The 57671-nt window shown below is 68.5% G+C and carries 45 protein-coding genes and 1 tRNA gene (1 of these 46 only partly in view); 24 read left to right on the plus strand and 22 right to left on the minus strand.

The features are described 5' to 3' along the window. Positions 1–218: 218 nt before the first annotated feature. The gene (locus tag ACJ8AN_RS05685) at positions 219–1079 is read right to left on the minus strand and encodes a class I SAM-dependent methyltransferase (protein ID WP_407754207.1); all 861 of its coding nucleotides are present in this window, start codon (positions 1077–1079) and stop codon (positions 219–221) included. Next, positions 1076–2998 (minus strand): AAA domain-containing protein, encoded by a 1923-nt coding sequence (locus ACJ8AN_RS05690; protein WP_407754208.1) that lies wholly within the window; start codon positions 2996–2998, stop codon positions 1076–1078. The genes ACJ8AN_RS05685 and ACJ8AN_RS05690 overlap by 4 nt, the downstream gene beginning before the upstream one ends. 289 nt (positions 2999–3287) lie before the next feature. Here ACJ8AN_RS05690 and ACJ8AN_RS05695 point away from each other — a divergent pair, with 289 nt between their 5' ends. Continuing rightward, positions 3288–5309 (plus strand): ATP-dependent nuclease, encoded by a 2022-nt coding sequence (locus tag ACJ8AN_RS05695; protein ID WP_407754209.1) that lies wholly within the window; start codon positions 3288–3290, stop codon positions 5307–5309. 19 nt (positions 5310–5328) lie between these two features. Here ACJ8AN_RS05695 and ACJ8AN_RS05700 read toward each other — a convergent pair whose 3' ends face one another. Beyond that, the gene (locus tag ACJ8AN_RS05700; protein ID WP_407754210.1) at positions 5329–5688 is read right to left on the minus strand and encodes a hypothetical protein; all 360 of its coding nucleotides are present in this window, start codon (positions 5686–5688) and stop codon (positions 5329–5331) included. A 243-nt stretch (positions 5689–5931) separates the two neighbouring features. On the opposite strand from ACJ8AN_RS05700, the gene ACJ8AN_RS05705 reads away from it, so the two are divergent. The 3 genes from ACJ8AN_RS05705 (at position 5932) to ACJ8AN_RS05715 (ending at position 8190) form a co-directional block, all read left to right on the plus strand. Continuing rightward, positions 5932–6300 carry a hypothetical protein gene (locus tag ACJ8AN_RS05705; RefSeq protein WP_407754211.1) on the plus strand — a complete coding sequence of 123 codons (369 nt, stop codon included), beginning with the start codon at positions 5932–5934 and terminating at the stop codon, positions 6298–6300. Positions 6301–6927: 627 nt separating this feature from the next. Then, positions 6928–7719, plus strand: a complete 792-nt coding sequence (locus tag ACJ8AN_RS05710) for a hypothetical protein (protein ID WP_407754212.1) — start codon at positions 6928–6930, stop codon at positions 7717–7719. Between the two features lie 60 nt (positions 7720–7779). Further along, entirely contained in the window at positions 7780–8190 is a 411-nt protein-coding gene (locus ACJ8AN_RS05715) for a hypothetical protein (protein WP_407754213.1), read from the plus strand. A 3-nt stretch (positions 8191–8193) separates the two neighbouring features. On the opposite strand, the gene ACJ8AN_RS05720 is transcribed toward ACJ8AN_RS05715, so the two are convergent. After that, positions 8194–9834, minus strand: a complete 1641-nt coding sequence (locus ACJ8AN_RS05720; RefSeq protein WP_407754214.1) for an FAD-binding protein — start codon at positions 9832–9834, stop codon at positions 8194–8196. A 262-nt stretch (positions 9835–10096) separates the two neighbouring features. On the opposite strand from ACJ8AN_RS05720, the gene ACJ8AN_RS05725 reads away from it, so the two are divergent. Further along, entirely contained in the window at positions 10097–10399 is a 303-nt protein-coding gene (locus ACJ8AN_RS05725) for a hypothetical protein (protein ID WP_407754215.1), read from the plus strand. 88 nt (positions 10400–10487) lie between these two features. Here the strand turns inward: ACJ8AN_RS05725 and ACJ8AN_RS05730 are convergent, their stop codons facing one another. The 4 genes from ACJ8AN_RS05730 to ACJ8AN_RS05745 form a co-directional block, all read right to left on the minus strand. Continuing rightward, a complete protein-coding gene (locus ACJ8AN_RS05730) occupies positions 10488–11429 on the minus strand; it encodes a hypothetical protein (protein ID WP_407754216.1) in 942 nt (313 codons plus the stop codon). A 210-nt stretch (positions 11430–11639) separates the two neighbouring features. Further along, complete coding sequence (locus ACJ8AN_RS05735) at positions 11640–11777, minus strand: hypothetical protein (RefSeq protein WP_407754217.1); 138 nt, start codon at positions 11775–11777, stop codon at positions 11640–11642. 152 nt (positions 11778–11929) lie between these two features. Further along, entirely contained in the window at positions 11930–12175 is a 246-nt protein-coding gene (locus tag ACJ8AN_RS05740) for a hypothetical protein (RefSeq protein ID WP_407754218.1), read from the minus strand. After that, the gene (locus ACJ8AN_RS05745; RefSeq protein WP_407754219.1) at positions 12172–13317 is read right to left on the minus strand and encodes a hypothetical protein; all 1146 of its coding nucleotides are present in this window, start codon (positions 13315–13317) and stop codon (positions 12172–12174) included. Before ACJ8AN_RS05745 ends, ACJ8AN_RS05740 begins: the two co-directional genes overlap by 4 nt. A 183-nt stretch (positions 13318–13500) precedes the next feature. Between ACJ8AN_RS05745 and ACJ8AN_RS05750 the strand changes: the two genes are divergently transcribed. Further along, complete coding sequence (locus ACJ8AN_RS05750) at positions 13501–14565, plus strand: SMP-30/gluconolactonase/LRE family protein (protein WP_407754220.1); 1065 nt, start codon at positions 13501–13503, stop codon at positions 14563–14565. Positions 14566–14749: 184 nt separating this feature from the next. Here ACJ8AN_RS05750 and ACJ8AN_RS05755 read toward each other — a convergent pair whose 3' ends face one another. Both ACJ8AN_RS05755 and fusA read right to left on the minus strand, forming a co-directional pair. Next, positions 14750–15760 (minus strand): 3-oxoacyl-ACP synthase III family protein, encoded by a 1011-nt coding sequence (locus tag ACJ8AN_RS05755; RefSeq protein WP_407754221.1) that lies wholly within the window; start codon positions 15758–15760, stop codon positions 14750–14752. A 156-nt stretch (positions 15761–15916) separates the two neighbouring features. After that, the gene (gene fusA / locus ACJ8AN_RS05760; RefSeq protein ID WP_407754222.1) at positions 15917–18025 is read right to left on the minus strand and encodes an elongation factor G; all 2109 of its coding nucleotides are present in this window, start codon (positions 18023–18025) and stop codon (positions 15917–15919) included. Between the two features lie 621 nt (positions 18026–18646). Between fusA and ACJ8AN_RS05765 the strand changes: the two genes are divergently transcribed. Both ACJ8AN_RS05765 and ACJ8AN_RS05770 read left to right on the plus strand, forming a co-directional pair. Further along, positions 18647–18720, plus strand: a tRNA-Pro gene (locus tag ACJ8AN_RS05765). A gap of 134 nt (positions 18721–18854) precedes the next feature. Continuing rightward, positions 18855–20930 carry an MASE1 domain-containing protein gene (locus ACJ8AN_RS05770; RefSeq protein WP_407754223.1) on the plus strand — a complete coding sequence of 692 codons (2076 nt, stop codon included), beginning with the start codon at positions 18855–18857 and terminating at the stop codon, positions 20928–20930. A gap of 57 nt (positions 20931–20987) precedes the next feature. On the opposite strand, the gene ACJ8AN_RS05775 is transcribed toward ACJ8AN_RS05770, so the two are convergent. The 5 genes from ACJ8AN_RS05775 to ACJ8AN_RS05795 all read right to left on the minus strand — a co-directional run bounded on the left by ACJ8AN_RS05775 (position 20988) and on the right by ACJ8AN_RS05795 (position 30068). Then, on the minus strand, positions 20988–24437 hold the full coding sequence (locus tag ACJ8AN_RS05775; RefSeq protein WP_407754224.1) for a LysM peptidoglycan-binding domain-containing protein: 3450 nt from the start codon (positions 24435–24437) through the stop codon (positions 20988–20990). A gap of 71 nt (positions 24438–24508) precedes the next feature. Beyond that, complete coding sequence (locus tag ACJ8AN_RS05780) at positions 24509–26968, minus strand: WD40 repeat domain-containing protein (RefSeq protein WP_407754225.1); 2460 nt, start codon at positions 26966–26968, stop codon at positions 24509–24511. Between the two features lie 69 nt (positions 26969–27037). Further along, a complete protein-coding gene (locus ACJ8AN_RS05785; RefSeq protein WP_407754226.1) occupies positions 27038–28231 on the minus strand; it encodes a hypothetical protein in 1194 nt (397 codons plus the stop codon). Between the two features lie 95 nt (positions 28232–28326). Next, a complete protein-coding gene (locus tag ACJ8AN_RS05790) occupies positions 28327–29718 on the minus strand; it encodes an FAD-binding oxidoreductase (protein WP_407754227.1) in 1392 nt (463 codons plus the stop codon). 116 nt (positions 29719–29834) lie between these two features. Continuing rightward, positions 29835–30068, minus strand: coding sequence for a hypothetical protein (locus tag ACJ8AN_RS05795; protein ID WP_407754228.1), 234 nt, complete (start codon positions 30066–30068; stop codon positions 29835–29837). A 390-nt stretch (positions 30069–30458) separates the two neighbouring features. Between ACJ8AN_RS05795 and ACJ8AN_RS05800 the strand changes: the two genes are divergently transcribed. From ACJ8AN_RS05800 to ACJ8AN_RS05830, 7 genes are all read left to right on the plus strand, one after another. Beyond that, positions 30459–33590, plus strand: a complete 3132-nt coding sequence (locus tag ACJ8AN_RS05800) for a carboxypeptidase regulatory-like domain-containing protein (protein WP_407754229.1) — start codon at positions 30459–30461, stop codon at positions 33588–33590. A 141-nt stretch (positions 33591–33731) separates the two neighbouring features. Further along, complete coding sequence (locus ACJ8AN_RS05805) at positions 33732–35027, plus strand: RluA family pseudouridine synthase (RefSeq protein ID WP_407754230.1); 1296 nt, start codon at positions 33732–33734, stop codon at positions 35025–35027. 151 nt (positions 35028–35178) lie between these two features. Continuing rightward, entirely contained in the window at positions 35179–35700 is a 522-nt protein-coding gene (locus ACJ8AN_RS05810; RefSeq protein WP_407754231.1) for a hypothetical protein, read from the plus strand. A gap of 218 nt (positions 35701–35918) precedes the next feature. Beyond that, positions 35919–36320 (plus strand): large conductance mechanosensitive channel protein MscL, encoded by a 402-nt coding sequence (mscL, locus tag ACJ8AN_RS05815; protein WP_407754232.1) that lies wholly within the window; start codon positions 35919–35921, stop codon positions 36318–36320. Positions 36321–36459: 139 nt separating this feature from the next. Continuing rightward, positions 36460–37233 (plus strand): polyphosphate kinase 2, encoded by a 774-nt coding sequence (gene ppk2, locus ACJ8AN_RS05820; protein ID WP_407754233.1) that lies wholly within the window; start codon positions 36460–36462, stop codon positions 37231–37233. A 260-nt stretch (positions 37234–37493) separates the two neighbouring features. Then, positions 37494–39347: a glycoside hydrolase family 15 protein gene (locus tag ACJ8AN_RS05825; protein WP_407754234.1), complete on the plus strand. Its 1854-nt coding sequence runs from the start codon at positions 37494–37496 to the stop codon at positions 39345–39347. Positions 39348–39702: 355 nt separating this feature from the next. Continuing rightward, a complete protein-coding gene (locus ACJ8AN_RS05830) occupies positions 39703–40902 on the plus strand; it encodes an ATP-binding protein (protein ID WP_407754235.1) in 1200 nt (399 codons plus the stop codon). 32 nt (positions 40903–40934) lie between these two features. Here the strand turns inward: ACJ8AN_RS05830 and ACJ8AN_RS05835 are convergent, their stop codons facing one another. Both ACJ8AN_RS05835 and ACJ8AN_RS05840 read right to left on the minus strand, forming a co-directional pair. After that, positions 40935–41249 carry a hypothetical protein gene (locus tag ACJ8AN_RS05835; protein WP_407754236.1) on the minus strand — a complete coding sequence of 105 codons (315 nt, stop codon included), beginning with the start codon at positions 41247–41249 and terminating at the stop codon, positions 40935–40937. A gap of 150 nt (positions 41250–41399) precedes the next feature. Further along, positions 41400–41630, minus strand: coding sequence for a hypothetical protein (locus tag ACJ8AN_RS05840; protein WP_407754237.1), 231 nt, complete (start codon positions 41628–41630; stop codon positions 41400–41402). A 472-nt stretch (positions 41631–42102) separates the two neighbouring features. Between ACJ8AN_RS05840 and ACJ8AN_RS05845 the strand changes: the two genes are divergently transcribed. Further along, positions 42103–42255 (plus strand): hypothetical protein, encoded by a 153-nt coding sequence (locus tag ACJ8AN_RS05845; RefSeq protein WP_407754238.1) that lies wholly within the window; start codon positions 42103–42105, stop codon positions 42253–42255. 1103 nt (positions 42256–43358) lie between these two features. Here the strand turns inward: ACJ8AN_RS05845 and ACJ8AN_RS05850 are convergent. Continuing rightward, positions 43359–44408 carry a hypothetical protein gene (locus tag ACJ8AN_RS05850; RefSeq protein ID WP_407754239.1) on the minus strand — a complete coding sequence of 350 codons (1050 nt, stop codon included), beginning with the start codon at positions 44406–44408 and terminating at the stop codon, positions 43359–43361. A gap of 340 nt (positions 44409–44748) precedes the next feature. Between ACJ8AN_RS05850 and ACJ8AN_RS05855 the strand changes: the two genes are divergently transcribed. Further along, on the plus strand, positions 44749–46248 hold the full coding sequence (locus tag ACJ8AN_RS05855) for an IS1182 family transposase (RefSeq protein WP_407754240.1): 1500 nt from the start codon (positions 44749–44751) through the stop codon (positions 46246–46248). An 84-nt stretch (positions 46249–46332) separates the two neighbouring features. Here the strand turns inward: ACJ8AN_RS05855 and ACJ8AN_RS05860 are convergent, their stop codons facing one another. Together ACJ8AN_RS05860 and ACJ8AN_RS05865 are read right to left on the minus strand one after the other, a co-directional pair. Beyond that, positions 46333–46593: a hypothetical protein gene (locus ACJ8AN_RS05860; protein WP_407754241.1), complete on the minus strand. Its 261-nt coding sequence runs from the start codon at positions 46591–46593 to the stop codon at positions 46333–46335. Positions 46594–46785: 192 nt separating this feature from the next. Continuing rightward, on the minus strand, positions 46786–47859 hold the full coding sequence (locus ACJ8AN_RS05865; protein ID WP_407754242.1) for an AAA family ATPase: 1074 nt from the start codon (positions 47857–47859) through the stop codon (positions 46786–46788). Between the two features lie 85 nt (positions 47860–47944). Here ACJ8AN_RS05865 and ACJ8AN_RS05870 point away from each other — a divergent pair, with 85 nt between their 5' ends. Then, on the plus strand, positions 47945–49159 hold the full coding sequence (locus ACJ8AN_RS05870; RefSeq protein ID WP_407754243.1) for a hypothetical protein: 1215 nt from the start codon (positions 47945–47947) through the stop codon (positions 49157–49159). A gap of 33 nt (positions 49160–49192) precedes the next feature. On the opposite strand, the gene ACJ8AN_RS05875 is transcribed toward ACJ8AN_RS05870, so the two are convergent. Then, on the minus strand, positions 49193–50020 hold the full coding sequence (locus tag ACJ8AN_RS05875; protein ID WP_407754244.1) for a polyphosphate kinase 2 family protein: 828 nt from the start codon (positions 50018–50020) through the stop codon (positions 49193–49195). 197 nt (positions 50021–50217) lie between these two features. Here ACJ8AN_RS05875 and ACJ8AN_RS05880 point away from each other — a divergent pair, with 197 nt between their 5' ends. From ACJ8AN_RS05880 to ACJ8AN_RS05905, 6 genes are all read left to right on the plus strand, one after another. Further along, on the plus strand, positions 50218–50550 hold the full coding sequence (locus ACJ8AN_RS05880; RefSeq protein ID WP_407754245.1) for a PadR family transcriptional regulator: 333 nt from the start codon (positions 50218–50220) through the stop codon (positions 50548–50550). Further along, positions 50547–53219 carry an ADOP family duplicated permease gene (locus ACJ8AN_RS05885; protein WP_407754246.1) on the plus strand — a complete coding sequence of 891 codons (2673 nt, stop codon included), beginning with the start codon at positions 50547–50549 and terminating at the stop codon, positions 53217–53219. The genes ACJ8AN_RS05880 and ACJ8AN_RS05885 overlap by 4 nt, the downstream gene beginning before the upstream one ends. A gap of 19 nt (positions 53220–53238) precedes the next feature. Next, positions 53239–53430 (plus strand): hypothetical protein, encoded by a 192-nt coding sequence (locus ACJ8AN_RS05890; protein WP_407754247.1) that lies wholly within the window; start codon positions 53239–53241, stop codon positions 53428–53430. Between the two features lie 82 nt (positions 53431–53512). Beyond that, positions 53513–55552, plus strand: a complete 2040-nt coding sequence (locus ACJ8AN_RS05895; protein WP_407754248.1) for a BTAD domain-containing putative transcriptional regulator — start codon at positions 53513–53515, stop codon at positions 55550–55552. Between the two features lie 69 nt (positions 55553–55621). Next, positions 55622–56083, plus strand: a complete 462-nt coding sequence (locus tag ACJ8AN_RS05900; protein WP_407754249.1) for an AAA family ATPase — start codon at positions 55622–55624, stop codon at positions 56081–56083. Then, on the plus strand, positions 56080–56844 hold the full coding sequence (locus ACJ8AN_RS05905; RefSeq protein WP_407754250.1) for a tRNA(His) guanylyltransferase Thg1 family protein: 765 nt from the start codon (positions 56080–56082) through the stop codon (positions 56842–56844). The genes ACJ8AN_RS05900 and ACJ8AN_RS05905 overlap by 4 nt, the downstream gene beginning before the upstream one ends. A gap of 3 nt (positions 56845–56847) precedes the next feature. Here ACJ8AN_RS05905 and ACJ8AN_RS05910 read toward each other — a convergent pair whose 3' ends face one another. Then, positions 56848–57671, minus strand: the 3' portion of a protein-coding gene (locus ACJ8AN_RS05910) for a transglutaminase domain-containing protein (protein WP_407754251.1). It continues 73 nt past the right edge of the window; only the last 824 of its 897 coding nucleotides appear in the window; its start codon lies beyond the right edge, outside the window; the stop codon is at positions 56848–56850.

Raw genomic sequence — 57671 nt, forward strand, 5'->3', positions numbered from 1 at the left:
ATCCGGGGATTTAGGGCCTACCCATCCCTCCGGGGGTGACAAATCTTGCGGGGTACGGTGACAAAACGTGCAGGTAGGCCCGCACCTTTTGCGGAGTGCGGCGAGGTGACCCTGGAGGTTCTCACTTTCTCGGTTCCTGGAGGGAGCTCGCGGGGTTGCCGCGGCCCGGCGCCGGGGGGCGGCCCTGCCCTCGTGGGTGGGCTGGCCGGGACGCCGCGCTAGGGCTTTTCCGCGACCATGTTCCGAGTGCGCAGGAGGGTCGGGACCGTCGGTTCCGGTGCGCCGTAGCGGGCCGCCCAGTCCCCGCCGCCGCTGTCGCGGAGCACCTTCAGCCCCGCGGTCTCCACTTCGCGCGTCATGGTGTCGCGGGAGCGGTCGCCAATCTGGGGTTCCTTCACGCGCCCGGTGAACCACCAGCGCATGGGGCGCTCCGCGGCGGTGACTTCACCCGGTTCGCGATAGTTCACGACGAGCCGGCTTCCGGGCGCGGAGAGCCCGCTCACGTCCGCGAGCGTGGCGGCGATGGCCGCGTCCGTCAGGTACATGGTGACGCCTTCCCAGATCCACACCGTGGGCGCGGACGGGTCGAAGCCCGCCTCCCGGAGGCGCTGGGCCAGCCGCTCGTGCTCGAAGTCCACGGGGACGTAGGTGAGCCGGTGGGCCACCAGGGGCAGGCCGCGGGCACGGACGCGCTTGTCCGCCTGGGTGGCGGGGTGATCCACCTCGAAGACGGTAACGCCCGCGAGCCCGGGCAGACGGTGGGCGCGCCCGTCGAGCCCCGCGCCCAGGATGACGAGCTGCCGGCAGCCCCGGGCCACCGCCTCGGCGAGCTCCTCGTCGATGTGGAGCGTGCGCAGCGGGAGGATGTCCACCAGGGGAGAGAAGCGGCGCCGCGCTTTCTCCGGCTCGAGGCGTCTGGTGGCTCTGCGGATGCCCGCGTGCAGCGTGGACCAGGGGAAGGGGAGGAGCTTTCGCGCGGTGGGGTCCGAGAACGAGGGCACGCCGGTCAAGCCGTCGTGGGCGAGCGCCCGGAGGAAGGCGACCATGACGGAGGTCTGACTGGGGCGGCGGGCATTCATGGGGCCTCGGAGGGGTCGGGCCACTCCCAGGCGGAGCGGTAGCCACCGCCCTCCTGGGTGGACTCGATGAAGCGGGAGTAGAAGGGGTGGCCGCTGAGGGTGGCCGAGTCGCCCACCACGAAGAGGTGCCTGCGGGCGCGGGTGAGGGCGACGTTCATGCGGCGCAGGTCGGAGAGGAAGCCAATCTGCTGCTCGGAGTTGGAGCGGGTGAGGGAGACGAGGATGGCATCCTTCTCGCGGCCCTGGAAGGCGTCGACGGTGTCCACCTCGACGTCGGGGGAGAGGGGCTCGACGCGCTCGCGCAGGGCGTGGGCCTGGGCGCGGTAGGGGGTGATGACGGCGAGCTCCCGGGGCGTAAGGCCCGCGGCGAGCAGCTCCTTCACCCGGGCGACGACGAGGTCCGCCTCGCCGGTGTTGAAGAGGCTGCCGGTGTCCTTCTCCAGCTCTTCGTCGAAGCCCTTGCCGGCGGTGTCGAGGAAGAGCACGGGCGGGGCGTCGGGGGTGGTGCCGGTGGGGAGCACGTCCGCGAGGGTGCGGTCGGCCACGCTGGGGTGGGCGCGCAGCTCGCCGGCGTACATCTCCCGCGAGGGGAAGGACATGATGGCGGTGTTCATCCGGTACTGCTCGCGGAGCATGCGCTTGACGCCCTCGCCGTGGTCGGAGAGCAGGCGCTCGAAGAGGCTGACGGAGAGGCCCTGTTTGGCGGCCTCGGGGGAGAGGACGGTGGGGGGGAGCTGCTGGGGGTCTCCAGCGAGGATGACTTTCGGGGCGCGCAGGAAGCCGAGCAGGGCGAGGGGCTCGGTGGCCTGGGTGGCCTCATCGAGCAGGGCGAGGTCGAACTCCTCGTGGGAGAGGATGCCGGACTCGAGGCTGGCGAGGGTGACGCAGACGACCTGGGCGCGCTCGAGGACGCTTCTCAGGGCCTTGCGCTCGAGGGCGCGGGCCTCGTCGAGGAGGCTCTTGGCCTCGGTGGTGGAGGCGCGGGCGTTGGAGAAGCGCTCGCGGCTGCGGCCCTGGGTGCGCTGGCGGCGGGCGTAGCCGAGCAGGGAGAAGGCCTCGTCGAAGAGCTCGCGGGAGAGGACGCGGTCGGGGTGCTCCTCGACGACGATGTCGAGGGTGTGCTCCTGGAGGCGAGGGGTGACGCGGGCGGGGTGGCCGACGCGGAGGGCGCGCAGGCCCTTGTCGAGGCAGAGGTCGGTGAGGTGGTCGACGGCGGCGTTGCTGGCGGCGGTGCACAGCAGGCGCTGGCCGCGCTCGACGGCCTGGGCGGCGACCTCGGCGAGCACGGTGCTCTTGCCGGTGCCGGGAGGGCCGTGGACGAGGAAGAAGTCCTCGGCGGCGAGGGCGCGGGCGACGGCGTCCAGCTGCTCGGGGTTGAGGGGGCGGGAGGGGGAGAAGTCACGGAGCGAGTCGAAGCGGGGGGGCTCGTTGCCCAGCAGTACCTCGCGCTTGCGGCGGGCGGCGCCCTTGTCGAGCGCCTTGACGCGGGCGAGGCCGGCGCGGACGCGCTCGAAGGTGACGTCGTTGGGGACGCGGTCGAGGCGGAGGAGGCCCTCGTGGACGAAGGGAGGGGGCTCGCGGTCGAAGGCGAGCTGGACGCGGGTGGCGGTGGCGCGGGAGACGAGGGCGCGGGCGGGCTCCTTGATTTCGGAGCGGCGGGGGAAGACGGCGACCTGGTCGCCGTTGTCGAGGCGTGCGGGGAAGCGGGCCCTGTCCTTGCGGGCGAGCGTAACGAGGACGCGGCCGCCGAGGCCGACCTCCTCCTCGATGCTCTCGAGGTCGAGGAAGGAGAGGCCCTGCTCGGCACGCTGCTGGAGGGACATGCCCTCGGCGAGGGCTTCCATGCGAGCGCGCTCGGCCTCGCGCTCGAGGGCGAGGAGGCGGCCAAGGGAGTCGAAGAAGGAGACGTCGCGAGGCATGGGGAGGTTTATGCCACGCGGCGAGCCCTCGCATGGCCGGCGAGTGCGGCCGGGCGCCCGCTGGCCAACGCTGGCGGGGAAAACGAGACACCTGGACACCCCATCCCAGAAAAGGATCCACGGAAGTGCGGCTGCGCGTCGGCGCGTGCGGGAGCGGACGCTTCTGCTGCTACTGGGCAGCGGCGAGCCTCTGCCTTTCTGCGCTGGTCCGCAGCTCACAAGGAGGCATCAATTCCGCCTATGCTCTGCTACGGTTCATGGGAATCCGCTGGCTCCTGGGAGGTCAGTTGTGCAGCTCGTAACCGCTGAAGTAGGCCCCTTCAAGTCCATCAACGAACCGCAGACGGTGCATGTCGATCCGTCCGTGACCGTGCTCGTCGGGATGAACGAGGCCGGAAAGACGGTGTGCCTACAGGCGCTTGAGAAGTCAGACGACACCGTTGAACTCGCTGCGTTCGACCCGGTTGAGGACTACCCGCGCAAGGACCTGTCCACCTACCTCAAGCAGCACAAGAGCAAGCCAGCCAGGGTGACGAAGTTCACGTACCGACTCTCCAAGGAAGAGCTGGATGAGTTGAACGGCGACCTGCGGACGAACCTGCGGACGGACTTCGAGTTTTCGATCCTTCGCTTCTACGACAACACACTCACCATAGAGATATCGGTTGACGAGACGCCGGTGCTGGCGAGCCTGCGGGATGAGCCGGGACTTAGCTCCGATGTGAAGGCGGCGTTGGCGTCCATCACCAGGATCCGCGATATCCCAGGAACCCTTACACAGATCGGGCTCACCGAGAAGGATAAGCCGTGGCTCGCTAAGATCCAGCAGCGGATCAACAAGACCAATTGGGACTCCATTGTCGAATGGGAAGTATGGGAGTGGCTCAAGCCTCGCGTGCCGAAGTTTGCCTTCTTCGGGGAATACGAGCTGCTCCCGAGCAAGATAAACCTCGCGGACCTCGCCAATCGGGTTCACCAAGTCCAGACTTGGAAGGCGCAAAACCCCAATCAGTCGGCGCGGCTTGCGCCGAAGGTTCTCGAGTCTCAACACCGTGGCGTGCTGGCCCTACTCCGGATGGCGGACATCTCCGTGGAGGATTTCACGAAGCCAAGTGGGTACGAGTCGCTCAAGGCCCGACTCGAAGCGGTGTCGATTCAGCTTACCGATCAAATCCTCGAGTTCTGGAAGCAGAACGAGGACCTTGAGGTCGAGGTAGACATCAAGGCGGACCCGAACGACGTGGCGCCCTTCAACAATGGGCCGAACTTGTACCTCCGGATCAAGAACCGACGCCACCGGGGAGTCAGTACGCCCTTCCGTCAGCGAAGCCGGGGCTTCACGTGGTTTTTCAGCTTTCTGGTATGGTTCGACAGCGTTCAGCATCAGCTTGAGGCGGACCGTGAGCTACGAGCGCGTGACCTGATCCTGCTGCTCGATGAGCCTGGTCTGAATCTCCACGCGCTCGCCCAGGCTGACTTCCTTCGGTACATCGACGACCTCGCGAATAAGCATCAGGTCCTCTACACTACGCACTCGCCCTTCATGATACACACTGACCGTCTTCATCAGGTTCGGGTGGTCGAGGATCGCGTGAAGGTCGGCACGGTCATCTCAGATACCGTGAGCAGCTCTGATCCTCGAACGATTTTCCCGCTTCAGGCCGCGCTCGGCTGGACCCTGGCGCAGAACTTGTTCATCTCGGAGCGGAACCTACTCGTTGAGGGGCCTTCTGACCTCCTGTATCTCAAGGCGCTGTCGTCGATCATAGAGGCCCAGGGCAGAGTTGGCCTTCGCGAGGAAATTACTATCGTTCCGGCGGGTGGACTCGACAAGGTGGTGACCTTTATCGCACTTCTCGGTGCCAGTGGGCTCAAGTTGGCGGTCCTTCATGATTACCAAGGACGGCCAGAGCAGAAGCTCGAAGACCTCGTGAGGCAGAAGCTGATCTCACCGAAGGCAGTCCTCGACGCATCGCAGTTCCGCGACCTCGCGAGCTTGGGTAAGAGCTGGCGGCCCTCGGATACCGAGGATCTGCTGTCGCCTAGCCTCTACCTGGACTACTTCAGCAGGACGTTCGAGAAGCAGCTCGGCGGTAAGAAGGTCACCGAGACGGACTTGCCGCCCGGAGACCGAATTCTCCATCGCATCGAGCGCTACCTCGCCGACGCCGGCACACTTCTTCGCCCCAGTGGGGGATTCAACCACTATGCCGTTGCCTCTAAGTTCGTGAGCGAGCCGCCAGCGAGCGTCGATCCTGACACGCTCGCCCGGTTCGAGGCGCTATTCCGCGCCGTCAACACCTTGCTCTGATGTGAAGTCTCGCGGCGCCTCAGACCGCCGAGGGGCTTGCGCCCGCTTCCAACCGGTCGCGGGAGAGGACGCGGTCGGGGTGCTCTTCCACCACCAGGTCCTTGATTTCGGAGCGGCGGGGGAAGACGGCGACCTGGTCGCCGTTGTCGAGGCGTGCGGGGAAGCGGGCCCTGTCCTTGCGGGCGAGCGTTACGAGGACGCGGCCGCCGAGGCCGACTTCCTCCTCGATGCTCTCGAGGTCGAGGAAGGAGAGGCCCTGCTCGGCGCGCTGCTGGAGGGACATGCCCTCGGCGAGGGCTTCCATGCGAGCGCGCTCGGCCTCGCGCTCGAGGGCGAGGAGGCGGCCAAGGGAGTCGAAGAAGGAGACGTCGCGAGGCATGGGGGTGGTTTATGCCACGCGGCGGGCCCTCGCAGCCGGGCGAGTGTGTCCGGGCGCTTGCTGGCCAACGCTGGCGGGGAGGAGACCAGACACCTGGTCACAGCGGGGAAGGAGGATGGCAGTGAGCCGAAACGAAGGCACATCAGGGTGGGGGCGCGTTTCGGACTGGCATCGACGCGACGCGCGAGGGGCCTCATGGAGTAGCGTGGTGCTACCGTCAACCACCATGAGAGCCATTCTCTAATGAAATTCTTCATCATCGCGGGTGACGGGCTGCCGTCCGCATCTGACTTCGCGGCCCACCTGAACGCTCGATGGCCCGGTGCCACGGTGAAGCAAATCTCCAATCCTGAGAGGAGCTACGTTTTGGAGTTCAGTGTTGCCATGGCTGATTCACGATTGGAGGGTTTGCTTCACAGGACGAAGGGTTCCATTACATTTGAAGGTGTCCCCCTTCGGGAAATGTCGGAATTCGTCCAATGGTGCCGCTCCCTCGTACCCGCTCACCTGCCTCTACTTTTCTGCGATGAGGGTATGAGTGGAGAAGTGAAGGTGACCCCGGCAATGACCGCAGCGGAAATCCTTGAGGCTTTCTATTCGAGTGGAGGGTGAGCCTCCTCGTAGAAGGAGAGTGGTGTATTTGATCTGTCTGGGAAGGTGTTCAGACAACGCGTACAGCATGGCTTCACGGCTACGGCGACGGGACCTGGGCGTTCTTCCAGTCCCACGGTGGAATCCACGCGCACTCGACCCATCCGTTCTTCAGGGCCTCCTCACGCCCAGGGTGACCAGAGGCAGGGCCCGGAGCCCGGGGAGCATCGAGGCGGCGGGCGAAGAAGTTTCGGCCCGCCCTTGACGGAGCGGTCTTGAACTTCAACAAGCGATGCTGGCCCCCAGCTTCTTTGAGATCGGCATTCAAGAAATGGCTATTCACGGGAGGCCCGTAGTCAATGCCGTGTTGCCGGCACCACTCCGTGATGTCCGTCGCGCTTACGAGTCCGCCGGGCTGGAGCTCCAGCGCCTGGACTGCCTTCACAAGTAGGTCAGCCGTCATGATCGTCATGGATTCCTCCTCCAAGGACCACATATCAGCGAACGGAGGTGTTTAAAGGAGGTCGAGAGTGCACCTGGGGGGTAGGAAACCCCCGAGGCACCGGGCAACTCCTGGATCGACGGCTCGGATCCATGCGAACAACGGCCCAGGCCACTGGCGGACCGGGAGGCCTGGGAGGAGCGCGCATGGACGACGAGAGGAAGTGGGAGGAGCGGACGCACCTGGGGCCCTACCAGCTCAAGGAGCAGCTGCCCCAGTCCCCTGACAGCCCGGGGGAACTCTACGTGGCCACGCATGAGAAGAGCGGGGCCACGGCCCTGGTGCTCAAGCCCGCCGCCGACGAGGACTCGGCACCCACGACGGACTTCCGGGTGCACGTCATCTCCTCGGAAGTGCCGAGCTACATCGCTCTGGAGGTAGAAGACTCGCGCAGGGCGAGGGCCCGCGGCAGGCACTCGGCGGAGTCGCTGATGAGCCTGCTCGAGGAGGTTCGCGAGGGCTTGCGGCGTATGGCCCGCGCCCTGGATGATCCCGAGGAGCCGCGCTTCCCATGGCGCCTGGGGCTGGCGTTGGCGGGCACTGCCGCGGTGTGTGCCCTCTTCTTTGCGCTGGGGCGTCTGTCCCCCGAGTCCCCTCCGCCGAGCGGCCCGGAACTCCTGGCGAACACCCCACTCGCGCCCACGAGCGACGAGGTGTCCATTGAGGAAGCGGTGCCAGACATGCCCACCCATGAGGGGCTCGCGGACACCGTGGACGCTGGGACGTCCGGGGTCACCCGTCCGTTGCCGAGCGGGCCCTTCAAGGGGCAGAAGCGCCCTCCGTGTAAACGCCCCAGCGAGGTTGAGCTCGTCGGCGGCTGCTGGATGGCGCACGAGCTCAAGGCTCCGTGCCCGGAGGATCTCTACGAATTCCAGGGTAAGTGCTACGTGCCCGCCGTCAGCGCGAAGTCGGCGCCCCCGCAGTCGGTCGATCAGTGAGTGGCGCGGGGCCCTTCGCTCAGGGCCTCGCCCGGAAAGGCGTCAAAGGGAGACAGGGTGATGAAGGATGAAGAGTTGCTGGGGAAGGCGCTGCACGTGGCGAAGGAAGCGGGCCTGCTCCTGCTCCGCAAACAGGGCACGGTGCTCCCGTTCGCGCTGACCCTCGACCCGGCGGGCGACAACCCCAGAACCTATTTTCCCCGGGACCAACTGCCGCGCGCCTCCTGGGACGAACTGCTCGACGCCAGCATCGCGCATCTCGAGCGCAGCATTGGCTCGGGCGGTGTGGGGGCAATCGCACTCGTCACCACGCTCGACTCCGGAAGCGAGTCCGGCCTCGGCGTCCAGGTCGAGACTCGCGCCTCCTCGCTATTCCTGGTGTACCCCTACCGCGGAACCGGGCAGAGCCGGAGCCTCGGGGAGCCCCAGACGGCGGAGGGGTTGCTCGTGGGACCCCTCCTGGCCGAATAGGTCTCACGCGGTGCGCTTGGCTTGTCCCGTCGCCGCGGACCCCATCGAAATGCCCAGGCGCGTGGTGAAGCTGTTGTCGAACATGCCGGTGGAGTTGAGCTGGCGGTAGACGGACAGCCACTGCGCGTATTGGGGATACATCATCGGAATCTGGCCCCCCTGGAGCGTGTCCAACTCCAATCCCCAATGGACGCGCACGTCCTTCTCGGCACACATGAGCTGCTCGATGGCCTTGAGCAGGTTCATGCCGTTCCTCGTGCCGTTGAGCATGTCCAATTCAGCCATGCAGGTGACGCGGCCGTACTGGGGCGCCAGGTAGGCCTGCGCCGGCGCGGTGAAGCGGATGCCGATGGGGCCCGACTGGTACCAGTTGTGCGCCTTCGCGTACTCGGCGAACAGCGCGAGGAGCTGGTCGATGGAGGCGACGAACCGGGTGGCGTCGAAGGAGAGCTCGATGGCGTAGGCGCTGGCCTCGTTGGCGGCGCCGAGGTTGAGGACCTTGTAACTCTTGTCGATGTAGTTGGAGTCCTTCAGCGTCTCGAGCGCCGTGTCCACCAGGTGCGGGACCATGTGAGGGAAGGCGTTGATGAGCGAGACGAGCGTCTCCTCGATGAGCGGTATCTGTGCCAGGAGCCCGGAGATCCAGTTGGAGAAGCCTCGGCTTCCGGAGGTGGGACCGGTGTGGAGAGCCCTCGTGACGACGACGCACGTGTGCGCGCCCTCCACCGCATAGGGATTGACGTCGATCTCGAAGTGCCGGTGGGCGGTGATGAGGGAGGGTAGCTGTCCCGGTGGCGCGTCGAGCAGCTGCGGCTTGAGCTTCTCCCAGGTGGTGAGCGTGCGGTTCTCCACGAGGTGGTACGCGGGCATGACCTCCAGCGTGTACGCGTAGATGAGGCCCATGCAGCCCATGGCGACCACGTTGGATTGGAACCAGTCGTCGTCCTGCTTGAGGATGATGCCCGGATATCTGGCGGCGAACTTCACCGGGTCGGAGATGCCGTTGCGGGGCTCGAGCTGGTAGACGATTCCGCTCTCGGTGACGAGGACGAGCGAGCGCACGCAGCTGGCGATGGGGCCCAGGGCCGCGCCCGTGCCATGGGTTCCGGTGGAGATGGCTCCGGCGAGCGTCTGGGCGTCGTAGGCGCCCATGTTGATCAGCGCCAGTCCCACGGAGTCGAGCGCGTGGTTGAGGTTGGCGATGGTGATGCCACTCTGCACCGGGAAGAGAGTCCTGGCCGCCGAGGGATCCTTGAGCACCGAGGCGTCGAGTTGCAGCACCTGGTTCATCCCGTGCGGATCCAGGAGCAGTCCGTCCGTGACGGCGACATCCGAGTACGAGTGTCCCGAGCCCACGGCCCGGACGGTCCGCTTGCCGCGCGCCTGGGTGACGGCGTCGAGCAGGTCCTGGAGGGACGAGGGGCGGAGGATGGCCGCGGGCGTACAGACCTGGTTGCCAATGCAGTTCGACCAGGTGCCATCCTTCGAAGAGGACGTGGCCTCTTGCGGGAAGGGGAGCAACGTCTGCGCGGCCTGGATGAACTCGCGGGGGTTGCTCCGCAGGAGGGCTCCTGCCTCGAGGATGAGCCCTTCATTGTGTGGATCGCGCATCATGCGCTGGAGCAGCCCGACGCTGGACGACATGGATTTCCCCTGGGAGGCGGACGGAACGATGCGGGCGCTGGCGAGTGCGCCCGAGGCCGGAGCATGGCACAGGCCGGTTCCGGCTGGCACCTACGCCAGGTCCGCGGAGCCGCGCCGGAGCGGGCCAGCCCGAGCCGCACCCGGCCTCGAGCGGCGGTGGGGTGTGTCAACGGTTGAATCCCCGCCTGGGGAGCGCTCTCCCCGCCCGGCACCGGCTCCAGCTATAGACCGCGATGCAGTGACACAAGGGGGGTCCTACAATGTGCATCAGGTGCTCGCTCGGGCGTTCCATCCCTACTACGGCACCAAGGACGAGAACTTCAGCACGAATGACTGCATCGGCGGCTGGCGGCTGTGCAGCCCGAAGGCCGTCTATGACACGGCGGGCAGCGGCGGCCCGTGGGGCGTGGCCAGATCGGGCGCGGGAGCATTCTACGGCGGCTACCTGAACAATTGCCCGCTCACCAGCGACAGCGCTTCCGGGTGGGGAATCGGGCTGAACGCCAGTTGGAGCTACGGGGACTCGGGGGTCAGGTCCGGACACCCCAAGGGCTCGACTCAATAACGCGGCACGGTGGGCTTTTCCGTGAGCGCGGACTCTGGAGGGGCGGCGTGGGAGCCGCCCCTCGGGAGTGTCATCCGTTGCCGCCGTCTCAGGGAGCGCTGGTCGACAGGTTGGGCATGGCGATCCAGCCGTAGTGGCCGGACTGGACATACCCATACAGGAAGTCGAGGGTGCGCGAGACCTTCACCGCGCTGCCGCTGCTGCAGTCATAGAGCGGCATCGAGACGGAGTGCTGAATCTGGGCGCGCTTGAAGTTGAGCCCGGTGTTGTTCGGGTAGACGGCCTTCGTCGGCGAGCCCTTCCCGGGCAGGTTGGTGATGAGGTTGATGCGGCCATTGCGCCCCAGGTAGTGCTCGGCCATGTTGTTGGCGGGGCAATCGCTGGTCACGTGCAGGTCCAGGTAGGGCGTGTTGTTCGAGGGGATGATGTACCAATCGCTGTACGTCCCGCCCGGATTCGGCGCCGGCCGGTAGTTGGCGTCCAGCCAGTTCATGACGTTGGTGTAGCCCGCGTCCAGCGTCTCGGGGCGGATCCACCCGCTGACGGCGCCAGCGCTGGTCGGGACCGAGAAGCCCATGGCCAGGTAGTTGGCGGAGACCGTGGAGATGGTCTTCTTCGTCCCGAGGTTGATGCGCAGCTTCGTCCCGGTGGGCACGCTGCCGAGCACGTTGCCCAGGCTGTCGTAGACGAACGTGGGCGTGATGGTCGTGAACCAGTACGTCTTCGAGTTCCGGTTGCACATGCGCGGGCGGGGATCGCACTTCATTCCGCCGAGCTCGCAGTTGTTGGGGCTGTTGAGGGTGTCCGTGCCGGGGTCGCCGGTGCCGCACGCGGCGGAGTCCGCCACGGTGCACGGGTTGGCGGCCCAGTCCGCCGTACATTCACCATCCAGCAAATCCTGCTCGGAGGAGGCGAGCGCGTCCTGGTCCTGGTCGCCCGTGGCCACCACGGGCTGCGTCACTTCCGCGGCGCCGCAGGCCGTGAGCAGGGAGACGAGGAGGCCAAATCCCCAACGGCGCGAAGAAGACATCAGGCTTTGTGCGACGGATGGCATGGTGTCGGATCCTTTCGGGTAAGGCGTCGAGCAGGGGCGAATCATGCAATACCGGAAATCCATTCGCAAGCCGTACAAAGAGAAAATGAGAAACCCCCTTTCCAGGCCGGGGGTTCATGCCACGCGGAGCGCTTCGGGTGCGCGCCGGCCTGCCAGTGGAGGCGGCCGGCGCGGGTCACCCACGGCTCAAGGGGTCGCGGTGGCCGTGCGGCGCTGCGCTTCGCGGAAGTAGAAGACCTTGTCCTCCGTCGAGGCCCAGGACAAGCCGCTCTCGGGCGTCAACGCACCCGAGGACTTGATGCACGCATCCAGCAACTCCCACACCTGCGACTCGCGGAACAGCTGCGGCCGGGTGCGCTGGCACAGGGGGATGATCTGCTCTTAGCCGTGCTCGGCCAGGGTGCTGGCGGGGCAATCGCTGGTCACGTTGCCCGGGCCGCCGGCTGAATCAGGCCACCTGTGGCACGGAACGGAGCCTACGAGGCGAGTGTGCTCCCCTTCGCGAGCGCCCGCCGGCGGAGGGCGAGGTCCGCCAGGCCCGCCAGCAACAGGACCGGGGCCAGCAGCACGGCGCTGAACCAGCTCAGCGTATAGGCAATGCCGAGCACGAGGCTGGAGCCTCCTCCCTCCAGTGTGCCGGACAGCAGGCCCACGGCCTCGCGGCCACCGGACAGGTGCAGCAGCAGGAAGAGCGCGGTCACCACGAGTGCGGCGCGGATCATCGGTGTGCCTCCTTCGCGCGGGGCTCCAGCGCGCGTTGCCAGAGTGGACCTTCCACCAGCGAGTACAGCAGCACGGCATCGGCGAGCGGATTGCCCGCGGCGAAGCGCAGGCCCGTGTCGTCCGTGACGGGGAACGCGGCGAAGCGCAGGCTCGTCACGAGCCCCTCGAGCAAGGACTCATCATCGAAGGCCGCCGCGCCCACCAGCGCGAGCCCGCTCGAGCCCGCGTTCGCGTGCACCCACGGAATGGTCGGTCCCGAGTCGATGTCCTCGTAGCGCGACGAGGACTCGGGCCACTCCGCCGCCCAGGCGAAGCCGAACAGCTCTCCCATGAGCTCTCGGCGGGCGCGCTGGTACTGGTCTTGTGCGAAGTCCGGGTCGACCACCTGGAGCATGTGCGCGGCGAGCCACAGCGTGGAGCCCTCCGGCCCATCGCGCGTGGTGCCATGGAAGGTGAAGCTCGACACGAGCAGGCCGGTGCGCGCATCCATCAGGTGCTCGCGCGCCGACTCCAGCCAGCGCCGCCGCAGCTCCGAGTGGTCCCGTCCATCGGCGGTGTCGGAGAGGCGGAGCGCCGCGAGCGCGACGGTATTGCAGAAGGTCCATCCCTCGTCGGGGTAGCTCTCGGCGGCGAGCACGGGGGCGCGCTCGAGCTGGCCCGTGACGGTGTCGATGCGCTCGCGCAGGAGCGGTGCGAGGTCCGCCCGGGGCTCCACGAGCTGACGGGCGGCGAGCATGAGGGCGAGCTCCCCGTCGATGAAGAGGCTGCGCCCGCGCACGTCGTGGAAAGGCGCGCGGTGTACGTAGGGCAGGAGGAACACGTCATCGGCGAGGCGCTCGTCGCGAAGCGTGCGGGAGAGCAGGGTGTCGATGACGGCGAGGTGCTCCGCCTTCCGTTCGGGCTCCTTCAGCGCGAGGTTCGCGAAGGAGAGCACGGAGAAGGTGCGGGCCATCAGGTCCCATTCGGGGTTGTTGCGGCGGAGCAGGACACGCTCGGGGCCCTCGTCCCGCAGGGCGAGCTCGCGCAGCCGGGCGGCGAGGTCGGGCGCGAGCTCGCGGGGATCCCCAGGCCGGAACGCGAGATGAATCATCGGCAGCCACACCGCCGTGGCCAGCAGGAGCAGCAGGAGTTTGCGTCGCATGTCTCGACTATCGAGCGGCCCGTACCGGGGTGGTGGGCGGGGCGGGTGAGTGGTCGCGAACCGGCGGCGAGCGGTCGATGCGCCATGTGTGGCCTTTGTCGCGGACCTCTCCGAAGGAGTGGCGAAGGCAGTGGCGCTCCTGCATCTTGCCGAGCCCTCATTTCCACCCCGGAGGCCCTCGTCATGCGTCCGCTTCTTCTGGCTGTCACCGCACTGGCCCTGGCGGCCTGTGTCCGAAACGCTCCCGCTCCCGGAGCCAGCGATCCCTCGGCGGGAAACAAGTCCCCGGGCCTCGAGCTCGTGGCCCGGTCTTCGCGCCAGTGGACGGGAATCGCCGTCTCGAAGGACAACCGCGTCTTCGTCAACTTCCCCCGCTGGTCCGAGGACGTCCCCGTCTCCGTGGCCGAGTTGAAGAACGGGGAGGTCACCCCCTGGCCCGATGCCTCCTGGAACGAGTGGAAGCCGGGCGCGGCCGAGCAGAACCACTTCGTCGCGGTGCAGAGCGTGGTGATCGACGACAAGGACCGGCTCTGGGTGGTGGACACCGGCAACCCCAGGTTCAAGGGCGTCATCGCGACGCCCCGGCTCCTCCAGTTCGAGCTCTCCAGCGGACGGCTGGTGCGCGGCTACCCCTTCCCGCCCGAGGTGTCCTCGGGTGACAGCTACCTCAACGATGTCCGCGTCGACACGGAGCGCGAGATCGCCTACCTCACCGACTCGCAGGCCGGCGGGCTGGTGGTCCTCGACTTGAAGAGCGGCACCGCGCGCAAGGTGCTGAAGGACCATCCCTCCACCCACGCCGAGGACAACCACCTGTGGGTGCTGGGCCGCCGCATCGACCGGTCGATCCAGTCCGATGGAATCGCGCTCAGCCCGGATCGCAAGACGCTCTACTGGTCCGTGCTCACGGGCCACTCCCTCTGGAGCATTCCCACCGAGGCGCTGCTCGACACGAAGCTCGACGAGACGTTGCTCGCCGGCCGGGTGGAGCGGCTTCACACCATCGTGGCCACCGATGGAATCCTCTTCGACAGCACCGGGGTGCTCTGGCTCGGAGGCCTGGAGGATGGCTCCCTCTGCCGCTACGTGCCCGGCGGCGCCTACGAGCAGGTCATGCATGATCCCCGCCTGCTCTGGCCAGACAGCTTCGCGCAGGGCCCCCAGGGGTGGATCTACGTCACCACCACGCAGCTCCACCTGCCGCCCGCCGAGCGCGGCCCCTACGGCATCTACCGCTTCCAACCCTGAGCACGGGGCGTGAAGCGCTTCACAGGAAGCCTGTGAGCAGCAGCGCATCCCATGAATCGCGACAAGGGTGGTTTGGAATCACAGCGCCCACCCCCTGCATGGAAGACGCAATGAGAGGGGCCCATCGGCCGATGCAGCTCAGCGAGCTGGAGCCTTTCGGAAATCTTCCCGCCGGGCGATTCGATTATTCGCGGTGACGCTCGAGCAGGGCGCCGGCCCAGGTGAGGCCACTGCCCACCACGGCGAGCGCCACGGCGTCTCCTAGCTGGGGGTTGTCCCAGTGCTCCGAGAGCACCGTGGGCGCCCCCGAGGCTCCGCAGTTGCCACGGCGGTCCACGTTGAAGAAGTGGCGCGCGTCGGAGACCTCGGTGCGCCGCTGCACCGACTCGAGCATGCGCAGGTTGGCCTGGTGGCCGATGAGGCTCAGCCCGTCCGGAGTGCGCCCCGGGGCGGCCGCGAGGTAGTACCCGCGCAGGGTGTGGAAGGTCTCGCTCGCGCGCTTGATGGCGAAGGTCTGCACCGCCGCGCCCTGCTGGGTGAAGTGGCCGGCACGAGGCACCTTCACCTTGTCCGCGCCCGCGGGGTCGCCCCCGAGCAGCGTCTGCGTGATGCGCCAGGGGCCGGGGATGCGTGGACTGAGCAGCGCGGCGCTGGTGCCATCGCCCCACAGCACGCAGCTGGAGCGGTCCGAATAGTCCACCACGCGGGTGGAGTTCTCCGGGTTCACCACGAGGATGAAGTCCGGCAGGCGCTCGGGCCGCATGCTGGCGAGGAAGTGCAGCTGCGCGCAGAAGGAGGAGCACGCCGCGTTGATGTCCAGCGAGGGCGCGTCGATGTCCATCGCCTCGGCGATGCGGCAGGCCTCCGCCGGGATGCACTCGTCGGGCGAGCAGCCGCCGGACACCACCATCCCCACGTCCTTCACGCTCCGTCCCGCGCGCTCGAGCGCCATCAACGCCGCGCGCCTGCCCGTCTCCGCGTTGGAGTACAGGGCCGCCTCCAGGGCTCCGCGCACGTCGCGGTTGCGCGTCTCGCGGATGTAGTCGAGCGGCAGCACCGTGTGCCGGGTGCGGATGCCCACCCGTTCGACAATCCACGTGTCATCCGTCTCCAGGCCGATGTCCTGAAGGAACGCGTTGGTGATGAGGTTCTCCGGATGGAAGTGACCGAGCGCGTGAAGGAACATGCGTCCCATCTACCGGTGCCACGTCATCGCTCTGACACGGCCGGAGGAATTTCTCACGGCGCTCCGGCGTGACGCGGTGCTCCGGCCTGACGCGGTGCGTGGTCGTCACGAACGCATGACGGACGCGGGGCCCCGGGGCCAGACGACCCCGGGACCCTGTCCCCACTATGCCTGCTGCGCCGCGAGCACCGACGCCTGGAGCGTGTCGGGTACCGGCTCATACGTGTCCAGCCGCAGGGTGGCCGAGGCGCGTCCCTGCGTACGGCCGCGCAGGCTCGTCACGTAGCCGAAGAGGCTGGCCATGGGCACCCGCGCCGAGACGCGACGCACCGTGCCATGGCCCTCCATCCCCCGCACACGCCCGCGCCGGGAGGACAGGTCCCCGAGCACGTCGCCCAGGAACTCCTCCGGCGTGGTGACCTCCACGTCCATCACGGGCTCCAGCAACTGCACGCCCGCGCGCCGGGTCGCCTCCTGGAAGGCCAGCGAGCCCGCCATCGTGAACGCCTGCGGCGTGGAGTCCCGCACGTGCGTGCTCCCGTCGACCAGACGCACCTCCACGTCCACCATCGGATGGCCCGACAGCACGCCCTTCTGCATGGCGCCGGCCACGCCCTTCTCGATGGCGGGGACGAGCTCCTTGGGGATGACACCCCCATGCGTCTCATCCACGAAGACGAGCCCCGAGCCTCGCGGCGCGGGTCCCACCTCGAGCACCACATGCGCGTACTGCCCCGGCCCGCCGGTCTGCCGGACGTGGCGGTACTCCTGGCGCACCTGCTGACGCAGCGTCTCGCGCCAGGCCACCTTGGGCTGGCCCACCCGGGCCTCCACGCCGTACTCGGTTCTCAATCGGTCCACGATGATCTCCAGGTGCAGCTCTCCCATGCCGGACAGCAGCTGCTGACCGGTCTCGGGGTCCACCTCCACTCGGAGGGACGGATCCTCCGCGGCCAGGCGCGTCAGTCCCTCCTCCATCTTCTGCTGGTCCGCGCGAGAGCGGGCCTCGATGGCGAGCTGGATGACGGGCTCGGGGAAGCGGAGCGTCTCCAACACCACCGGAGCCTCCGGAGCGCACAGCGTGTCGCCCGTGCGCACCCCTCGCAGGTTCAGCGCCGCGCAGATGTCACCGGCGTGCACCTCGTCCACCTCCTCGCGCTTGTTGGCATGCATGAACATGAGCCGTCCCACGCGCTCGCGGCGCTGCTGGCGGGTGTTGAGCACGGCCATGCCCGTGCGCAGCGTGCCCGAGTACACCCGGAGGAACACGATGGTGCCCACGGCCTTGTCGTGCATGAGCTTGAAGACGAGCGCGCACAGCGGCTCCTCGTCCCCGGCCGCACGGGTGACCCGCACCTGTGCCCCAGGAGTCACGCCCTCGGCCGCCGGAAGGTCCGACGGCGCGGGCAGGTAGTTGATGATTCCATCCAGCAGCATTCGCACACCCTTGTTCTTGAAAGCCGCTCCGCACAGCACCGGCACCAGCTGTCGCTGGACGGTGCCCGTGCGCAGCGCACGCTCCAACTCCTCCACGGTGAGGTCCGCCAGCCGCCCCTCCACGTACTTCTGGAGGACGGTGCCATCCACCTCGGCGCACGCCTCGATGAGGCGCAGGCGCAGCGCTTCCGCCTCCGCCCGCAGGGACGCGGGAATCTCCCGGCCCTCGGTGGCCTCGCCCGTCTCCTCGTCGAAGAAGAAGGCGCGCATGCGCGGCAGGTCCACGAGCCCCTGGAACTCCAGGCCCGCCCCGATGGGCAGCTGCACCGGCACCGGGTTGGCCCCCAGCCGCTGACGGATGGAGTCCACGCACATGGAGAAGTCCGCGCCCACCTTGTCCATCTTGTTGAGGAAGGCGATGCGCGGCACCCCATGCCGGTCGGCCTGGTGCCACACCGTCTCGGACTGGGGCTCCACGCCCTGGCTGGCGTCGAACACCGCCACCGCTCCGTCGAGCACGCGCAAGCTGCGCTCCACCTCGATGGTGAAGTCCACGTGGCCCGGCGTGTCCAGGATGTTGATGCGGTGCGGGAGGCCCGCGAAGGGTCCCCGCATCGGCTTCCAGCTGGCGGTGGTGGCCGCCGAGGTGATGGTGATGCCGCGCAGCTTCTCCTGCTCCATCCAGTCCAGCTCGGTGGAGCCGGTGTGCACCTCGCCCATGGCGTGGATGCGGCCGGTGAAGAAGAGGATGCGCTCGGTGAGCGTCGTCTTGCCCGCGTCGATGTGGGCCATGATGCCGATGTTGCGGTAGCGCTCGATCCGGGTGGTGCGAGACATGAAAGACTCCCATTCCCGCCGGGTGGAGGCACCCGCGGGTTGAAGACAGACACACTGGTTGATGAGGGAAGGGGGCCAGGGGGTGCCGGCGCGCGCACGCATGCCCGGGAGCGGCCCCTCAGGGACGCTCAGGACGGCGCGAGGACACACGAAGGCCCGACGAGCAGAGCCGTGGCGGAACCGAACCCCTGCGGTACACGGGAACCAGCCAACCCGCGCACCAGGGAACCCCGGTCCGCCTGCTCAAATGTCGAGCAGCACCTTGTGGCGGGAGCCGAGACGCACGTCCGCCATCGGCGCGAGCTCGCGCACGGACGGCACACCCAGAATGGTGGAGACGGGCCTCATGACGGGAACATATTTAAAGCATCAGCGCGGATTGTCAACCTTGAGCAGACATTGAGCCGTGGCGGACGCCGGGACGTCATTGGAGACTGCTCGCCGCATGTCCCTCTGACGCGGGCGCTCGACCTGGCCGAGCCGCCCGAGTCCGTGAAGGAGTGACGCGGGCTCCACCGGAAGATACCGCGTCAGGATTGCGCGGCCCCGGCGTCTCTTCTCGATGAAAGGCACGGGCGCCCGAGAGGGTGCTCCGCCTCTCGAAGTTCCAGCCGTCTTTTTCTGGGTGTAGCTCAACTTGGTGGAGCGCGCGGTTCGGGTCCGCGAGGCCGCAGGTTCAAATCCTGTCACCCAGACATCTTCAGGGGTCGTCGCTCAGCCTGGCCGCGGCCAGCCCCCAGGCGAGGGAGCGCCCGTCTCTCCTCTCCTGGAAGCTGACCGAGGAGCGGCTCCCGCTTGGGAGGCATAGCCTTCCCATGGTGGGGGCCGTATGAACTCCGACGCGACAGCCAGACCGGCGTCCTTCTGGAACGAGACGTGGTTTCACGCGCTCGTGCTCGGGATTGCCTTCTTCGCGACGGGGCGGCTGGCCAACCAGCTCGTCCTCCCCCCGCATCCGAGCTCCATGCTCTGGCTTCCGAGTGGGCTCTCGCTCGCCTTCTTGCTGCGGAGCCCGCCCCGGCGCTGGCCTGCCCTGCTCGCCGCCCTCTTCGTGGCCGAGCTCTTCTCGGTCCACGTGCATGGCTTTCCCATCCCCGTCTGGGTTTCCAGCGTGTGGGGCCTGGCCAACTGCCTGCGCGCGCTGTCGGGCGCATGGCTGATGCGGCGTTTCGTGGGCACCTCCGTCCGGCTCTCCCGCCGGTGTGAGATCGCCGGGCTGCTCGTGTTCGGGGGGCTGGTGAGCCCCCTGGTCAGCGCGACCCTGGGCTCTCTTGGCTACCTCTTCTCGAGCGAGTCAGCCTCCTTCGGTGGGGACTGGGTGAATTGGTGGCTGAGTGACGGGCTGGGAACCATCCTGGTGGCCCCGCTGCTGCTGACCTGGACGCCCACGGCCTTCCGGCCGAAGCGCTTGCGCCGGCTCGTGGAGCTGGGCGGGATGCTGGCCCTGACGGCCCTGGGCGCGCACTTCATCTTCGGCCACACCGCCCCCGTGGGAGTCCGGGCCTCGCTGGCCTATGCCAGCTTCCCCTTCGTCCTGTGGGGGGCGCTGCGGCTGGGTCCCCTGGGCGCGGCGAGCACCTCGGCGGTGGTGTCGCTCGTCGCGCTCGGGCATACCACGCTCGGGCAGGGACCTTTCGGGGCGCTGGCCGCCTCGGCGCCGGAGAAGGTGTTCTCCCTCCAGCTGTTCCTGGCGATCCTCGGGCTGACGGCGCTGTCGCTGGCGGCGGTGGTCTCCGAGCGGTGGCGGTCGGAGGAGCTCCAGAGCCTGCTGGCGGAGGCGGGGGCGGTGCTCGCGGCGTCGCTGAACGTCCACGAGACCTTCCCACGCGTGGCTCGCCTCGTCGTCCCGAGGGCGTGCGTGGGCTGCGCGGTGTGGCTGGTGGGCGAGAACGGACTGCTGGAGCGGGTGGCTCAAGATGGATGGAGTGCCGCCCGGGAAGCGCGCCTGCGGGGGCACCTGCCGCCGCTGCCCGACAGCGTGAAGTGTTGGAGTACCCAGGAGGGCACGGTGGTGCTGGCCCCGCTGCGTGCCCTGGGCCGCGTGCAAGGGGTGCTCGTGCTCATGCGCGATGCGCGGGCCCACTCCGAGGAACGGGAGGCGCTCGCGCTGGCCAGGGAGCTGGCCCTCCGCTGCGGCATGGCGCTGGAGAGCGCACGCCTGTACACCGAGGCGCAACAGGCCATCGAGGCGCGCAACGAGTTCATCGCCATCGCCGCCCACGAGCTGCGCACGCCCCTCACCGCGCTCTCTCTGCGCATGAGGAGCCTGGAGACGCTGCTGCGCCGCGAGCAGGCGTCCGGGGCCGCGCTCGAGAAGGTCCACGCGACGTCACGTCAGCTCGGGCGGCTGGGCCAGCTCGTCGAGCGCGTGCTGGACGTGGGGCACATCACCACCGGCCGCCTGGAGCTCCACCGGGAGCAGGTGGACGTCTCCGGACTGGTGGAGCAGGTGGTGGAGTCCTTCACCGAGGAGGCCTCGCGGGCTGGCAGCGCGCTGCGCGTGGAGGCCGAGGCGGTTCCCTCGGCGTGGTGGGACCGGGGCCGTGTCGAGCAGGCCCTCGTCAACCTGTTGGCGAACGCGCTCAAGTTCGGGGCCGGCAACCCCATCGAGGTCCTGGTCTCCCACGAGGACGGGTGGGCGCGCATCGCGGTGAGGGACCATGGCATCGGCATTGCCCCGCAGGCGCTGGAGCGCATCTTCGAGCGCTTCGAGCGGGCGGTCTCGTCCCGCAAGTACGGCGGGCTGGGCCTGGGACTGTTCCTCGCCCGGCAGATCGCCGAGTCCCATGGGGGGACGATTCATGTGGAGAGCCGCCCCGGGCAGGGGTCGACCTTCGTGCTGCAACTCCCGGTGGGCGCTCAGCCCCTGGCCGGAGAGGAGCCCGTGCACCCGGCCCCGGTATGAGGGGCGGAGGCTTCGCGCGCCGCGGTGAATCCCGCGAAGCTTCGTGGCGGACCCCGCTCAACCCACCGTCACGAGCAGGTACATGAAGTTCTTGTCACCGCCCAGCTCGTTCCAGAAGCGCCGGAAGTCGTCGGGCTTCATCGTCTGGCACCCGGCGGAGCCCGTCATGGTGTTGCCGCCCTCGTGGAAGAGCAGATCATTGGCCTTGCCCTGGAAGGTGCCGTCCTTGGCGTCGAACCACCCGTCGTGGTTGACGTCGTACTGGGCGGCGACATCGCGCACCGGCCGCAGCACGTTCTTGCCCTTGAGCCAGCCCGAGTAACCCTTGCTCTTCGCGTACTCGTAATAGCCTTCCATGAGCTGGCTCAGCTCGTTGCCATTCTTGCCATCCACGTTGGCGCCGTAGCCCTTGGCCAGGTACCTGGCGCTCGGCTCCGTGTTGGCGAGGTACTCCAGGGCGTGCTTCTGGCCCTTCTTGTCGAGCCAGAGCAGGACGATCCGGTCGTCGTACTTGCCCTTGTTGTTGTTCCACCCGGTGTTGCTGCGCACCCGGAGCCCGAGGAGGGTGCGTTCCTCGGGGCGCGTGTCGAGCGTGACCTGCCGGGCCTTGAAGTAGGCCGCGTAGAGGTCGTACCGCCTGGCCTCCGACATCCCCGCCGTCTTGGGCAGGAGCGGCTTGTCCGAGCCCTGCTCCGGCGTGGTGGGCTTCGTGGGCGTGGTGGGCTTCGTGGGCGTGGTGGGCTTCGTGGGCGTGGTGGGCTTCGTCGTGCTGCCGGAGGCCCCGGTCAGGCCCTGCGTCTTCAGGGCCCCGACCATCATGTTGACGCGGCGGGCCTGGTCGTCGTGGATGACCTGGATGACCTCCGGCTCGCCGCCGAAGAGACGCTTCGCTTTCTTCGCCTTCGCCTTGGCGATGTTGACGAACCCACCGCCGACGGTGCTGCCGTCCACGACGTAGCGCTTCCGGGTCTTGGGATCGACCCAGCTCCGGATGCGTCCCTGGATGATGGACTCGACCCCGAGGCCCTGCTGTTTGAGGTAGGGGAACTGCTTCAGGAAACGGGACGCTGCCGAGGGCGACTGGTTGTAGCTGTCGAAGTACGCGGCGGCGAGCAGCACGTTGTTGGGCTCCAACCCGGCCTTCTGCGCCGCCTGGGTGTACGTCCCCTTCATCTTGCGCATCGCCGCGAGCTGCTTGCGATCGGCGTCCTCCGCGCTCTGGACGGACGCGACCTGGTACGAGAACGAGCCCTTGTTGCTCTTGCCGTTGCCCGGGTCCGTGTGTCCCTTGAAGGCGTCCGTCTTGCCGCCGCTCGGCGTCCGGGTGCCCTCCGCGTTGCCGATGATGATGGCCGCCAGGGACGAGGTGCCCTTCGCGTCCGAGAGGAAGTCGTCGAGCGACAGGGTCTTGAAGCCACTGGCGCTGACCGTGCCCCCGGGGCTCGGGTCCGTCGTGGTGGGGCCCGAGGGCCGGCTGCCGGGTCTGGCCTTGGTGAGGGCCTCGAGCGTCGCCCGGTCGACGGCGCCCTTCTCTCCGCCGGGAGGCTGGAGGCGGTTGTCCCGCTGGAAGTCCTTCACCGCGCCCGCGGTGGCCGGACCGAAGAGGCCGGCGCCCGAGTCCATCCGTTCCTGGGAGAGGTAGCCCACCTTCACCAGCAGCTGCTGCAGCTCCTTCACCGGCGGGCCCGACATCCCCCGGCGCATCACGCCCTTGCCGGCGGCCACTTCCTTGATCGTCGGCACCCGCGGATCGCCCTCGCTGGGGCCGCTGGAGACACCGGAGCCCGGCGTGAGCTCCGCCACGATCTTCATCAAGGGCCGGGGCGCGGGGAACCGGCTCTTGTCTCGCGCGAACCGGAGCGGGTCGACCTTGCTCTCGACGTAGTCGCACAGCCACGCCCGGTAGGCCTTGGTGGCGTCGTTGCCACTCTTTCGCAGCCAGGCCTCGGCCTTCGCCGTCCCCACCTGCGTGGCGAGCGCCTGCTTCGTATGTGTGTCTTTCTGGCGGAGGAAGGCGGGCGCTCCCCCGATGCCCTCATGGTGGTAGAGATAGGCGATGCGAGCCACGTCCGCGCGGCTCAGCGCGTCCCTCGTGGAGAAGGACTTCTTGAAGGCCGCCAGGTTGTAGACCGCCAGGTCGGCCGCCGCGAGGATGCTCAGGTCCGGCTGCAGGCGCAGCTCCAGCAGGGCCTGCTGCTCCGCGTCCCCCGCGACCTGCCACCCGCCCTTCGAGCCACGCTTGATGAGCCGGTGGTCGCGCGCATACGCATGCAGCGAGGTGCCCTCGCGCAGCGCCTCGCCCGTCCACGTCGAGCCGAGGAACTGGGCGAGCCCCACGGCCTTGGTGGAGTCGGCCCGCGAGTTCGTCTGCCAGAGGCCCGTGCGGCTCTTGGAGGCCTCGGCGTCGATGATGGCGGCGAGCGTCTGCGGCGGCAGCCCGGAGCGTTTGGCGGCCGCGAGGAGGTCCTTGCGGTAGACCTCGTTCACGCCGAGCGCGAGGTTGTCCTCGTCCTTGAAGTTGAGGGGCCCGGGCGTCGCCGACGGCACCGGGGTCGCCGGAGTGGGGGAGGGCTGCTGGCCGGAGGACGCGACGGCCGTGCCGCCATCGTTCACCCAGTACTCGACCACCCGGTTGCCGAAGCCCTCGTGGACGTGGCCCTGGTTGAAGTTCTTCGCACCCGCCTGGGCGAGTGCCGGGCCATTGGCGTTCACCTGGCCGGGGCGCACCACGCCGACGTGGCCGATTCCTCCGAGGTTGCGCCAGATGACGATGACGGGAACGCCCTTGTTGGCCAGCTCCTGGGCCTGCTGCCACAGCTTGGGCCACTTCGAGGCGGGAGCGGAGCCCTGGGGCTTGCCGGCCTCGCCCATGCGCTTCCAGCCGAAACGGCCCCCGTGCCGCTTCAGCCATTCGAAGGTGGCATTGGCCGTGAGCTCCGTGTGCTTGACGCTCGGCTTCGCGGGGTTTCCCTTGCCGTCGATCCAATGGGGGATCTCGCACCCCATTGCCCGGGTGACGTCCCAGAGGAAGATGTTGCAGTAGGTGATCTTCCCCTTCGGGGTGTAGCGGGTGTTCACCTTCACGGCGAACTGGTTGATGACCGCGTCGTAGGTCGCGGCGTCGCGGTGGTCCGGCTCTCCCCTGACCGGTGCATCCACCGGCACACCCGCGGCCTTGACGGTGCCGGGCGCCGGCTTGCTCCCATCGTAGGTCGCGCTCGCGCCACCGGACTGCCTGGCGGGCGTGCTTCCCGTGGTGGAGCCCGGTGGGGACTGCGTCCGCGAGGCAGGGCGGGAAGAGGGAGCGGGCGAGGGGGCGGGTGTCTGGGTGGTGGAGGCGCTGGAGGTGTGGGGGCCGCGAGGAATCCGCAGCATCTGGCCGGCCCAGAGGCGATCCGGGTTGGGGAGGCGGTTGGTCTGGGCCAACGCCTCCACCGTGACGTTGTAACGGCGGGCGATCGTCGACAGGGTGTCGCCCGATCTGATCCGGTATTCGATGCCGTTCATCCGTCTTCCACCACCCCGAGGGGGCCACCCCTGACCGGGCCGCAGTCTAGCCCAGGTTCACCCCCAGAGGGTCAGCCCTGGCCGTGAATCCGCAGGACGTACAGGGCATCCCTCTCGCTCCGCCCGCGTCCCACCACCAGCCCGCCGCGCAGGATGAAGGCCTGCTCCATGGGGTCCTGGAAGAAGATGCGCGGGGTGGGCTCCTGCCTCCGGTGGAGGGCGAGCGCGTCCTCTCCGAGCACCACCCAGTCCTCCTGGTGCACGGCCTCGTCCGGCTCCACGTGGCCCGGAATCTCCGCGAGCAGTGCTCCCGTGGAGAGCGAGAAGAAACGCCCGTGCTCGTCATTGGCCTTGGTGATCACCACGCCGTCACCGAAGGCCACGCGGAAGGGAAGCGCCGGGTGCTGGAGCTCGTGGAGGATCGACCCCGTCCGCGTGTCGACGAGCCGGACCGCGCCATCGTCGCAGCATGCGGCGGCGAGCGCGCCATCCGGGGAGAGGTCCACGCCGACCACGGCGCCCTCCGTCACCCGCACGAGCCGCCGTGAGGCCGTCGCCAGCTCGAAGATTTCCACCTCCCCCGAGCGGCGGCCGACGCAGATGCGCGGCGCCCGCGACGCGGCCGCATAGGCCACCACGGGCTCCAGGAGGGCCCGGGTGTCGACGGCGATCGCGCCGCTCTTCGTGTCGTGCAGCAGCAGGCGCGAGCTCGAGGCGGAGCCGGACACCAGGTACGCTCCATCGGGCGTGAAGCGCAGCAGGCTGATGGCGTCCTCATGGCCGCGCAGCGTGTGGAGCAACGCGCCGTCCGCGAGCCGCCATAGCCGCACCGCGCCTTCCTCCACGACGGCCGCGACCGACGTTCCATCCGGGGAGAAGGCCACCAGCCGAGCGTCGGGCTCGGAGCGCTCCCCGTCCTCGGAGGGACCCGGCTCCGCCGACAGGGTCCGCACCGGGGCGAGCGTCTCCACGTCGAGCAGCACGACGAGCGCACGCATACCGCCCTCTTCGTAGTGGTTGGCGGGATACGCCAGCAGCTTCCCATCGGGGCTCGCCACCCAGGGCTGTCCGGGCGCCGCATACGGCTCCGGCCTCATCTGTCGCACCTGGCCCCGCCCATCCAGGACGAAGGCGAAGATGCTGGAGGGGATGACCGCGAGGCCCGCCTCGGGCGAGGCCCAGAGCTCATCCACCCGGGCCAGCTCGGAGAGAGGCTCGGGCGGGGGCTCGGAGGCGAGGTCGCTCATGCGCACCACGCCGTCCGCCGCGGTGATGGCGAAGCGCCGTCCGTCGGGATGGAAGGCCACGCGGCGCTCGTTGCCGTCGGACTCCTGCGGGCGCGAGCGCGAAATCTCCCCGCTCCGTGCGTCCAGCACCACCAGCCGGTCATACGACAGCGCGCCGAGTGTCTCGTTGCCGAGCCACGCCACCTGCGAGTAGGGGCCTTCACCGCCCACCGTGCGCACGCGCGTCCACCCCTGCGTCTCGACGAGCGCGATGCCCTCGTCCACCGTCAGCGCGAGCCACGCGCCGTCCGGGCTGAAGGCCAGCGACGCCACCTCTCGCTCGGCCTCGATGAGCGCCACCTGCTCGCCGGTCTCCACGTTCCAGATGCGCGCGGTGTCGTCGGAAGCCCCGGTGGCCAGGTAGCGTCCGGAGGGATGGAAGGCCACGGACAGCACGGACTGCTCGTGCCCTTGCAGCTCCCTCAACACCTCGCCCGAGGACACCTCGAGCAGCCGTACCCTCCAGCCGAGATTTCCCGCGGCGACGATGCGGCCATTCGGGCTGAAGGCCACCGAGGTCACGCGGCCCTCCTGGCCCGTCAGCTCGTGCAGGAGCGCTCCCGTGGCCGCGTCCCAGAGGCGCACGTCATGGTCGCGCGAGCCCGTCGCCAGCAGCTTCCCATCCGGACTCCAGGCCACGTCGAGGATCTCGCACTCATGGCCCTGGAGCACCTGGGTGCACTCCCCGGTGGCGACGTCCCAGATGCGCAGGTTGTCCTCGTCATCCCACGCGCCCGTGGCCAGACGCTCTCCCGAGGGGCTGAACGCCGCGCACAGGACCTGCGCCTCGTGTCCGCGGAAGAGCTGCTCACGGCTCTCCAGACCGCCGCGCAGGGGACGGAGTGCCTCCAGCCAGGGAGCGGGATTGCGCGCGTCACGCTGGCGGCGCCAGTGCTCCGCGAGCGCATGCAGGTGCGCATCCGCCGCGCTCCAGGGCGCGTGCTCCGTTGGGGTGAAGAAGGCCTCGGCGTCGGGCGCGTCGAACCAGCGCAGGCGGTTGAAGAGGCACTGGAAGAGCGCCTCCGGATGGGCGCGCAGGAATCCGGCGTCGAGCGCGAGCGCGCTCCGGATCATCCGCAGCGTCCTCGGAGAGACGGTGGGCCCTCCGTCCAACGTCACCCGGGCCTCCTCGGGAACACGCGCGAGGGCCTCGCCCAGCGCCGCATCCAGTGCGTCCAGTCCCTGGGTGCGAGCGAGCTGCTCGAGCGTGTGGAGGTCGGTGAGCGAGTGGAGTTCGTCGGTCATGGCGCTCTCGGGTAGAGGGGGTCCCAGCCTGCGGCGGCCCAGTGTAGCGGGTCGCCTGCCGCCAATCCTTCAGGACCAATAGCCCGGCCGGTAGAAGTGGTCCGCGAGGAGGCGGGTGTTGAAGAGCATGGCGTCGTAGCTCGTGTAGACGCCGTGCCCGAAGCACGTCGCCAGGCAGTTGGGCATGGCGCCCGTGCCCCGGTCCCCGTAGTCGACGAGGTAGCTGAACCCATCCCGCGGGACGCGCGCGCCGTGGCGCACGTGCTGGAGCCACGCCTTCACGTCGTAGCCCACGCCGAGGATGGCATCGAGCCGCGCGGCCAACTCCCGCTCCTTCGCGTTGCCCGGCGGTAGGTCCGAACCGGCGATGCCCCACTGGTGCACGTAGTCGCCGTTCTCGGTGTGGAGGACACCGGCGACGGTGCTCCCGCGGGGCTCGGCCCCCCGGTGATTGATGACGTGGAGGACGCGGCACCGCCGGCCCGTGGCCCAGCCATAGCGTGGCGGCATGCCGAAGGTGGCGAAATCGAGCCGCGCGCGGGCCACCGTGCGAGCCATCTCCTGGAGGGCGTCCGCGGGCTCGCCGGCGTCGCGCACGGCCTGCCAGAGCGCCTCCGCGGTCCGCGCCGGGTAGACGAGCTGCGTGAGCAGGGCGAGCACCTGGCCGCCGTGGCTGTGTCCGAGGAGCAGCGCCCGCTCGCGCCCCAGCTCCGAGGTGGCCAGCAGCCGCAGCAGGTCCACGGCCGCGCGCAGGCGGGCGACATGGTTGTTCGCCGAGGACCAGACGAAGCGCGTGGCGCGCACGTCGCCGCCCAGGGCCTTCTGGAAGAGCGAGACGTACTCGGGGGTGTAGTTGCCGAGATCGCGCAGGACGCGATCGCTCGGGAGCTTGGAGAGACGTTGCAGGGAGGGCATGAGCCCCGGGCCCAGCGCCGCGAGAGGCCCCGCGAGCGCCGTGAGCAGCTGGGTGGGGTCGTGGCCGACGAAGGTGCCGTGCACGAAGATGACGTGGCGCACCCCGGCGCGGCGCAGCCGGAGGCCGGCCTGCTCCATCGCCTCGCGCCAGGCGGGGGCCTGGGCTTCGAGAGCGGGCGTCTCTCGGGCGATGGGCGGCATCGCCTCGAGCGCCCGCACCGCGAACGTCCCCGGCTGTGGCGCGGCGTCGTACTGCTGGGGTTGGCAGGGGGCTGGCGTCGGACGGAGCCGCCACGCGACGACGAGCCCGGCGAGGGCGGCGGCGAGGAGCAGGAGCGTGAGCCACATGCCCACGTTCCTATCACTTGTCCGGCCTCCCAGCCGAGCAGGGGGCCTGTACGAATCCTCTGACACCTTCCCGCGGCCTTCCCGCCAGGGCCGCCTCAGTGCACCGTGGGCCCGGGGTCAGGCGGCTGCTCCCCCAGCCCGAGCGCCGCCCGGCACATCTTCGTGTAGAGGTCGCGGAAGATGTTGTCCGGGTCCGTCAGCTGTTTCACGGCCTGGTAGGTCTCCTTGTTCCAGATGCTCCAGAAGGTCTGCTCGTCGTAGTAGTTGTACGAGATGAGCGTCTTGGTGCCGTTGACCCGCAGCAGCTCGTCCTCGAATTCCTTGTAGAGGTTGCGGCCCGGCTGCTGCTCGAGCCCGTAGACCGCGAGGTCCAGGAAGAGGGGATCCTTCACGCCGGACCACCAGCGGGGCGTCTGCCACTCGTAATCCCGCATGCGTCGGTAGGGCACGCACCACACCGGGTAGAAGTGCATCTCGCGGTGGTACCAGTCCATGAACTCGGCCGAGCGCGAGAAGGGGATGAACACGTCCACGATGACGGGCGGGTCCTTCTTCGGCAGCAAGCGGTGGAAGCGGTCCGCGGCCCGCAGCACGCTGTCCGAGTGCACCAGCTTGCCGAACAACGCCCGGCCCACGAGGCTGCTGGGCTTGACGTGGGTGACGCCCCGGTCGTAGCGGTAGAGGTAGTCGTAGAGCGTGAGGTAGTCCTCGGCGCGGCGGGGGATGCTCTCGCAATACGCCTTGAGCCAGTCGTAGCGGCTCACGTACGGGGCGCGCTCGGCGAAGCGGCCCACGCACAGCACGTGCTTCGCCGGGGAGAAGATCTGCCCGTCGAGGTAGTCCACATCTCGGGCGGTGAAGTAGCGCCAGATGGCCTGCTGGAAGGCCTCGAGCGAGGTGTACGTCTCGTACGTCACGTGCACGTAGGGCGCGGCGCGGATGAGCTTGAACTTCAGCTTCGAGAGCACGCCGAGCGTCCCGAACGAGCCGTGGATCATCTGGAACACGAGCGGGTTCTCTCGAGGAGAGCAGCGCAGCACGTCTCCCTTCGCGGTGATGAGCTCGTATTCCAGACACGTGTCGTGGAAGCCCCCCTCCCGGAAGGACATGGACTCGATGGAGCACCCCGCGACGGCCCCTCCGAGGGTGATGGTCTTGTGCTCGGGGACGATGATGGGCACGAGCCCGTAGCGCCACGTCGCGCGGACCACCTCCTCGAAGGTGACCGCGGGCTCGGCCGTGCACGTCATCGCCACGGGATCGATCTCGAGAATCTGGTCGAGGTCACTCAGGTCGATCTTCTCGTCGCCGCGCCGCTGGTCGTTGCGCTTGGGCACCTGATGCGGGGGCGTCTTCTTCTTGAAGGACACGGGCCGCGTGCCCGTCCGCTGCCGCAACTGCCGCGCGATCCGCTCGAGCTTCGCCTCGTGGCGCCCATCGCGTCGCGTGGGTTCCTCAGACAAGAGCACGTCAGGCGCCGGGTCCATGTGCATTCCATTCCTCCGCCGCGTGAAGGTGGGGGAGTTCCCCACTCCTGGGGAGGCCCGGCCCGTTGGAGCAGCCCTCGTCCGCCCGGTTGCCCGGCAGGCGTCCCAGCCGACGGTCAGGCGGCTCGTGTGGACGAGCGCAGGACGTTGCCGTGGCCGAAATCAACCGCGCGTTCGTGATCGGGGAGACGAGGCCGCCACTGCCCATGAGCACCAGGTCCGGCGCCGGCCTTCAGCTCGCGCACCTCGGCGGCGAGGTCGCCCTGGAGCCGCGTGGTGTTCGTCCACGAGGCCTGCTTCTTCAAGTGGGGGAGGCGGTCGAGGATGACTTCGCTACAGGCCTGACGCACAGCTCCCGCGGCACCTGCCCGCCACGCTCAAAAGCTCCCTGAGCTTTCCTAGGGGTCTCAAATGTTGATAGATGGCTGCCCCGGCAGTGGCCGCCGTTCGCTCAGCTACGTCCGTCGTGTCTCGAGCCCAACCCCCTTACTTCCCCCAGGGATGCCCTCGTGCATGCGAACGAAGCAAAAGTGGCTCCCCCCCCGAGTTGCATTCCACTCATGACGGCTCCGCTGCGAATCCGCCGGTCTGCATCGCCGCCGGCGGGTTCCCGCTCCCCCCTCCTGGCCTTGCGAGGTTCCATGACTCCTCTTCGTCCATCTCACCTGAAACTATTGGTCTTCCTCGTAACGACCGTGCTCGCGTCAGGAGCGCTGGCGCAAGGCGTTACGGGTTCGGCGGTGACCGGAACCATTACTGGCGAGGACAAGAAACCGCTCCCCGGCGTGGTGGTCCAGATGCGCAATACGGCCACCGGTACCTCCTTCACCGCGGTGACCGGCACGTCGGGAAGCTACCTCCTCGACAACCTCCCCCCGGGAGGACCGTACACCCTCACGGCCGCCATCGATGGCTACTACGGGCACACCCGTACGGACATGCGGCTCGTGCTGGGCCAGCGGCTCATCCTCAACCTCCAGTTGAAGCCCTTCGAGGAGTTCCAGGAGGAGATGTCGGTCGAGGCCACCCCGATCGACGAGCTCCAGGATCAGGGCCGCACCGGCCCCTCGACGACCGTGGACGCCACGCAGATGTCCCGGCTGCCGCTCCAGGGCCGCAATTTCACCGACCTCATCTCGACCACCCCGCAGGTGAGTGGCAACGCGATGGCCGGCCAGAACAACCGCTTCAACAACATCCAGATCGACGGCGCGGCCTACAATGACATCTTCGGTCTGGCGACCTCGGGCACGCCGGGCGGCCAGGCCAATGCCAAGCCCATCTCCATCGAGGCCATCCAGACCTTCGTGGTGCAGGTGTCCCCGTTCGACGTGCGCTACGGCAACTTCGCGGGCGGCATGGTGAACGCCGTCACCAAGAGCGGCACCAACGAGTTCCACGGCTCGCTCTTCGGCTACGGGCAGAACAAGGCGCTCGCCGGGTTCCAGGACGACCCGACCTTCCTCGGCTACAGCATCTGGCAGTTCGGCGGCAGCCTGGGCGGTCCCATCGTGAAGGACAAGGTGCACTTCTTCCTCGCGACCGACATCCAGGAGCGGCAGTCCGCGTTCGGCAACCAGTTCCAGATCGGTGGCGTGGACCCGGAAGCCGACGTGGCCAGGGCGGGGTTCACCCAGGCGGAAGCCGAGCGGTTCAACCGCATCCTCACCGAGAAGTACGGCGTCCCCGACGCGGGGACCGCCCTGGCCACGGAGCTGGGCAACCCGGACCGCAACGTCTTCGCCAAGGTCAGCACGGGTGTCATCCCCAACAGCTACCTGGAGCTGTCGTACAACTTCGTGGGGGCCCTGCAGGACACGCTGACCCGCGCGCCGACCAGTCCGTCCGTGCCGGGCCGCCTGCGCGACGGCTACCAGCTGTCCAACGCCGGCTACGCCCAGAAGACCCGGACCCATACCGCCCGCGCGAAGCTCACCTCGACCTGGCTCGACGGCCAGCTCTCCAACGAGTTCCTGACGGGCTTCTCCATCATCCGCGACGCCCGGGATCCTTCCTCGGATGTTCCGCTGATCCTCGTCAAGGCCGGCAAGCTCGGCGCGGCCGACTCCTGGTTGGCGGCGGGCGGCGAGCGCTTCTCCCAGCTCAACCAGCTGGACCAGGACATCTACCAGCTCCAGGACAGCCTCACCCTGGCGCTCGGCGAGCACCAGCTCACCGCCGGAACGAGCACGGATTTCCTCAAGCTGCGCAACGCCTTCCTGCAGGCGTCCACCGGCGTCTGGGCCTTCGACAGCCTGGACGACTTCGAGGCCGGAATCCCCAGTGCCTTCCAGCGCCGCTTCGGGGTCAGTCCTCTGCAGGAGCCGGGCACGGCCGCGTTCACCGTGGTGCAGCCGGGCTTCTACCTGCAGGACAACTGGGCGCCGGTCCGGGGCCTGACCATCACTCCCGGTATCCGGCTCGACGTGCCGTTCCTGTCCAAGGCCAACACCAATCCCGTCCTCGTGAACAACGCCGCGCTTCCCATCGACACCAGCCAGGTGCCGAGCGGCAACATCCTCTGGTCGCCCCGGGTGGGCTTCAACTGGGACGTGGAGAACAACGCCAACACCATCGTGCGCGGCGGAACCGGCATCTTCTCGGGCCGGCCGCCCTACGTGTGGGTGGCCAATGCGTACAGCATCAACGGCCTGTCCCAGGTCGAGCTGACGTGCCAGCGGGCCGCGGGCAGCCGGCAGGTGCCGGCCTTCACCGCCGACCCCAACGCCCAGCCGTTCGACTGCGCGGGTGGGACCACGCCGCCCACGGCACCCACCAACCAGGGTGAGATCGACTACTTCGACCCGAAGACGAAGTACCCGCAGAACTTCCGCGTGGCGCTCGGTGCGGACCGCCGCCTGCCCTTTGGCCTCATCGCCACCGCCGACCTGCTCTACACGCGGGACGTCAACGGCTGGTACACCACCGACGAGAACCTGGTGGCCCAGGGCCAGGACGGCGAGGGCCGGATGGTGTACGGCAAGCTCGCGACGGGTGGCACGGCGACCGCGCCCCGGCTCACCTCCACGCCCACCCGCGTCGATGCGACCAACCTCGTCCAGGCCGTCAAGGTGTTCAACAAGAACGGCGCCCGGGTCTACAACGCGACCCTCCAGTTGCGGAAGGAGCTCAGCGACATCCTGGATGTCAGCCTGGCCTACAGCTACACCAACGCCCGGGACCTGATGTCGCTCACGAGCTCCCAGGGCCTCTCCAACTTCCAGTTCGCTCCCGTCGACGGGGACATCCAGAACCGGAACCTGCGGCCGTCGGCGTTCGATCGCACCCACCGGGTCACCCTCACCGCCAGCGGCTCGCTGCCCTTCGGCTTCAACGGCGGCATCATCTACACGGGCCAGTCGGGCCTGCCCTACACCTGGGTCGTCAACGGTGACGTCAACGCGGACGGCATCAGCGGCAACGACCTGGCGTTCATCCCGGCGGATCCCAGTCAGATCTCCCTCCAGGACCCCACGCAGTACGAGGCCCTGACCAGGTTCGTCGACAGCCAGCAGTGCCTGCGTGAGGCCAAGGGCCGCCTCGTCCATCGTGGCGAGTGCCGCAACCCGTGGCAGAGCTTCGTCAACGTCCGGCTCGGCTGGGTCTCGCCCGAGTTCATCAAGGGCCAGCGGCTGGAGGTGCAGGCGGACATCTTCAACGTCCTGAACCTGCTCAACAACAAGTGGGGCCTCTTCAACCAGGACGCGCAGTTCGAGACCCACGGCTCGCAGTTCCTGCGCGCGGTGGGTTATGACGCCGCGAACAACCGTCCGCTCTACACCTTCGCCGAGCCCTCCACGGTGACGACCACGGTGTACAGCCCCACCCTCTCCCGGTGGCGCATCCAGCTCGGCGCGAGGTACCTCTTCTAGTCAGCGCCAGAGCCCGACACGGTGTGGGCCCGGGGCCCTCCGCGAGCCATTCGCGGGGGGCCCTTGTTCAGCAGCTTGGAGCTGGAGCTCGCCGTTGATCTTGAGTTCGCAACCGGGGCAAGCCCACCTTTGCACCACGTCGTGACGTACTTCGAACCGCAGCCGGCTCCGGCCCAGGTGCCCGTGCGGCTCGCGAGCCCGTTCGCGCCCGGCCCTCCGCATCCCCTCGCGCACCGGGCCGCCGAAGCACTGCGCCTGCAGCTGCGCCGGGGCGAGCTCGCCAGTGGACTGGACCTCGGCGCTCTCGACAAGCCAGGCGGCGGCAAGATGTTCGGAGTGCTGGTCGTCTCGGCTCCGGATGGCCGCGTGGGCTACCTCCGTGCGTTCTCTGGCATGCTCGGCGGCAAGTGGCGGCTCGACGGGTTCGCACCGCCGCTCTTCGATGCGGCCGCACGTGAGGCCTTCTGGCCCGCGGGAGAGGCCGAGCTGCGCACGCTCGACGAGCACCTGCGTGCCGAGCGCTCCCGGCAACTGTGGCAGCAGCTGGCCTCGACCTACATCATCCCGAATGCGCGGGGCGAAGAGCGGCCCCTGGGTGCGTTGTTCGCGCCGAAGCCGCCGCCGGGTGGCGCGGGCGACTGTGCCGCACCGAAGCTTCTCGGTCACGCCTATCGCCACCACCTCAAGCCACTGGCGCTCGCTGAGTTCTGGTGGGGTGCACCGCCCCTCACGGGGGAGCGGCACGCGGGAGAGTACTATCCGGCGTGTCGCGCCAAGTGTGGCGAGGTCCTGCCGTACATGCTCCAGGGGCTGTCCGTCGATCCGGCACCGCCGCTCGATGGGGCACCGGGCCAGGAGGAGCTCCGGCTCGTGTACGAGGACCCGTGGCTGCTCGTCGTCGACAAACCCCGTGGGCTGCTCTCGCTCCCCGGCCGCCATTCTCCACTCCGGGACTCGGCGCTCGTCCGCCTCCGGCGGCGCTACCCGGAGGCGCCCGGGTCGCTCGTGGTGCACGCCCTGGATGCCGAGACCTCCGGGCTTCTGCTCGTCGCCAGGGACCGGGAGTCCCACGCGGCCCTCCAGCGACAGTTCGCGCGGCGCGAGGCCGACAGGCGCCATGTCGCATGGCTCGACGGCCACGTCGCGGGTGACCAGGGCGTCGTCGAGCTTCCGCTTCGGGGCAAGCGCGCCCTCACCGAGTGGCGTGTCACGCAGCGGACCGAGCGCCGGACCCAGGTATCGCTCGTGCCGCGTACGGCGCTCCCGCACCAGCTTCGCATCCATGCCGCGGACCCGCTCGGCCTCGGGGCCCCGATCGTCGGTGACCGGCTGTACGGCGGGAACGACACGGGCCTGATGCTCCACGCCGAGGCCCTGAGCTTCCTCCATCCGCACACGGGGAAGCGTTTCGACCTCGAGTGCCCCGCGCCCTTCTGAGGCCGGCGGGTGCGCTTCACCCCGCACCGTCGGGTGCCCGAGCGCAGTGGGATGCTACAGGTGGCTACGAATTTGCTCCGGCCTGTATCCCGGGTGAGGGTGACTGGCGTCGTCCCGCCCTTCGAGATCCACTCTCCCCCGGAGCCCGTAGATGAAGAGCCTCCTCACGGTCCTGGCCGCGCTCACGGTGGCGACCGCGCCCAGCGGCGACGCGCCGCACCCGCTGCACGTGGAGTTGGATACCGCGGCTCTTTCGGCGCTGCCCCCGACGTGCTTCCGCACGCCCGCGGCGGCCTGGCCCGCGCCCGGTCCGGAGCAGGGCTTGACCTGGGTGCTGCGCACCGAGGCGGGTGGCCGGAGCGTGCTCGAGCTCGGCGCGCCCTCCTTCGTGCTCGGCGACGCAGGGCAGGTGACGTTGCCCCAGCAGTTGCTCGGCTCCGATGCGCGCTTCTCCTTTCAGAGCTTCCAGGCGCGTGTGGAGGGCGCGAGCGTCCTGACTCGTCAGACCGCGGCCGAGGTCGTGCTCGCCCCCGGCGAGGAGGTCTGGACGGGAACCCTCACCCTGAGCGCGCGCGACGGGTGCCGCGACGGCACCTGCCAGCTCACCTGCGAGGTGACGCTGCCCTTCACCGCCACGCCCGTGCACCTCCACCTCGCGCGCGCGGAGCGCTGAGCCACCCGCTCATCCCACGAGCGGGCGGCCCCTCCCTCGGGAAGCGCACCCACGAGCCAGGAGCGCACGGTCCTGCCCGTGCGGTACTTGCCTGCCCCTCCTTTGTGGGTTGCCCAGCCATGCCTCCGGGAGGGACACGCCCCGCGAGACCACGGCCCCGCCCATGGGGCGCTGCTTACCTTCCATGGCGGGGTTACACCCGTCTGGAGGGAGGCGCGATGGCCATTTGGAAGGAGTTCAAGGAGTTCATCTCCCAGGGCAACGTCATTGGTCTGGCCGTGGCCGTGGTGCTCGGCGGCGCATTCGGTCTCGTCGTCGCCTCCTTCACCCATGACATCCTCATGCAGCTCATCGCCGCCATCGGGGGCAAGCCGGACTTCAGCAATCTCCGCTTCACCCTCAACGGCGCGGAGATTCGCTACGGCAACTTCCTCACCGCCGTGGTGAGCTTCTTCATCGTCGCTCTCGCCCTCTTTACCATGGTCAAGGGCATCAACCGGTTGCAGGGGCTGCGCCGCAAGAAGGAGGAGGCCGCCCAGAAGGCCCAGGCCCCCCAGGAGACGGAGGTGGACCTGCTGCGTCAGATTCGCGATGCCCTGGCCCAGCGCCGCACCGTCTGAGGCGGGCAAGCTCGCGGGCGGAGCCGGGAGAGGGAGGGGACGCACCCACGCCTGGCAATTCCCGTCGAGAGCACGCATTGCGAGCGTTGCCCGCCAGCCCAACCATAAGGCTATGGCACCAGTCACCCAGACGGAACCCATGAAGCGCAGAGCCTATGAAAAAGAGCTTCGCAAGCTCCAGGCCCAGCTCGCCCTGCTTCAGGACTGGGTCAAGCAGGAGGGGCTGCGCGTCGTCGTCGTCTTCGAGGGAAGGGACGCCGCGGGCAAGGGCGGCACGATTCGCGCCATCACGGAGCGGGTGAGTCCCCGGGTGTTTCGGGTGGTGGCCCTCCCGGCCCCCTCGGACCGCGAAAAGACCCAGATGTTCCTCCAGCGCTACGTGCCCCATTTCCCCGCGGCGGGCGAAATCGTGATCTTCGACCGCAGTTGGTACAACCGGGCCGGGGTCGAGTTCGTGATGGGCTTCTGCACTCCCGACGAGCACAAGCGTTTCTTGAAGGGTTGCCCTGTCTTCGAGAAGTACATGGTCGACAGCGGAATCCTCCTGCTGAAGATCTGGCTCGAGGTCGGCATGGAGGAACAGCAGAGGAGATTCGAGGCCCGGGTCGAGGATCCCCTCCGGCAGTGGAAGTTGAGCCCGATGGACGTCGAGTCCTGGACACGCTGGTACGACTACTCCCGTGCGCGTGACATGATGTTCGCCGCGACGGACACGCCGTATGCGCCCTGGTTCATCTTGCGGTCCGACGACAAGAAAAAGGCGCGGCTCAGCTGCATCCGCTTCCTGCTGGACAAGATTCCGCACAAGAAGGTGAAGCGCCCCAAGGTCAAGTTGCCCCGCCGTTCCATGCGTGGGGCCTATGACGACAACGCCTCGCTCGAGGAGCGGAAACGCATCCCCGAGAGTTACTGAGAAGGCCTGTTCGCGCCTGCGCGAGTCGCTCGTCACCGGCGGCGGCTTCTACCTGGTGCGGACGGTGCCTGGCGGGCACGTGTGACTGCGCACCACCCTCGCCAACCCGCTCACCACCGACCTGGAACCCTCCGCGAAGGGAGCGCTCTTCCGTACGCGTGCCGAGACTCCGTGATGGCGAGCCCTCGGCGCGAATTGTCCCCACGGTGCCCAGACCTACTTTCTTCATTGGGGACATGCATCGACAACAGGAGGAGCAAATGGAGACGACACAGAGAACTCAGGCCCGGGAAGCGCCCAGGACCGGATGGGGAAGTGACACCCAGCCAGAGCCCGGTGTCCTCATCGAAGACCATGCGCTCATCGGGGATCTGTACACGGCCGCGCTCATCGCGCGAGATGGGTCCGTCAATTTCCTCTGCCTCCCGGACTTCGACTCGGACGCGTGCTTCGCGTCGCTGCTGGGAACACCCGCCAACGGACGGTGGAAGCTCGCTCCGACGGCGCCCGTGCGCGAGGTGCGCCGGCGCTACCGCGGCAGGACGCTCATCCTGGAGACGGAGTTCGTGACGGACGAGGGCACGGTGCGGGTCGTGGACCTCATGCCCCCGCGCAAGGGCAATCCCCACCTCATCCGCTGGGTGGAGGGAGTGCGGGGCAAGGTGACGATGCGCTCGGACCTGCGCCCCCGGTTCGCCAACGGCTACACCATTCCCATGGTGAGCAGGCGGGACGGGAGCTTCGCCGCCGTCGCCGGTCCGGACGCGGTCTATCTGCGCGGCGGGCCCGGTGAGACGCCCCCTCCGTTCGACTCGGAGTTCACGGTTCAAGCCGGCCAGCGGATTCCCTTCGTGCTCACCTGGGCACGGCCCTTCTCGGGAATCCCGGAGCTGATCGATCCGGAGGTGGCCCTGCGCGAGACGGAGTCCTACTGGGAGGAGTGGGCCGCGCGGATCCGCCCGCCCTCGGAACGCGATGCGGACGTGGTCATCCGCTCGCTGCTCACCCTCAAGGCGTGCACCTTCGAGTCCACGGGGGCCATCGTCGCCGCTCCCACGTTCGGGCTCCCGGAGACCCCGGGTGGGGAGCGCAACTGGGACTACCGGTTCTGCTGGATCCGTGACGCGGCCTTGACGTTGAACGCGCTCATGCGTGCCGGCCTCGGAGACGAGGCGAAGGCGTTCGGCGACTGGCTGATGAACGCCATCGGAGGCGCGCCGGAGCAGATGCAGATCATGTACGGCATCCGGGGCGAGCGGCGCCTCACCGAGGTCACGCTGGACTGGCTGCGAGGTTACGAAGGCGCCCATCCCGTGCGGATCGGCAACGGCGCCTATTCGCAGTTCCAGCTCGACGTCCTGGGCGAGTTCGCCGCGGTCCTCTCCGTCCATGCGAAGCTGCTGGGCTCGCTGCCAGAACGCGGCCAGAAGGTCCTCAAGACCCTCGCGATCCGGGCCTCCGAGGTCTGGAAGGAGCCAGACCATGGCATCTGGGAGATGCGGGGGCCGAAGCGCTCCTTCACCGCCTCCAAGGTGGCGGCGTGGACCACCATCGATCGCTGGGTGCGCGCGATCGAGGATTACGGTTTGAAGGAGGACAAGGCGCCGTGGGTGGCGCTGCGCCAGACCATCTTCGACGAGGTGTGCACCAAGGGGTTCGACTCCCAGCGCAACACGTTCACGCAGTACTACGGCTCGAAGGGCGTGGACGCGAGCCTGCTCTTCATCCCGCTCTCCGGGTTCCTCCCGGCGGAGGATCCCCGCGTCGTCGGCACGGTGCGGGCCATCGAGGAGGAGTTGATGCCGGAAGGGCTGGTGCTGCGTTACCTGACGGAGGACAGCGTGGACGGACTCGCCGGCGAGGAGGGGGCGTTCCTCGCCTGCTCCTTCTGGCTGGCGAACACCTACCACCTCATGGGGCGGAAGGAGGACGCGCGGCGGCTCTTCGACAAGCTGGTGGCGCTCCGCAACGACGTGGGTCTGCTCGCGGAAGAGTACCTGCCCGGGCAACGCCGGCAGATTGGCAACTTCCCCCAGGCGTTCAGCCACCTCGCGCTCGTGAACAGCGCCTACAGCCTCGACGAGGGATACAAATCCCCGTACCAGTACCAGTAGAGGCTCCCCCCAGCAGGTGTGGAGGAAGGCGTCTGGCTCCCGTCAGCGGCCTTCCTCCGGCCCTCCCCATCCTTCTGATGCGCCTGCACGCGCGTGGGTTGGTTGCAGGACAAACCGGAAGATTTTACCGAGTGCGGGGCTGTTGTTTTTTCAGTGTTCCTGGGGACGGCGCCGTTCTCGTGGGCGCCTCGATGCGCTCGCTGTTCGCCGACAGACGCTCAACCTCCCAAAATTACAGGGGAAGAGCAGCTCCTGTTCAGCACCGCCCCATGAGCCGAGGGGTGGCATTTCAATTGCTTTGGGCCCTGCCGGTTTGGGGGAGGGGGTGGTGACGGCGCAACCAGGAGAAACGCGCGTGAAAGTGGCCAAGGATATCGTCGCTGGGAAAGAAGCGGTGGGGGGGTCTGCCTCCTCGCACCCTATGGAGCTCCACTACCGGCTCGTCGTCCAGAGCATGGAAGAAGGAGTGGTCTTCCACGATCAGGACGGCGTCATCCGCGCCACCAACCCGAGTGCGGAGCGCATCCTGCGCATCCCGGCGGATGTGCTGCTCGGCAGGCGCTCCGTGCTCGAGCGCTGTGAACCGCTTCGGGAGGACGGCGGCCCGTTCTTCTTGGAGCATTGTCCCGCGCTGGTGTGCCTGCGCACCGGGCAATCCGAGCGCGGACTGGTCATCGGAATCCGGCAATCGGGCGGCAATCTGCGCTGGCTCTCGTTCACCTCACATCCCCTGGTGCGCGCGGATGGAAGCCGCGCCGGCGTGGTCACGTCGTTTCGTGACATCACCGAGCTCCGGGAACGCGAGACGCAGAGCACGCGCCGCTATCAGGAGGTCAGCAACACCGTCCGCCTGCACGATGTGTTTCTCGCGACCGCGGCCCACGAGCTTCGCACGCCCCTGACGGCGCTCCGGCTGCAGGTCCAGAACCTCCTGCACCGCGTCAGCAGTGGAGCGGGCCTGACGGTGGAGGTGCTCACCACGAAGCTGCAGGCCTCCGTCCGGCAGACCGAGCGGCTCCATGCGCTCATCAACCTTCTCCTGGACGTCTCGCGGATGACGGTGGGGCGTATCGAGCTGAGGCGCTCGAGCGTGGACCTGGCGGAGCTGACCCGGGACATCCTGGCCCGCAGTGCGGACGAGCTCACCGCGGGCGGTATCGAGGTCACGCTGAATGCGGAGCCGGTCACCGGGGACTGGGATGTGGCGCGGCTCGAACAGGTGGTGGGCAACCTGCTCTCCAACGCGTTGAAATATGGCAACCGCAGGCCGGTGCACCTCGAGGTCCGCCGGGAGGGGGCATTCGCCCTGCTGGCGGTGACGGACACGGGGCTGGGCGTGCCGGCGTCGGAGCACCGGCGCATCTTCGAGCGCTTCGAGCGCGCACACAGCGGCGGTCACTCGGGCATGGGGCTCGGGCTGTGGATTGTCCGGGAAATCGTCGATGCGCATGGCGGGAGCATCGAGCTCGCCAGCGTTCCGGACGAAGGCTCGACCTTCACGGTCCGGCTGCCGCTGTCCCCTCCGCAAGCCGTGGCGCCCCACGAGGGGCCATGAAGAAGCGGGCTGAGCGGCGAGCGGGCCGCGCCTCAGTGCCGCCGGCCCGCCGCCGACTCGCCTCCGCTCTCGTTGGTGCTCAGCATGAAGAGGAACTGCAGCCCGCCACCGAGCGACGGCACGCCCTGATAGAGGCCGAGCTGCGCGCCCAGGCCGAACAGGTCGCCAATCATCAGATCCGGGTGCAGCTCCACGCCCGCGCTCAGGGGGAGCCGCTCCGGGCGGAGCGAGTCGATGGCGGCGGCCTGCAGCCGGAGCGCGGCCGACATGCGCTGGAAGGAGAGCGGGAGCGTGCCAAGGCCGCGGCTGATCTCCGCCAGGGGGAAGGTGTAGTGCGCGGTCGCCACCAGGGCCTGGGACGTGGCGATGGCATTGGGCGCGTAGCCATACAGGAGCCGCCACCGTGAGTGCGAGCAGGAAGAGTCTTGCCACAGTGGCGGCACCAGCGGAGGGCAGGCCCAGGGAAGGGGCGTCGAGGGCCTGCGCGGGGGAGGGTCTCAGAACCCGGCGTTGAGGTCCAACACCGGGCTGGGGCCGGCGGGCTTCTCGTCATTCCCCACGGTCTTGTCCGTGTGGACAGCCCTGCTCCAGACCGGACCCACCGCCTTCTCGCTCTTCACCGCGAGGCTGCCGCTCGGGCCCACGCTCTTCTGCGTCCGCACCACGTTCTCGATGTCCGGACCCACGGCCTTCTGCGTCCGCACCGCGTTCTCGAGCCTCGGACCCACTGCACTTCCCGCTCTCGGCGCCGCCCACGCACTGCTAGCGATTCCAAGACCAACGAGCACCGCGAACACCCTGGATCGCTGCGACATTCTCGTCTCCTGTTTTGGGAGCCATTGCGAGGCGAAACCAGCCAGGGGCCGTGGGTCTCGACGGCGGGAATCGAACCCGCGCCGGGCGGTGCGAAACTCCCAGCAGAATCGCGCCCTTACCTCGCAACCGCCCGGAATGCTTGGGAGTCGATATCCCGCCGCGTCCCCTCCTGTCCCGTCCCGTTCCGGTCCATTCCGCACGCTCCTGCGACATACGTGCAACATGGCGGGACCGCCTACCTCCCGTCGTTGGGCCATCCCGAGCTGTATGGCTCACCGCTGCCGGGGCCGTCCCCCCCTGTGTCAGGGGAGTTGACGCCTGCACCGCTTGGCCAGTGGAATTGGAAATTGGAGGTGGCTCCCCTGCCGTGCTGGGAAGGATTGGGTGAGGAAGAGCGGCAGCGTGCAGTGCGGTGACTCGTGGAAGGGGTGGAAGCCGAAGCTCATGCACGGGGAACGCCTGTGTTGGGGGCAGCGCGCTGCGCTCGCCGCCATCGAGAACCTGGGCATCGTCACGTTCCCCAAGAGTCAGAGCTGACCACCGCTCCGGCCGCGCCCCCCGGCCCGGCAGGCTCAGTGTCGGGACGGGGCACGGCGAACACTTACAATGCAGTGCACGCGCCGTAGGTGCCGTTGTGGTTCATATCACGGCAGTAGTAGTAGAGGTCCGCCTCCGCCGCGTATCGGGAGGGATACGTCCCCGACCACGTGCCAACATGGTCACTACACGAGCATGTGTATGTTGGGGCGCGCAGCATGGTCTCAACGGTGCCTAGCTTCTGCGGCTCCGTGCCTTCCAGCTCCGTGCCTTCTGGACCGCAGGCCACTCCCATAGCCAGCGTCCAGACAGCAATCAGCGTAGTTCCGACAATACGTCCCTTGCGCATGGCTTTTCTTTTCCTTGTTGAACTTCGCAATGAACGACGCCCAGCAGCCATATACTTCGCTGCATGCGGAATCGCTAACAAGGGGATTCTACCGTGAACTGACCATCAGGGATCAAGTGCCAGTCCCTCGACTCGCTGCTAACACTACTGCATCAGGTAGGCGGGGGAGCGAGCGACTGAGGGCTGCGCCCTCTGGCGGCTATTGCGTTGTGCGCCCTGTGTCCTGTTCATGAAGTAGGCATTGGCTCCTTCATGAATGCCGCTGCGGTGCAGCGGCTCGATAGGTACTTCCAGCAAATCGGCGACGTGCTCTGCGAGCAGAGCCGACGTGACTCGTTCGCCCTCTACGCCATGGGCTTGTTGGCAAATAGGGAGCGCAAGGGCGATGACTCAACGCGAGCCGATGGAAGTCTGGATTGTGGACGACACGGGCTTCCTCAAGCAGGTCCAACACGTCCCGCGCGTCAAGCCCAGCGGGAATCGAACCCACGCCGGGCGGTGCGAAACTCCCAGCAGAATCGCGCCCTTACCTCGCAACCGCCCGGAATGCTTGGGAGTCGGTATCCCGCCGCGTCCCCTCCTGTCCCGCCCCGTTCCACACGCTCCTGCGACATACGTGCAACATGGCAGGCCCCTGCGAGAGCCGGCTCACTTTCCGAGGGCCCCAACGCTTCTCCGAGGAAACCTCCCTCGGGAGAAGGTCCGAAGTAACCGAGTAGTACTAGTTTCTTCGGAGGTAATCCAAGAATCGGAGTCAGCCCACACGGGGACCAATCGGATCAAGTTGTAATAGCACACCTGAGGGGAGAACAAGGCGGGAGGTCCCGGCAGCATCCGTCGTAGTACTCCAAGCCGCTTGTTTGGCGCGGGCAGTCGCTCGCTCAACCGCAGTACCTGCATCACCGGCTTCGAGAGCCTCAAGCACTTCATTGGCGACGCCAACGCGCAGGCGCAAACCATCTAGTCGTCTGTCCTTGGTCATCACGGCATTCGGGAAAATGTAGCGGCGCGAACGCGTGATGAAGCGTGTTTTCTCGATGAGAAGTTCCGGCAGTTCCTCTTCACCGCGGCGCTCTTCCTCAAGGCGGCGATGCATGCCGCTTGGGAGTTTCATATCCATTGCGAGAGCATTCCCATCCTCATTCAAGCCCATGAGATGCAGTGCGGATGCAAGGTTTGCACGCACAGCCCACTCCATGCCTAGCCATTCATTTTCACCCGCTCCCACTTTGCCAGGGCTGTTTCGCACGGGAGGATCCTGTACAACGCACAACGGGCGCTGCGAATGATTGCTCTGGGGAATATAAAGGCCAACAACAAGGAAGCCAGAGGCAACAAGAGGCGTGGATATCGTGAGCGAATTCTTCTGGGTGACCCCCTCATTGCGCATCCGTGTGCGCAGCGCTGAACGGCTGACCATGGTTCCCTTGCATTCTATGACCCATAAATGACCTTGATTGTCGAAGGCAATGAAGTCTGGCGTTTTCAAGTTGCCAATTTTAGGCACCGAACCGCCGAGCGTATGCCCCAATCCATTGAGGTGTTTGAGAAGATAGTTAGTCGGCGCAATGGTTCTCAGGTTGAGCGCGCTCATCAGCAAGTGGGTGGGTACCGCCATACCAAAATCATCGCTCAGAAGCGTTTTCTGATGCTGATCAAGGTCATTCCACTCGGCTCGCAGTTGCAGTAGTGGACCCATCGTCAAGGCAGGCAAGTAGCGAGCTGTTGCCCAACCGCCAAGTTCGAAGCCTTCGATTTGCGGTGGTGTGGATAGCAGCACCAAATGATTGAGGACCTGCGCCATATCCACAGTGCGGGAGCCGGCCAACACCCTCAATTGAACTGGTGCACTACCTCCTTGAAAGGTGCTGTTAACGATCTCAACATCTAAATTTCTCGGCACCGTAGCTGAGTGAGCCGGAGTGCCTGATGGTTGCACGAGCATAGGAGACGCAAGTTAGCGTTAGAACCAGCCTGTAAAGCAATAGGCCCGTGACGCTTACTCCCACAGCGGTGCGGAGCACTCGCCGCACTGGCGCTGCGCTAGGAGCTTGTCGGAGAACCCCACCGTAGAAGGTGGAGCAGGGGTGTGACGCCCCAGGTGGTCCTTCAGAGGGGAGGCGAATTCTGGTTGAAGGTGGAGGGTGGACACCACCGCGACGAAGAAGCCGGAGCAGGCCGCGCTGTTGGAAGTTGCCGCCAGTGAGAAGCCGGAGCGGGAGGAGGCGAAGAGCTCCGCCCGCTACGCCTCGCCGAGGCCGTTCCGGGAATGGCAGCCGGAGCAGGGGCAGTTGCTGCCGCAGTACGCCAGGGAGGTGCTGGGAGAGGGGCACCTGGCGTGCTTCTTCGTCGAGCTGCGCAAGGCGCTGGACTTCAGCCCCATTCTGGGTGCGTACACGAAGGAGTGCGGGCAGCCGCCCTACCACCCGGTGATGATGGCACTGCTGCTCATGTACGCGTACGCGCGAGGCATTACGAGCAGCCGGGAGATTGAGAGGCGGTGTGAGACGGACATCGCCTTCCGCTACCTGACGGGAGGAGAGCGGCCCGACCACGACACGGTGTGCACTTTCCGGGTGAGGCACCTGGAAGCCTTCCGAGCGCTCTTCGTGGACACGCTGAGGCTGGCGCGCAGCTCGGGGCTCAAGAAGCTGGGGCACCTGTCGGTGGACGGCACGAAGGTGAAGGCCAACGCGAGCAAGCACAAGGCCATGAGCTACGGACGCATGGAGGAGTCCATGAAGAAGCTGGACGAGCAGATTGACAGGCTGCTTTCGGAGGCCGCGGCGCTGGATGCCGAGGAGGACAAGCGCTACGGCAAGGGGCGGCGCGGGGATGAGCTGCCCGAGGAGATGAAGGACCCCAACACGCGCGCCGAGCGACTGCGGCAGGCCGCGCGTGAGCTGGAGGCGGAGAAGAAGCTGGCACTGGCGGTGGAGAAGGAGAAGCGCCGGGAGAAGATTCAAAAGGCCAAGGAGGAGTTGGAGAAGGAGGCGAAGCAGAAGGCCGAGGCCAAGGGAGAAGACACCGAGCAGGCCAGGCCCTCGGAAAAGGCGCAGCGCAACTTCACTGACGGCGACTCGCGAATAATGCCGCGCGACGGCGGCTTCCAGCAGTCCTACAACGCGCAGGTGGCAGTGGATGCGGACACGCAGCTGATAGTGGCGCAGGAGGTGGGGCAGAGCGCCAGTGATGCACGGCAGCTCGAGCCGATGGTGGAGCAGGTGCGGGCCAACACGGGGCTACTGCCCGTGCAGATGAGCGCGGACGCGGGCTACCTGTGCCAGGAGGACATTGAGAAAGTGCAGGCAAAGGGCGTGGAGTGCTTTGTCGCCCCGGGCCGCGCCAGGCATGGGGAAGAGGCGACGACGGCGCCGCGCGGGCGTCCGCCCAAGGACTTGAGCTTCAAGGAACGGATGAAGCGCAAGCTGCTGACGAAGCGAGGCCGTGCGGCCTACGCCCGGCGCAAGGTGACGGTGGAGCCCGTCATCGGGCAGGTGAAGAACGGGACGCTGCCTCGCTTCTCGCTGCGGGGCCTGCCCAAGGTACGCGGAGAATTCTCCCTGGCGTGCGCGGTGCACAACCTCAAGAAGCTGTGGCGTCAGGGCTTGGAACTGCCCGCCCTGGTAGCACAGCCCGCCTGACGGGCGGCGGGACTCCGCGCCCGGCACGCCAACGCAGACAGGCACTGACTCTGCCCTCTTTGCTGGCGCGCCATATGGCGCCTGCTACGCGCCTCCGTACTCCTGGCCGGTTCGCCGACAAGCTCCTAGGTCCAGCCACTCCAGCACCTCGCCGAACACCTTCGCCGTGAGCCGACCGTGCACGTCCATCACCCGGTAGAACTCGCCGAAGCGGTCGGCCGCCGCCAGCACCGTCGTCCCGGGCACGCGCCCGAGGCTCTCCGCCAGCTTCCGGGCCACCGTGCCCTCCGGATCCCTCAGCGCCCCCAGCAGCAGCGGCTCCCCGGGCCGGCCGGGCAGGGCCACCGTGAAGACCTCGGCCTCCTCCCGGTACAGCGTCGGCGCCCGCGCTACCAGATCCCGGTGCAGCGCCTAGCACGCATCACAGTTGGCGTGCAGCAGCGCCATCACCATCTCCCACCACGTTTAGGAGTGGGTTCGACTCAAGGCGGCGGGCAACCTCTATTGGAAGCGGCGGGAATCGAACCCGCGTCCGAGTCAGTCCACGAGCTCCGTGGCGCCTCCGTCCTTGCGCAAGGGAAGCACGGAGGCCGCGGCGTGCTTCTCCAGCGCATGGGCGAGCTCGTGCGCGTGCGTGGTGACGAAGACCTGGCTGCGGCGGCCCGCGTGGGCGATGAGGCGCCCCAGGGGCTCGAGCAGCGAGGGGTGCAGGCTCGTCTCCGGCTCGTTGAGCGCGAGGAAGGGCGGAGGCCGTGGCGAGAGCAGGGCGGCGAGCAGGCAGAGGTAGCGCAGTGTCCCGTCGGACAGCTCCGTCGCGTCCAGGGAGCGCTGCAGCCCGGGCATGCTCATGTGGAAGGAGAAGCGCCCGTTGTCGCTGTCGAGCCGCAGGCGCGAGCCCGGGAAGGCACGCTCCACGGCGTCGTGCAGGGCCCGGTCGTCGCCGATGGTGTCGATGGTCATCAACGCCGCCGCCAAATCCCTCCCATCGTGTGCCAGCGCGGGCGTGCGCACGCCCACCTGTTCATGGCGCAGGGGCGAGGCCGGGTCGGTCCGGAAGTGGTGGTAGAAGCGCCAGCGCAGCAGCTCCGCGCGCAGCGCGCTCAGCAGGGGGAAGCGGTGCGGCTCGACAATCTGCGCCAGCACGGACTCGCTGCCCCACAGCTCGACGGCGAAGGTGGTGCGGTTGCCCTCGGCGTCGCGCGCGAAGACGCTGCGGGAGCGGCGCTCGGCGACCACGTGCCGGCGCTTGCCCTCGTGGACCCAGACCGTCTCTTCCTTCACGTCCGGGTCCAGGCCGAAGGGGCCCTCGGGCGGAGGCACCACGCCGCAGGAGAATTCGTAGGAGAGGTCCTCCAGTCGCACGCCCACGGTGAGGCGCGCGGACTCTCCCTTCTTGCGCGGGCCCGCCCAGAGCACGGAGGGCATTCCACCCTCCTCGGCCAGCGTGCGCGCCAGCGCCCCATCGGCGCCGGTGTGCAGCAGTTGCAGGGCGCGGTAGACGTTCGTCTTGCCGCACCCGTTGGGGCCCACCACCACCGTCACCGGCGCGAGCGGGAAGCGCAGCGATTGGACCGAGCGGTAGCCTTCAATCCACAGCTCTCGGACGGGCATGCCGCCGCACTGTACAGGGTCCTACCGGCCCTTGCGCCATGCGGGCGAGAATGGACGCGCTCGATACCCACGGAGGAGGTGAGAGATGACTGCTGGCTGGCGAGGACGGTGGATGCGCTCGGGGCTCGTATGGCTAGTGGGCCTGGGCCTGATGGCGATGCCGGCTGTCGCCAATGAGCCCCCCAGGAGCCTCGATGAATTGCTCTCCCGCGCCCTGGCGGAGAAGGACCCGAAGCGCCGTGATGCGCTCCTGCTCGAGGGGGTCCGGGAGGCGTTCAACCTCGACGCACAGGAGTGCTTGGGGGTGTCGTTGTTGGATTGCCAGCAGGCCATTACCCACCGCTTGATGCTGTACTGGACCGAGCACGAGCTCGCGGCTCCTTCGCAGCCGGTCTCGCCTTCCAAGCCCGGTAGGGTGCTGACCTGCTCGGCGGGTGAGGCACTCGGGAGCTGCCTGGAGCGGTCTCTCGGCCCGGGTACGTTGGGAGCTGGGGAATATGCGCCCCCGGTCCGCCACATCTTCATCTACGTCCTTCCGCAGCCGCCGCGAGCCGTCCGCTTCGTGATCGGCGAGGTGTCCGCCGCGAATGGATTGGAGAGGATGGGGCAGGAGGCGTACTCCTTCGAGGTGCTCGCCGATGACTCTCGCGAGGACCCGCTCTTTCTCGAGGTCTTGCGCACCTACGGCGAGCGCACCGTGACTTTCGCCTTCAGCCCGGACGAGCGCACCGTGAGCTTCGGCTCGAGCCAGGTGCTCGAAGCCGAGCGCTACGTCCAGAACGTGGAGGGCGCGAAGACCTTCGTGACCAATCGCCGGCTCGGTCAGGGCTTCTTCGCCATCTGTGGCAAGGAGCTGCGGAAGGTCGAAAAGCCGAAGCTCGTCCGCGTGGTCGTGGGCCTGGGGGAGGACGCGCGAATACTCTTCCCCGAGTACCACTATGCGCTTCCCTGCAAGGCGAGCTTCGTCCTGGACGAGTCAATCGCGGGCCTTCGTGCCGGCAAGTACGGGCCCGGGAGTGTCTGCCCGGTTCGGAAGAAGGGGCTGGCGGGAGCAACGCCCCCGGGCGAAGAGGAGGTGCCCTTCGCCATCTTGGAGGACCCGGCCACGCACCAGTGCCGCATGGAGTTGCGCGGCGTGCGCGAGGAGAGCGCTGCTGTCTTCTCGGGAGACCTGAATGGAGACGGCAGGCGCGACTTCATCATCCGAGTGATCGGCGAGATGGGATGTGGCGGCCCCAACCTCTATCTGTCCTCTCCCCAGGGGTGGTTCCGGGCGGGCTTCAGCGACCACTATTGCTGACGTCAGGCCGAACCCGCCGAGGGGCTCGGGGTGCTACTTCCCCTTGCGCCAGGCCTCGAGCTCCGCCTTCTTGCGCACGCCCACCGCGTCGAGCCGCTCCTGCCAGCCCTTGCGGTAGGGCCGGAGCGCCTCGACGAGCGTGCGCGCCACCACGAGGTTGCGGTACCACTTGGAGTCCGCGGGCACGAGGGTCCACGGCGCCTTCTTCGTGGACGTGCGCGAGATGGCCTCCTCGTAGGCCCGTGTGTAGTCGTCCCAGTGCTCGCGGTCCTCCCAGTCCCCGGAGTTGATCTTCCACGCCTTGCGCGGCTCCTTCTCCCGGTCCCGCAGACGCTGCTCCTGCTCCTCGCGGCTGATGTGGAGGAAGAACTTGAGGATGAGGGTTCCGTGCTCGGAGAGCATCTCCTCGAAGTCGCGGATGTGCCCGTAGCGCTCCTTCCAGAGGGACTCCGGGACGAGATTGTGCACGCGCACCACGAGCACGTCCTCGTAGTGCGAGCGGTTGAAGATGGCGAGCTCGCCCTTGCGCGGGGCATGGCGGTGGATGCGCCAGAGGAAGTCGTGCTCGCGCTCCTCCTCGGAGGGGACGCCGAAGGAGGCGACGCTGACGCCCCGGGGGTTGAGGTAGCCCGCGACGTGCTTGATGGTGCCGTCCTTCCCGGCGGTGTCGCGGCCCTGGAGCACGATGAGCACCGAGTGCTGCTTCGCGCCCCACATCAGGTCCTGCAGGTCGAAGAGCTCCTCGCCAATGGCATCCAGCTCCTGCTTCGCCGCGTCCTTGTCCGTCTTCTTCGGAGGTGCCGCGGAGATGCGGTCGAGCTCGAGCTTCTCGCCCTGCTTGTCGATGGTGAGGATGTCCATGGTCCCCTCGTTGGGTGCGCGCGGGCACGTTTCCACGGGGCAGGGGGGATGACAACCCGTCCGGGCCACCTGGGTCCGCCACTGGAATGAAGCGCTCCGGGTGCTTCCCTTGACACCTTAGGGGAGAGCGGGCGACACTCCCCTCGACATCTAAGGGGAGGCTCGCGCGCCATTCCCCTCGGCACCTGAGGGGAAGCATGGCGGACCGCTCCATGGAGTTGCTGCAGGGCACGCTGGACGTGCTGATTCTCAAGAGCCTGTCGTGGGGCCCGCTGCACGGGTACGCGGTGGCGGAGGCGGTGCGCGAGCGGAGCGGGGAGGAGCTGAAGGTGGAGGAGGGGGCGCTCTACCCGGCGCTGCACCGGCTGGAGAAGCGGGGCCTGCTGGAGGCGGAGTGGGGCGTGTCGGAGAACAACCGGCGGGCGAAGTTCTACCGGCTCACCACCGAGGGCCGCGCGCAGCTGCGCGCCGAGACGCAGGCGTGGAAGCGCTACGCGGCGGCCGTCTCGCGGGTGTTGGAGGCGCTGTGAGACACCCCCAGCGCCCGCAGGGTTTCAAGCGGCTGTTGAAGCTCGCCGTGCGGCCTCGCGCGGTGGAGCAGGACGTGGACGAGGAGCTGCGCTTCCACCTGGAGATGCGCGCCGCGACGCTCGAGCGCGAGGGCCTGTCCCCCGCCGAGGCTCGCGCGGCCGCGGAGCGCGAGTTCGGGGATGTGACGCGCGTGCGCGAGGAGTGCGTGCGCATTGGCCACGAAAGGGAGCGGGAGATGAATCGCAGCCGGTGGTGGGACGCGCTGGTGCAGGATGTGCGGTACGCGCTGCGGATGCTGTGGCACGCCCCGGGCTTCACGCTGGTGGCGGTGCTCACCCTGGCGCTGGGCATCGGCGCCACCACGGCCATCTTCAACGTGGTGCGGGGCGTGCTGCTGCAGCCCTTGCCCTTCGCCGCGCCCGAGCGGCTGGTGCGGGTGTGGCAGGCCAGTCCCGCGCAGAGCCTCGTCCGGGGCTCGGTGTCCCCGGCGGACTTCGAGGACTGGAAGGCGCGCCAGCACTCCTTCGTGGACCTGGGCTCCTGGTTCTACGTGGAGGGGATGACGGGGACGGACCTGAGCGGTGACGGCGAGCCCCAGCGTCTGCCGGCGGCCTTCGTGAGCGACGGCTTCTTCTCCACCCTCGGTGTGGCGCCTCAGCTGGGGCGCGCGCTGCTCCCCGAGGACCACCTGCCGGGCCACGAGCCGGTGGTGGTGCTCGGTCACGGCCTGTGGCAGCGCCGCTTCGGCGGGGACCGCGCCATCATCGGCCGCACCCTCACGCTCGGCGGGGAGCCGTACACGGTGGTGGGGGTGATGCCTCCGGCCTTCACCTTCCCCTCCGAGCGCGTGGACCTGTGGATGTCCCAGTCGCGCGTCAGCGAGAGCTCCGTGCCGCGGCAGCGCCAGGTGCGCTGGCTGAACGTGGTGGCGCGTCTGCGGCCCGAGGTGTCCCTGGAGGCGGCGCGCTCGGAGCTCAATGGCCTGGCGAAGCAGCTCGCCGAGGAGTACCCGGCCACCAACCTCCAGTTCACCGGGGCCACGGTGGTGCCGCTGCACGAGGCCCTCACCGGGGACGTGCGCGCGGGGCTGCTGGTGCTGCTCGGCGCGGTGGGCTTCCTGCTGCTCATCGCCTGCGTGAACGTGGCCAACCTGATGCTGACGCGGGCCACGGCGCGCGAGCGGGAGCTGGCGGTGCGGGCCGCGCTGGGAGCCGGGCCGGGCCGGCTGGTGCGCCAGCTGCTCACCGAGAGCCTCGTGCTCGCGTTGCTGGGCGGGGCGTTCGGCATGCTGCTGGCGGTGTGGGGCACCGAGCTGCTGCTGTCCTTCTGCGTGAAGCAGCTGCCGCGCCTGCAGGAGGTGCGGGTGGATGGCGAGGTGCTGGCCTTCGCCCTCGGGGTGACGCTCTTCACGGGCGTGCTCTTCGGGTTGCTGCCGGCGGTGCGCGCGGGCTCGTTCCGGCTCGCGTCGGTGCTCAAGGCGGGCGGCCGGGGCCTGGCCGGTGGAAAGGGAGCGCGGCTGCGCAACGCGCTGGTGGTGACCGAGGTGGCGCTCGCCGTGGTGCTGGCAGCCGGGGCGGGGCTCGCCGTGCGCAGCCTCGTGTCCCTCTTGTCGGTGGAGCCGGGCTTCCGGCCCGAGGGCGCGGTGGTGGTGAGCTTCTCCGTGTCCAGCGGGGACCGCCCGAAGCGCCAGTATCTCGCCGAGGTGCTCGAGCGCGTGCGCGCGGTCCCCGGGGTGGAGGTGGCCGGCACGGCGAAGAATCTGCCCCTGGAGGGCTCGGGTGAGCCGGGGCCGGTGCTGCTCGCGGGCCAGCCGCGGGAGAGCGCCGCGGACGCGCCTCGCGCGAACTTCCTGCACGTGAGCAACGACTACTTCCGCGCCATGGGGATTCCCCTGCTGCGCGGCCGCGCCTTCACCACGCAGGACACCGGTGAAGGGCCCCCGGCGCTGATGGTCAACGAGGCCTTCGTCCGCCGCTTCTTCCCGGGCGAGGACGCGGTGGGCAGGTCCTTGCAGTGGGACGGCGAGCAGCAGGCGGCCATCGTGGGCGTGGTGGGCGACGTGCGCCAGGAGAGCCTCGCCGAGCCCGCGCCGCCCCTCGTCTACATCCACGTGCTGCAGAACACGCGCAGCAGCGTGAACCTGGTGGTGCGCGGCCAGGGCGCCCCTCTGCAACTCGCCGCCTCCGTCCGGCAGGCCATCTGGTCCGTGAATCCCCAGCAGACCATCACCCGCATCACCACGCTCGAGGACGTGGTGGGCGAGTCGGTGGCCCGCCCCCGCCTCATCGCGGCGCTGCTCGGCCTCTTCGCGGTGCTGGCGCTGGTGCTCGGCGCGGTGGGCATCTACGGCGTGCTGGCCTACACGGTGGGCCAGCGGCAGCGGGAGATGGGCGTGCGGCTGGCGCTCGGGGCACGTCCGGACGAGGTGCTGCGCATGGTGCTCAAGAGCGGCATGGGGCTCGCGGGCATGGGCGTGGCGCTGGGCCTGGGTGGCGCGCTCGTCCTGTCGCGGGTGATGAGCAGCATGCTCTACGGCGTGGCGCCGCATGATCCGCTCACCTTCGGCGTGGTGGCGGTGGTGCTGCTGGGGGTGGCGCTGGTGGCGTGCCTCGTGCCCGCGCGGCGTGCCATGCGCGTGGATCCGGCCGTCACCCTGCGCGCGGAGTAGGGCCACCGGGTGGACGACGATGGTTGGCGCGGAGAGCACGCACCTCTTCACGGCCGCACAGGTAGTGGAAAGCTTCTACCGGGAGGGAGGCGCCAGCTCGCTGAAGGATGGCTCGTCGCTGCAGAGGCGCTTCCGTGACCTCCACACTTTCAGGCAGCATGCGGCTGCCGCTGAGGGGTGGTTTGGCCAGGCCGGTGCCGCACTCCTCTGACTGCCGACGGGCTTTTGGACCTGAGGGACTCCCGAGGAGCCCGAGGGACGTCGGTGGTTCCTCGGGCGGCGGGGGGGGACACATGGCGGACTGGAGGTTGGAAGTGCTCGGGGGCTCGCGGCTCCTGGGGCTGGCGGAGCCCTTGGAGTTGCAGCGGCGCGTGGCGGCCGTGCTGGCCTGGCTGGCGCTGGAGGGGCCCACGCCCAAGTACAGGCTCGCGGGCATGCTCTGGCCGGGCTCGGGCGAGGACACGGCGCGCAACAACATGCGCCAGCTGCTGCGCCGGCTGCGGGTGGCCATCGGGGCGGACCTGGTGCTCGGCGGAGACGTCATCTCCCTGTCCGAGCGCGTGGCCACCGACGCGGTGGAGCTGGAGGGCCACGTCTTCGCCGGCCGTCATTCGGAGGCCCTGGCGCTGTCGGGCTCGCTGCTGGGCACGCTGGACTTCGACGACTGCCCGGACTTCGAGGCGTGGTTGCTGCGCGCCCGCCAGCAGCTCGAGGGCCTGCGGCGCCGCGCGGCCAGTGCCGAGGTGGACGCGCGTGAGCAGCAGGGAGACCTGGCCGGGGCGCTGCACTTCGCCGAGCGGCTGCTGGTGTTGGATCCGCTCTCCGAGGAGGCCTACCGCCGGCTGATGCGGCTGCACTACCTGACGGGGGACCGGATGGCGGCGCTCAACGTCTTCGAGCGCTGCCGGAAGATGCTCTTCGAGGAGTACGACGCGGCGCCCCACCCGGACACGCTCGCGCTGGAGCGGGACGTGGAGCGCGGGCAGGTGCGGCCGCGCGCCGTGGAGAACAAGCCGGCCCGGACATTGCCGCTCTCCGTGCTGCGCCCGCCGGTGCTGGTGGGCCGCGAGCGCGAGTGGGCGCGGCTGGAGGCGGCGTGGGCGTCGAGGCAGCTCGTCCTGCTGCTGGCCGAGCCGGGCGTGGGCAAGACGCGGCTCGCGCACGACTTCGCGGCCTCGAAGGGCCGCTACATGGTGTTCTCGGCGCGGCCCGGGGACGTGGACGTGCCCTACTCGCTGTACGTGCGGCACATCCGGGAGCTCTTCTCCGAGCGGCCCGAGATACCAAAGGCCCTGGAGCCATGGCTCCGCCGGGAGCTGGCGCGCGTGATGCCCGAGCTCGCCGTGCCCGGCGAGGAGCTGCCGCCCATGCGCAACGAGGGCGAGCGGGTGCGCTGCCTGGAGGCCTACAGCGAGGTGTTCCGGCGTTGCACCGAGGGCTTCGCGAGCTTCATCACCGACGACCTGCAATTCGCCGACTCGGCCAGCCTGGAGGTGGGGGCCCATGCCCATGCCCGCTTCCACGCGGCTGGCAGCTTCCCCATCACCATCGACTGCTGCCGCCGTGGAGAGCTCGGGGGCGACGCGCTCGCCCTGACGAAGCGGCTGGAGGCGGCGGGGCTGGCGATGCTCCTGCACCTGGAGCCGCTCCCGTCCGACGCGGTGGAGGTGCTGTTGGAGAGCCTCGCCCTGCCGGGAGCCGGGTCGCTCACCCGGGAGATGACGCGCTACACGGGGGGCAATCCGCTCTTCATCACCGAGACGCTCAAGCACCTGATGGAGTCGGGGAGCCTGGAGCGGGGCTGGCCGGAGCGGTTGCCGCCTCCGGGGCGGGTGCGCCAGCTCATCCAGCAGCGCCTGGAGCGGCTCTCCCCGATGGCGCTGCAGCTGGCGCAGGTGGCGGCGCTGGCGCTCATGGAGTTCAACCTGGAGCTGGCCGGCGAGGTGCTGGAGGTGCGGCCCCTGTCCTTCTCCGAGCCAGTGCGCGAGCTGGAGGCGGCTCAGATTCTCCGGGGCGAGCGCTTCACGCACGACCTGGTGCTCGAGGCGGTGCGGGCCTCCATTCCCATGGCGATGGGCGCGCTGCTGCACCGGCGCCTGGCCCAGCAGTTGGAGCGCAGGCGGGCGGCCCCGGCCATCATCGCGCAGCACTGGCTGGAAGGAGGGGAGTCCCGGCGCGCCGTGCCCTTTCTTCTCTCCGCCGCCCAGGTGGACGAGTCCCATCTGCGCAGGACGGAGGCGGCCGCGAACTATGCCCGTGCCGCCTCCATCCTGGAGTCCGCGGGCGAGCTTGAGGAGGCGGCCCGCTTGAGGAGCCGGGTTCCCTCGGCGTGAGGCGGGAGGGCGGACGGCCGCCCTCGGCGTCAGGGCCCGGGCGTGCACACCGTCTGACGGAGACGCGCCATGGACCTCGTCCTCTTCATTGGCCTGCAAGGCTCGGGAAAGAGCAGCTTCTACCGGGAGCGCTTCGCGGCCACGCACGTGCACGTGAGCAAGGACCTGTGGCCCAACGCGCGCAGGCGTGAGGCGCGGCAGCGGCGGCTCATCTCCGAGGCGCTCGCGCAGGGGCGCTCGGTGGTGGTGGACAACACCCACCCGCTCGTCGAGGACCGGGCGCCGCTCATTGCCATCGGCCGGGAGAAGGGGGCGCGGGTGGTGGGCTACGTCTTCGAGTCGGACCTGGAGGCGTGCCTCGCGCGCAACGCGGCGCGGGTGGGGCGGGCGCGGGTGGAGGACAAGGCCCTCCACATCACCTGGCGCAAGTTGCGGTGGCCCTCGTACGCCGAGGGCTTTGATGCGTTGTTCCACGTGCGGCTCGACCCGGAGGGCGGCTTTCACGTGAGTGAATGGGAGGGAGGGAGATGAATCCGAACGATTTCGAGGCCCGGATGCGCGAGGGCGAGTTCTTCCACTCGCTGCGGCTGCTGCGCGGGGCGTGGTGCGTGCTGCGGGTGGACGGGCGGGGCTTCTCGCGCTTCACCGAGGCGCGCTACGAGAAGCCCTTCGACATCCGGCTGCACCAGCAGATGGTGCGCACGGCGTCGGCGCTGGTGGAGGAGCTTCAGGGCGTCTACGCGTACACGGAGAGCGATGAGATTTCGGTGCTCTTCCGGCCGGACTGGTCGCTCTACGACCGCGAGGTGGAGAAGCTGGTGTCCCTCTCGGCGGGCATCGCGAGCGCGACCTTCACGCACGAGGCGGGAGTGCCGGCGGTGTTCGACAGCCGGGTGTGGATGGGCGTGAGCGAGGACGCGGTGCTGGACTACTTCCGCTGGAGGCAGGCGGACGCGACCCGGTGCGCGCTCAACGGCTGGTGCTACTGGACGCTGCGCAAGGAGGGCCAGAGCGTGACGCAGGCCACGAAGACGCTGCACGGACAGTCGGTGGGCTTCAAGAACGAGCTGCTCTTCCAGCGGGGCATCAACTTCAACGAGCTGCCGCTCTGGCAGCGGCGGGGTTCGGGCATCTCCTGGGAGCGGTACGAGAAGGAGGGGGTGGATCCTCGCGGTGGCCAGAAGGTGCTCACGCCGCGCCGGAGGCTGCGCGTGGACGAAGCCCTGCCGATGAAGGAGGAGTACGACGCCTACGTCCGCGAGCGGATGCGCACTCCCGCCACTCCCCCGTAGGACTCACCCAGCCCCGTCGGGCAGCTCCGGGGCGGGCAGGACCTTCCACATGTTCGGCTTGTCGTGCTGGGGCGGAATCATCCCGAGGGGCCAGCCCTCGGTGGTGATCTCCGCATACCGGTACACGTGGGGGCCGAGCCGGAAGGCCTTGCCGCGCACGGGCAGGGCGATGCCCACGGCGGCGTGGGCGAGCGGATCCGAGTAGAGGATGGCCGCGTCGAGGCCCACCTGGCGCAGCAGCATCACGGCCAGCACGGCCTTGGAGTCGCAATCGCCCTGGTCCCTCGAGGCGACGAGCGCCGGGGGGAGGATGCCGAAGGGCTCGCCCTCGGGCTCGGCGTAGTGGATGCGCTGGACGAAGGTGATGATGAGCTCGGCGGCCTCGACGGGGCCGAGGTGCTGGGCGCGGATGTGCTCGACGAAGCGGTTGCCCAGCGCGTGCACGGGCTCGGCGTTGCTGCGCATCAGCTCGTCGTAGATGCAGCGCATGTCCGTCTGGCAGCCGGGAGGCGCCTGGTACGTGAAGCGGGCGGGGCTGAGCGCGCGGAAGCGCATCTTCTGGCCGTACGCCTGGTGCTCGGTCTCGAGGGAGCGCGCGAGGGATTCGCCGAGGCCGTAGGCGATCCGGTACTCGGGAGGGTCCAACACGTCGACGCGCCACTCGTAGGTGCGGGCCTGGCTCAGCGGCGTGGAGGTGGGGATGAGCGCCGTGCCGAGGTGGAGGCCGCGGGAGCCGAAGGGGCCGGGAGGTGGAATGGGCTCGGGGGCGGGGGTGACCGAGTGCACGTCCAGCGCGACGAGCCAGCGCAGCCCGAGGAAGCAGCCGC

The organism is Archangium sp. (assembly GCF_045802675.1).
In the GTDB taxonomy this organism is placed as follows: domain Bacteria; phylum Myxococcota; class Myxococcia; order Myxococcales; family Myxococcaceae; genus Archangium.

Coding starts and splice junctions, on each gene's coding strand:
- ACJ8AN_RS05730 (WP_407754216.1), bottom strand. CDS start 11,429: ATGTCTTCTTCGCGCCGTTGGGGATTTGGCCTCCTCGTCTCCCTGCTC.
- ACJ8AN_RS05780 (WP_407754225.1), bottom strand. CDS start 26,968: ATGACCGACGAACTCCACTCGCTCACCGACCTCCACACGCTCGAGCAG.
- ACJ8AN_RS05720 (WP_407754214.1), bottom strand. CDS start 9,834: ATGTCGTCCAGCGTCGGGCTGCTCCAGCGCATGATGCGCGATCCACAC.
- ACJ8AN_RS05740 (WP_407754218.1), bottom strand. CDS start 12,175: ATGATCCGCGCCGCACTCGTGGTGACCGCGCTCTTCCTGCTGCTGCAC.
- ACJ8AN_RS05685 (WP_407754207.1), bottom strand. CDS start 1,079: ATGAATGCCCGCCGCCCCAGTCAGACCTCCGTCATGGTCGCCTTCCTC.
- ACJ8AN_RS05770 (WP_407754223.1), top strand. CDS start 18,855: ATGAACTCCGACGCGACAGCCAGACCGGCGTCCTTCTGGAACGAGACG.
- mscL (WP_407754232.1), top strand. CDS start 35,919: ATGGCCATTTGGAAGGAGTTCAAGGAGTTCATCTCCCAGGGCAACGTC.
- ACJ8AN_RS05745 (WP_407754219.1), bottom strand. CDS start 13,317: ATGCGACGCAAACTCCTGCTGCTCCTGCTGGCCACGGCGGTGTGGCTG.
- ACJ8AN_RS05785 (WP_407754226.1), bottom strand. CDS start 28,231: ATGTGGCTCACGCTCCTGCTCCTCGCCGCCGCCCTCGCCGGGCTCGTC.
- ACJ8AN_RS05905 (WP_407754250.1), top strand. CDS start 56,080: ATGAATCCGAACGATTTCGAGGCCCGGATGCGCGAGGGCGAGTTCTTC.
- ACJ8AN_RS05865 (WP_407754242.1), bottom strand. CDS start 47,859: ATGCCCGTCCGAGAGCTGTGGATTGAAGGCTACCGCTCGGTCCAATCG.
- ACJ8AN_RS05875 (WP_407754244.1), bottom strand. CDS start 50,020: ATGGACATCCTCACCATCGACAAGCAGGGCGAGAAGCTCGAGCTCGAC.
- ACJ8AN_RS05690 (WP_407754208.1), bottom strand. CDS start 2,998: ATGCCTCGCGACGTCTCCTTCTTCGACTCCCTTGGCCGCCTCCTCGCC.
- ACJ8AN_RS05890 (WP_407754247.1), top strand. CDS start 53,239: ATGGTTGGCGCGGAGAGCACGCACCTCTTCACGGCCGCACAGGTAGTG.
- ACJ8AN_RS05790 (WP_407754227.1), bottom strand. CDS start 29,718: ATGGACCCGGCGCCTGACGTGCTCTTGTCTGAGGAACCCACGCGACGC.
- ACJ8AN_RS05755 (WP_407754221.1), bottom strand. CDS start 15,760: ATGGGACGCATGTTCCTTCACGCGCTCGGTCACTTCCATCCGGAGAAC.
- ACJ8AN_RS05750 (WP_407754220.1), top strand. CDS start 13,501: ATGCGTCCGCTTCTTCTGGCTGTCACCGCACTGGCCCTGGCGGCCTGT.
- ACJ8AN_RS05895 (WP_407754248.1), top strand. CDS start 53,513: ATGGCGGACTGGAGGTTGGAAGTGCTCGGGGGCTCGCGGCTCCTGGGG.
- ACJ8AN_RS05775 (WP_407754224.1), bottom strand. CDS start 24,437: ATGAACGGCATCGAATACCGGATCAGATCGGGCGACACCCTGTCGACG.
- ACJ8AN_RS05870 (WP_407754243.1), top strand. CDS start 47,945: ATGACTGCTGGCTGGCGAGGACGGTGGATGCGCTCGGGGCTCGTATGG.
- ACJ8AN_RS05825 (WP_407754234.1), top strand. CDS start 37,494: ATGGAGACGACACAGAGAACTCAGGCCCGGGAAGCGCCCAGGACCGGA.
- ppk2 (WP_407754233.1), top strand. CDS start 36,460: ATGAAGCGCAGAGCCTATGAAAAAGAGCTTCGCAAGCTCCAGGCCCAG.
- ACJ8AN_RS05710 (WP_407754212.1), top strand. CDS start 6,928: ATGGACGACGAGAGGAAGTGGGAGGAGCGGACGCACCTGGGGCCCTAC.
- ACJ8AN_RS05900 (WP_407754249.1), top strand. CDS start 55,622: ATGGACCTCGTCCTCTTCATTGGCCTGCAAGGCTCGGGAAAGAGCAGC.
- ACJ8AN_RS05715 (WP_407754213.1), top strand. CDS start 7,780: ATGAAGGATGAAGAGTTGCTGGGGAAGGCGCTGCACGTGGCGAAGGAA.
- ACJ8AN_RS05850 (WP_407754239.1), bottom strand. CDS start 44,408: ATGGCGCAGGTCCTCAATCATTTGGTGCTGCTATCCACACCACCGCAA.
- fusA (WP_407754222.1), bottom strand. CDS start 18,025: ATGTCTCGCACCACCCGGATCGAGCGCTACCGCAACATCGGCATCATG.
- ACJ8AN_RS05705 (WP_407754211.1), top strand. CDS start 5,932: ATGAAATTCTTCATCATCGCGGGTGACGGGCTGCCGTCCGCATCTGAC.
- ACJ8AN_RS05810 (WP_407754231.1), top strand. CDS start 35,179: ATGAAGAGCCTCCTCACGGTCCTGGCCGCGCTCACGGTGGCGACCGCG.
- ACJ8AN_RS05700 (WP_407754210.1), bottom strand. CDS start 5,688: ATGCCTCGCGACGTCTCCTTCTTCGACTCCCTTGGCCGCCTCCTCGCC.
- ACJ8AN_RS05880 (WP_407754245.1), top strand. CDS start 50,218: ATGGCGGACCGCTCCATGGAGTTGCTGCAGGGCACGCTGGACGTGCTG.